The organism is Cryomorphaceae bacterium (genome assembly GCA_007695365.1).
Taxonomy (GTDB): domain Bacteria; phylum Bacteroidota; class Bacteroidia; order Flavobacteriales_D; family SKUL01; genus SKUL01.
Map to the genome: position 1 here is coordinate 115,344 of REDV01000092.1, position 57,671 is coordinate 173,014.

Below are 57,671 nucleotides of genomic sequence, written 5' to 3' on the forward strand. Positions count from 1 at the left end.
TATCGCAGCAAGTCTTCTCGTAGCAGTATTATTTCTGGGAGCCTTCCTGTGGGCTACCTCCACCGGGCAGTACGACGACGACTACGCAAACAGCGTTCGAATCCTTTTCGACGACGAGAAAAAAGTAGCGCCAAAAGACAAGCAAAAATCTACAGATTCAAAATCGCAATAATGGAACTACAGAAGTTTTCTTACGACAATGAGATTGTCAGGAAGTTTAGCATCGCAACCATGATTTGGGGAATTGCCGGTATGACCGTGGGCCTCATTGTGGCGCTGCAGTTTGTTTTCCCCCAGATTACGGCAAACCTCAGTTTCCTGTCGTTTGGTAGGATTCGCCCCTTGCACACCAATGCGGTGATCTTTGCCTTTGTGGGTAACGGTATTTATGCCGGGGTGTACTACTCATTGCAGCGCCTGTGCAAAGCGCGAATGTTCAGCGATGCGCTCAGTAACATCAACTTCTGGGGTTGGCAGCTCATCATTGTGAGTGCCCTGATTACCCTTCCCTTAGGTATTACCCAGGGAAAGGAATATGCTGAATTGGAGTGGCCCATTGACATAGCCATCGCGCTCATCTGGGTGGTGTTTGGTGTGAATATGTTCGGGACCATCCTCAAGCGTAGGGTGCGCCACCTCTACGTGGCTATCTGGTTCTACATTGCTACATTCATTACGGTAGCCATGCTTCACATTGTGAACAGCTTTGCGCTTCCCGTTGGACTTTTCAAAAGCTACTCCTGGTATGCAGGTGTGCAAGACGCACTTGTTCAGTGGTGGTACGGACACAACGCTGTAGCCTTCTTCCTTACCACGCCGTACCTCGGATTGATGTACTACTTCATCCCCAAGGCAGCCAACCGGCCTGTTTATTCTTACCGACTTTCAATCATTCACTTCTGGGCGCTGATTTTCCTCTACATCTGGGCGGGCCCTCACCACTTGCTCTACACAGCGCTACCCGATTGGGCGCAGTCGCTCGGGGTGGTTTTCTCCGTAATGCTCATCGCTCCGTCTTGGGGAGGTATGCTAAACGGTCTGCTAACATTGCGTGGTGCCTGGGACAGGGTGCGCGAAGAACCTGTACTCAAGTTCATGGTTGTGGCAGTAACGGCGTATGGTATGAGCACCTTTGAAGGGCCCATGATGTCGCTGAAAACAGTAAACGCCATTTCGCACTACACCGACTGGACCATAGCACACGTGCATATCGGCGGTCTTGGCTGGAATGGATTCCTCACCTTTGGTATGCTTTACTGGCTCATTCCGGTAATGTACCGCACCAAACTACACTCCATCAAACTTGCCAATATTCACTTCTGGATAGGAACACTCGGTATTTTGTTCTACGCTCTTCCGCTATACTGGGCCGGATTTACCCAAAGTTTGATGTGGAAAGAGTTTACGAGAGAAGGTATGTTGGCTTACCCCAACTTCCTTGAGACCGTTACCCAAATCATTCCGATGTATGCCTTGCGTGCCTTTGGAGGTTTACTTTACCTCACCGGTGCCATCGTTGGGGTTGTTAACCTCGTGAAAACAGCACGCGGAGGGAATTTCCTGAAGAATGAAGACGCTGAAGCACCTGCTCTTGAGAAAAACGTTGTAATCAAAGGTGAAGGCGTTCACCGATGGATTGAGCGCAAGCCCATTCAACTGCTTGTGCTGGCTCTGATTGCTGTGGCCATCGGAGGGGTGATTGAAATTGTACCTACATTCCTTGTGAAATCCAATGTGCCCACCATTAGCAGCGTACAGCCCTATACACCGCTCGAGCTTGAAGGACGCGACATATACATCCGCGAAGGTTGCTACAATTGCCATTCGCAGATGATTCGTCCTTTCCGCGATGAGGTGGCACGTTACGGCGAGTACTCCAAGGCGGGAGAGTTCGTTTATGACCACCCATTCCAATGGGGGTCCAAGCGCACCGGCCCGGACCTTCACCGAACAGGAACCGGAAACATCAATGCCAAACCCAACGCATGGCACTATCACCATATGTGGGATCCGCGATCTATGTCGCCAGGCTCAATCATGCCCCTGTACCCCTGGCTTATAACCGATGATCTGGACGTGTCGAAAACGCCCAATAAGATCCGGGCTATGCAAACCCTTGGTGTTCCTTATCCCGAAGGCTATGATGAAAAAGCAATGGATGACCTTTGGGCTCAGGCTCAGGAAATTGTTGACGATCTCGCCCAAAACGATATTGAAGTAGCTCCGAACAAAGAAATCATTGCCCTTATTGCCTATCTGCAACGACTGGGGACTGACATCCTTGTGCAAGATGCAGGAGATGAACTTACCGAAAACCGTTAAGCTATGCTCAAGTTTGTAAAAGGCCATATGGAAAGCATTGACGGTATCGCGCTATACCCCATCATTGCCTTCGTAATCTTCTTCACGTTTTTCGTGGGCTTGAGCCTCTACGTGATATTTCAGCGCCGCGAGCGCATGGATCAACTCAGTCAGATTCCTTTTGACGAATCAAATCAGGACGAAAAAAGCATGCATCATGAATAATTCAGCATTGAACAAAACACTTCTTATTGCGGCCTTGCTCGCGCTTGGCACACAGCCGGCTTTTGCTCAGGGTGGCGGCGGCATGGATCAGGATTTTCTCTACGGATTGCTTATCGGATTTGGTGTGCTTTTCCTGGTGATTATTTTGGTTTTAAATGGCGCCATCAGTGGTTTTGCTTCCAACAAAAAACTCTGGAAGCCCCGTAAAAAAGAAAAAGCAGCCGGTGTACTTGCCTTCATGCTGCTCGCGTCGTCCAAAACCTATGCGCTCAGCCCTGATGCATCAGTGGTTGGAATTTTCTCGCAGTTTAGTACAACGTTTTGGCTCCTACTGGTTTTTGACCTGTTCTTGGTGGTGATTATCATTGTTCAGTTGCGTGTTTTTGCCAAAATGGTGGAAACGCTCAAAGAAAAAGACAAACCTGAGGTTGAGGAGGAAGTTGTGGTTGTAGAACAGGAGTCACTGTGGATGAAGAAAATCATGGGGCTGCTTACCAAGTCAGTACCAGTAGAACGCGAGGCCGAGGTTCTTACTGACCATGAGTACGATGGCATCAAAGAACTCGATAACGTGTTGCCGCCCTGGTGGGTAGCGATGATGTATATCACCATCATCTTTGCAGTGGTTTACCTTGTGCATTATCACGTATTGGGAACGGGAGATTTGCAGTCTGCCGAATACTATAAATCGGTAGAGCAGGCCGAAGCTGAAATTGCCGCATACATGGCACTGGCCAAAGCCCAGGTGGATGAATCAAACGTAACGATTGTTGATGATGCCTCGCGTTTGGCGAACGGGCAGAAAATTTACAACGACAACTGTGTAGCCTGCCATGGTAAATATGGCGAAGGTGGTGTAGGGCCCAACATGGCTGATGAATACTGGATTCACGGAGGTTCCATCAACGACATCTTCGCTGTTATCAAGTACGGAGTCCCTGCAAAGGGAATGATTGCCTGGAGAACTCAGCTTTCGCCCACACAGATTCAGGACGTGGCTAGTTATCTACTCACTTTCCAGGGAACCAACCCTCCCAATGCCAAGGCTCCCGAGGGTGAGCTATATGTGCCTGAGGAAGTTGAGGATGACGCAGAGGGTGAAAACGGTGAGGCTGAAGATGCCATACCGGATGAACCCGATCAGGAAGAGACCAACGATTTAGCAGAAAGCGAAACTGAAGAATAAAAATAGAGCCGGCCCCGTAGGGCCGGTTTTTGCATATGGCAGAAGTACAGGATTTTTATCGCGATGAATCGTTCAGAGACAGCATCTCAACGGTTGATAAAGACGGAAAGCGGATTTGGATGTTTCCCAAAAAGCCCTTTGGTAAACTCACCAATTACCGTCAGTATGTGAGTTACCTGCTGCTCGTATTGCTTTTTGCAGGCCCCTGGCTCAGGATTGGAGGCGAGCCACTGCTGCTCATCAATGTGTTGGAACGCAAGTTTGTGATTTTCGGTCGAATTTTCTGGCCGCAGGATTTTTACCTCTTCGGGCTGGCCATGATTACCGGAGTGGTGTTCATCATTCTGTTTACGGTGGTCTATGGCCGGATTTTTTGCGGATGGATTTGTCCACAAACTATTTTCATGGAGCATGTTTTCAGACGTATAGAGTACTGGATTGAGGGAGATTGGAAACAGCAAAAGAAATTGGCCGATATGCCCTGGAACGGTGAGAAAATCTGGAAACGATTATTGAAGCACACCATCTTCTTCGGCATTTCATTCGCCATTTCCAATACCTTTTTGGCCTACATCATCGGTTCCGAAGAATTGCTCGCCATACAAATGGGCAATCCAATGAACCACCTTGTTGGCTTAGGCGCTTTGCTCATATTTACCGGTGCGTTTTACATCGTGTTTTCGCGTTTGCGCGAACAGGTTTGCACCAACATTTGTCCTTATGGCCGTTTGCAAGGTGTAATGCTCGACAAGCAGAGCATTGTGGTGGCCTATGACTACGTGCGCGGCGAACAGCGATCCAAATGGAGAAACAAGGAGGACAGGGGAGCCGTGGGGAAAGGCGATTGCATTGATTGCCATCAGTGTGTAGATGTTTGCCCCACAGGTATTGACATTCGTAACGGAACGCAACTCGAGTGCATCAACTGCACGGCCTGTATTGACGCGTGCAACCACGTTATGGAAAAAGTTGGGCTTGAACCCGATTTGATTCGATACGCCTCCGAAGCCGGCATTCAAAGTCGCGACATGGGTTTTAAGTGGTCGGTGAGAGCCATAGCATACACCGGTGTATTGGTTGTACTTATGGGATTTATGTCGTTCCTGCTGATTTCAAGATCTGATGTGTCGGCAACCGTATTGCGCACTCCGGGAATGCTTTTCCACAAGGAAGGGGATGGTCGCATTAGCAATCTCTACAACTATAAAATCATCAACAAAACCGGTCGCGACATGAACCTTGAGTTTCGCCTGATGGGCGAATCCGGTGAGGTTCGGATGGTGGGCTCTCGGTTGCAGATTGAGGGTCAGGGTAAGACTGAAGGCTCCATGTTTTTGGTTTTTGCCCGCGATGAGATTACCTCGAAAAAAATGAAATTGAAACTCGGTATCTACAGAGATGGTGAGCTGATAGCTACCACTTCCACTAATTTTGTAGGACCATAAAACGAGAGATCATGAATTGGGGATGGAAAATTGCCATTGGTTACACCGCTTTTGCACTGTTCATTTTGTATTTGGTGTACCGCACCACAGGAGTGGAGTTTGAGCTGGTTACTCCTGACTATTACGCTCAAGAACTCGCCTATCAGGGTGAAATTGACAAACGCAAAATGGCCCTTTCAAGTGGTTTGGATCTAGAGGTTCTGATTCAGGACGGGCAAGTTCTTGTGCAGTTCAACCAAACACCTGGCGAGAGCGAAGCAAGGGGTGATTTGATTTTTTTCCGACCTTCAGACTCAAGTCTCGACCGGAAATTTCAATGGGAAATGGACGAAAGCGGTGCCATGGTAATTGGCCATGATGCCTTTTCACGAGGGCAATACGTTTTCAAGGCAGATTGTGTTTTTGAGGGCAAATCATTCTTTATAGAGAAGCCAGTTTTTATTCCGTAATGGAGCCTGCGGTACTCACCGGGGCTTTTCTGGTCGGACTGGCAGGCAGCCTTCATTGCGTGGGTATGTGTGGTCCGTTGGCCATGGCTGTTCCCACGCGGGGCAACAGATTTTTCTCTTTGTTGTCTTACAACTCAGGTCGCATTGCTATGTATGCATTGCTGGGCGCCTTGTTTGGTGCTTTTGGAGCATCGGTGAATTTTCTTGAAAGCGGTCAGCGCGTATCATTGATGCTTGGTATCGCCATCATTGTATTGTTAGCTATTCCTTCGCTTATTCCCAACTGGCGCCTCACCAGCAGTTGGAACGCGGGCGCAGTGAAGCTTTACGGGCGTATGGCTCGTCCTGTTTTTGGTTATCGCGGACCGGGGTCTTCCTTACTCCTTGGTGCTTTGAATGGTATGCTGCCTTGTGGGTTGATATACATCGCGCTGGCCGGTGCTATAGCGTCGGGCTCGGCATATATGGGTGCGCTTGTGATGGCTGCGGTCGGACTCGGCACGTGGCCTGCCATGTGGATGATGATGTCGTTGAGAAGTTATGTGGGTCCCTGGTTTCAAAGGCACAGCAAAAAAGTAGTTCCGCTGGTGGCCATCGCCCTGGGCGCGGTGCTGATTTTACGCGGAATGAACCTTGATATACCCTATCTGAGTCCGCGAATCGAAAAGGTTGGAACGGCAGGGCAGGAGGTGTGTGACTAAGGCAAACTTGCTGTTATACAAAGAACCCAGGAGATTTCTCACCGTAAATCAGTTGGTTTGTGAGGGACGGTATGTGGTGCAGCGATTTTCCTAAAATATCCAGTGTTCCGGATACCAGAATCGTGTCTTTCTTGAAGTCAATCAGCTCTAAAATACGCTCTGGTGATTCTTCACCAACCTTAAAAACGCCTAGGTCTGCACAGTGCCCACGCAAATATTCAATGAGTAACTTTTCCTCTTGAAGATTAAATTGATCACTGTTGTGATTAAACTCAACCAGTGTTACCTCTGCTTTTTGGCAAGTGTCACTTAGAATCTGGCAGAATTGTTTGATACGTGGTACGCTCTCGCGACTACCATCGTGGGTAATAAGTACCCGTTGCACATTTTCTGTAGGGCCCGGTACCAATACGATGGGCGATGTGATGGCTGCTTCAGCTGAGTTGGGTGTAATGAGTTTTTCCAGAAGCTCAGGAACGAGAATGACAATATCTGCAAATTGTGCTTCTATCAATGCTTCCTCCATCGACATTCCGAATCCCGGTCTGAACACAAGTCGAGCAGAGCGGTTTTCGTATCGATTTGCCAGTGTGCTGATCGTTTCTTTTCGATGGTCGGCATCTTCGGTATGTTCTGGGATAAAAGTTGCAACGACCAGTCCTTCGTTGTCATTGAGTAACCGAAATGCAAAGTCAACACTGCACGCAGAGGAAGCGTCATCACTTAAAAGCGCTAATATTTTTTTGCTGCTCATTTTGACTTTCTGATTTAATAGGGGAAAATCACTCCTGTGGGGCTTTCAACTTCTTCCAACCGAATGCTGAGTACGGGTAAATCAAAGTGATTCACCACGCTTTCGGCAATGCTGCCATTAATCAGGTGCAGCAAGCCTGTACGGCCGTGGGTTGCAATCGCCACCATATCGGGCTCTGCTGAGTTGCAAAAGTTCAGGATTCCTTTCTCCACATTCTCATCGTTGTATATGTTGGGAACGTAGTTTTTAAAACCTACCCGCTCAGCGAACTCTTTCATGGTGCGCTCGCTGTACCAGGTAGCTTCAAAATTGCCTGGAGTATTGATTTTAAGGAAGTGTACCTCAGCATTAAACTGATGGGCCAGCTTCTTGATGGTGCCAAATACAGATTCAACTTCACGATAAAAATTGGATGCAAATATGATCTTTTTGGGGCTGAAAGTTTTTTCGTGCTTGCTTATCGTCAGCACAGGAATTTTGCTCAACCTCACGGCCTTTTCAGCATTGGAGCCGATAAACATTTCTTTGAAACCACTGGCGCCATGGGTTCCCATCACAACCAGATCGTGATCCTTGAATTCTTCATGGGCAATAGCCTCCCAGGCCGGCTTGTCCCACATCAGGCTTGAATTAACCTCCAAACCTTCCAGGCTTGGGTGCTTCTCTGCTTCGTGAAGTTTCTCCCAAAGGTCGGCTTTGATTTTTCGGTTCTGTTCATGGTCAACCGACATATCCACGAATCCGTATATAGGTCGCTCGTAAACGTGCAGCAGGCGAATTTCCGCATCTGTGTTACGGGCAATATCGGCTGCCGTGCGAATGGCCGCAGTTGCACAATCAGAGAAATCAGTAGGTACGAGTATGCTTTTCATTGGAAAAAAAAATCTTGGGACGCTACAAAGTAGATACAAAAAAAGGAGCCATGTTATGACTCCTGTCAGCTGTTTTGCTGATTTAAATCACTTTTTGAGCAAATTGCCCAATCAGAATCGCGCACAATTGGTTTGGGCTAAACGATGCCCCCAACCTCTGCAAGTTGTTTGGGCTCAAGAATTTTTATTCTTCGGCCTTCAGTAGCTACCAGCTTTTCTTCTTTAAAGTCATGAAGTAAACGAATAAGCGTTTCGGTTGCTGTTCCAACAATGTTTGCGAGATCCTCGCGCGTAAGATTGATAATTACTTTGCCATTGTCCATGGCATCCACACCATAGGTGTCGTTCAGCATGACCAGCGTAAGTGCAAGTCGCTCCCGAACAGACTTTTGAGCCAGATTGGTCATGTGTTCGGTCATGACTCCCATTTCATGACAAACCTTTTTGAGCAGCCTCTGGTAGAGATCGGGTGAGTCCTCTAATATGGTTAAGAAGTTGGTTTTCGGAATAAAACAGATATTCGAGTCCTCAAGGGTTTCGGCGCTCACAGGGTACAGTTCATCACTTAGCATTGCTTTGTAACCCAGAATATCACCGCCTTTGAGGATGTTGATAATTTGCTCCTTTCCGTCTCCGCCCAATCGAAAAACCTTCACTTTACCTTTGTTGATACAAAATATGCCCATGGGGCGTGTACCCTCGTGAAAGAGCATTTGACCTTTTTTATAGGAGCTCGACGACTTTTTTTCGTCAAGTTGGGAAATTTTCTGGGAGCACATCCCTGCGAAGACAGAGTCTTTATGCGCATCACAAACTTCGCAGTGAAGGTCGAGCTTACTTCTCTTCATTTTTTATCTGGCATCGTGGTGTTCAAATATACGCAGAAACCACCAACTGTTCTCAGGCGAGTACAAAGTTTAATGGTAACAAAAATGAATTTTAGCTTGTGGTAGCGTCTTTTAGGGCCTCCTGCACGGTGTCAGCGAGATGGTCCAACACACCGTTTACCTCAATGACCGGCATGTCAGGCCGCTGCTCTTTGGAAAACTGTTTAATGATGGCCTTGGTTTCCAGTTTTAACTCACTACCAACAAGTACTGCATCGTAGTGCTGGTCTTTGATTTTTTTCAAGGCCTCCTCATCAGATGAACAGCCTGTTACCTGGTACTTTTTCAGTTTGAGAGCCCGTTCTATTTGCGTTAACGCGCTGTCCTGACGGCCTATTGCCAAAATTTTAATCGCCATATTCTCGCAGATTGGTTAGGACTAAGGTAACAATTGGTTAATATGCGCCAACTCCATTTGGTGTTAAATTTTTTCGAACCGGTTGTAATCCTTTAAAGGAGATTGACTTCTAAGATGCTGTCAACCGGTATCGCAACACCGCGCTTGAGTACAACGTGCTCATCGTCCAATTCCCAAATGGTGGTATGAACCATCTTTAAACCGCTGTCGGAGTCAAAAACCAACTTGACTTTGTGCTTTTGGGCGTTGCCCAGGATCAGTGCAATGGATAGTTGACGTCGGATTTCAAGGGGATTTTGAACCTCTGGTTCAGTGTGACGAAACGTGAGCTGAGGGATGGCTTCCTTTTCTATCAGCTCAATGGTGGTAGTCTTTTCCATGTCGCCTGGTATTTGAGTAAGTTGAAGGTACAGAAATTTCTCTACTTTCGTGCTCCATGAATGAAGAAATGTCGGCAGATCTGTTATTGCTGTTATGCGATGTGAGTGTTTATGTGTCAGATTTGTTTGAAAATCAAAAATTTGATAATATTCTCTTTCACAATGCAGGGCATGCCCGGTTTGTGGAGGGTGAAGTGATCAAGCTTGGCCACATCGAAGGAGTGGAGCAAACACAGTTGTTATTAATCAGGTTGGCGGCGTGGTTGCACGATGTTGGCTACTTGAAAAATCCTGCCAATCACGAGGAGGCTGGGGCAGATATGGCAAGCGAAATACTTAGTGGAAGTCTCGCCGGTGATCAGCTTACTGAAGTTCGGCGCCTCATTCTCTCAACACGTCCACATTTCAAGCCGGAAGATGTACCAGCCATGATTCTGAGGGACGCCGATTCAGCCTACGCCTCAACATCGCAATTTTTTCAGGAGAGCGAAAACCTGCGGCGCGAATGGGAAAGGTTGGATCTTCGCCACTTTTCTGACGAAGAATGGCTTGAGCAAAACCTGCGCTACCTCGAAAACATCCGATGGAATACCCGGGCCGCTGAGCAATTGTATTCTGGAGGTCTGCGCGAGAATATTGCAAAGCTAAAAAGGCAAATCAACCCGGCTTCAGGTGTTCTTTAGAGAAGTGGTGCGAAAATACGCGCCAGTGATTCTGAGAACCGTTTCCTCAGCCGACGTTTGTTCCATCTGGTGAGATCGAGTTGCCGGCAGTGAGCAAGATCATTTTCAAAATCCTTGGCAAGGCGCTCCGAAGTTTCCACATCGTAGATAAATGCGTTGATTTCAAAATTCAAATCAAAGCTGCGGTAATCCATGTTCGCCGTTCCGATGCAGCACATGGCCCCGTCTATTACCAGGGTTTTGGCGTGTAGCATTCCCAATTGATAGAGAAATACCTCAGCTCCCGCCTCGAGCATGGGTCTGATGTAACTGTAAGTGGCTGCCTGCGCAATTCTTGAATCTCCTTTCGCGGGTATCATGATTTTTACCTGCACACCGCTCAGCGCAGCGCCCTCAATGGCACGCAATACTTCCTCATTCGGAATGAAATACGGTGTTTGAATCAACACATAATGGCGTGCGTTAGAGATGGCCATAAAAATGCCTTTCATGATATTTGACCACGGTGTGTCGGGCCCACTCTCTACGATTTGAACCAGATGATTCCCTGAGATTTCGCTTTGGGGAAAGTAAACTGCGTCTCCAAGCAATTCCTCACCGCTTACAAATCTCCATGTGAGCATAAACTGCAATTGCAACGACCACACGGCCTCACCCTTGATGCGGGCGTGGGTATCCCTCCAAAAGCCTTCTTGCTTGCCTGTATTGGTATAGCGGTCGGCCAGATTCATGCCGCCCACAAACCCAATGTTGCCGTCCACCACAATGATTTTTCGATGGTTACGATAGTTGATTTTACTTGTGAGCGCAGGAAAACGCACCGGCATGAATGGGTACACGCGCACGCGGTTTTGTGTCAATTCACGGATGGTTCGCTTCGATAACCGGCTTCCCACGGCGTCGTATGAAAGCCGAACCTCAACACCCTCGCGGGCTTTATTGATAAGAAGTTGAATGATGGTGTGGCCGATGTCGTCTTCCTCAAGGATATACATATCAATATGTATGTGATGCCGGGCGTTTTTCATGGCTTCGAGAAATGCAGGAAAAGCCTCGTTGCCGTTGGTCAGTACATCCACCTCATTTTGTTTTGTGAGCACAGCACTGCTGGTGTTCATCATCATTTTTGATATGCGCAACAGCGGGTGTAAGTCAAAAAGACCTTGTTCACCCAAACGCTTCAATTCTCGCAAATTTTGTTGCTCCCATTGGGTTACGAGCATGTTATCACGAACAAGTTTCCTCGAGAAAATGCGCTTTTTTCTGTAGTTCTGGCCAAAAACCAGGTAGATAATCACTCCGATTACCGGAAGAAAAATAAGTGTGAGCAGATAGGCAATGGTAGAGGAGGGATTGCGGTTTTCCATCAGAATGTAAAGCCCCAAGGCTATCATAACCAGCATATATCCTCCATATGCAAGGCTTACAAGATCACTCCATGATATGCTCCCGAAATCTGACACAGTTTGATGCTCAACGCAGCGAATTTACCCAATATTTGAAGTCGTAGCTTTGAAGAGATGCCGCTTGATTGCTGATAAAGCTTAACTTCGTGCTGAATCAATCAAACTATCTTATGGCTTTTCTTATCCGTTGGATTGTAAGCAGCGTCATGGTTTTTCTGCTTGCCTACCTTTTGCCCGGTGTTGAAGTGAAAGACTTTATAGACGCACTGGTTGTGGCACTGGTACTGTCGTTACTCAACGTATTTGTCCGTCCGGTATTGATTTTTCTGACCATTCCGGCAACCATTGTCACGCTGGGCTTGTTCCTATTTGTCATCAACGCGGCCATGATCTGGCTTACACATCTCATAGTGGATGGATTTACCGTGGCCAATTTCTGGTGGGCCTTGCTGTTCAGCGTGCTGCTTTCCATTTTGAATTCACTGGTAATGGGTGACAACCAAAACCCAAATCGCAGGAGAAACTCCTCATCCAACCAATAAAAAACCGGGCCGTGAAGAACTCACAGCCCGGTTCCGTCGTTGTTCGCTCAGACCTATGCTTGGGTCGTTTTGCTCGTTTCATAGCGACGGTTGTGCGGTAAATCACCAACCAAAAACCACACACAGTCATCTAAACGAAATCATCTGGTGAATGTTACATTCTTGTTCAAATTTTTTGTTCCCCACTTAATATTCGTTGCTAAGCCTGATATTGCAGGTTTTCCTGAACCCCATTGAAATGTACCTGTGATTTCTTATCCTGACAATACGCTCAACCGACTGGAGTTCGAAGAAGTTCTGCGTCAAATCGCATCCATGTGCGGTGGTGCCGCCTCGCGAGAGGAAGCCCTGGCCATTCGCCCCTCTGCTGATTTTAACGAGGTGAATACCGCGCTCAAGAGGGCTGATGAGTTTCATGCAATTCGATTCAATGCGCTGGCCTTTCCGGAGTTTCACTACCTGGAAGTACAGAAAGAACTTGCTACGCTGAAAATAGCCGGAGCAGTGTTGGAAGGTCGTCAGTTTCTTTTGCTGGCAGAGGTGTCATTGATGGTTTCCGGGCTCATCCGTGGGGTGCGCAAGCTTGAAGATAGCGACGGCCTGAAAGAGATGGTGAACGACATTGAACCCGATGAAACGGTGGTTCACCTGGTGGGGCAAATTCTCAATGAGCACGGACGAGTGAAGTCATCGGCATCGCGTGAGTTGGCCAATATTCGGAGGCAAATTGACGAGTTGCGCAAAAAGGCCAATAAGCATTTTGAAACGCTAGTCAGACGTTACCGTAAACTGGGCTGGCTGCGCGAATACACGGAATCTGTGTACCACGACCGCCGTGTACTTGCTGTGGTAGCCGAGTATAAGCACAAGTTGGAGGGGATTATTCACGGAAGTTCGGAATCGGGCAATACCGCTTTTGTAGAACCGTCGGAATTGGTGGGGGTAAACAATGAACTGGCAGGCGCCCTGCAGAAAGAGAAAGAAGAGGAGCGCCGAATTTTAAAACAGCTCACACGCGAAGTCGCGCAGCACCGACCAACTTTGCTTAAGTTTTTCAATCTGCTTACGCACTTTGATTTGCTTGAGGCCAAGGCCAGGTGGTTTCGGGCCAATGACTGTGTTCGGCCAAAGTTGAACCGAGATTGCTCACGTCTCAGGCTCATTTCGGCGGTGCACCCTGTTCTTCAACAGAAAAACAAATCGCTCAAGCTGCAAACCGTACCGCTCGATTTGGAATTGCTACCCGAACAGACCATGCTGGTTATCAGTGGACCCAATGCGGGCGGTAAATCGGTGTCGCTCAAAACCACCGGACTTCTTCAATTGATGACCCAAAGTGGTCTGCTTATTCCGGCCGATGAAAACTCCGAATTGCCGGTGTTTGCTCAGTTGCTGGTGGATATTGGTGATGATCAGTCTATTGAGCAACAGTTGAGCACCTACAGTTCGAGGCTGAAAAAACTCAAACATTTTTTACGTGTGGCCGACTCGCGAACCCTTATTCTACTCGATGAATTTGGCACGGGAAGCGACCCGGAACTAGGCGGTGCCATCGCGGAGTCAATCCTTATTCACCTCATGGAGTTTAAGCCGTGGGGTATTATCACCACGCACTTTGGTAATATAAAGGTAGCTGCACAGCAAATACCCGGTTTGCGAAACGCTTCCATGTTGTTTAACGAAGAGACACTTGATCCAACCTACCGCCTTAAGATGGATACGCCTGGTAGCTCTTACACATTTGAAGTGGCTCAGAAAATAGGGCTCGATAAAAAGGTATTGAACCTTGCTCGCAAGAAGATAGACAAAGGTCGGGTGCGTTTAGACAAGCTTCTGGTGGATATGCAGGAAAATTTCCGGCAACTGGAACACGAGCGAAGCGCGGTACAGGCTGAGCGAGATATTCTCCGGAAAGAGCTGGAAAGGCTGGACAACGAATGGGAGTCAATCAGAAGCTTCAAGGCATCGAGGCAGAAAGAGGAATTCGCGCGCTTGTTAGAAGCGGGCCGCAAATATGAAGAACTGCTTGAAAAGTGGAATCGCGGTGCAACCCGAAAGGAATTGCTGGAGCAAATTGTTCAGGCCGGTCAAAAACGAAAGCAAAAAGAGGTAAGAGCTGCAGCCAAAAACGATGGGGGCGGGAAAAAACCCCGAAAAAAGAAAGCCACCAAAAAACCCATTGAAGTGGGCGATAGGGTAAAACTTCCGGGCGGCAAGTCAACGGGAACCGTTGCCGCTATTGCCGATGGTAAGGCTATGGTAGAGTTCGGAAATATGCGTTTACAGGTAAAAACCGACACACTAGTGCTTGCCATGAAAAAAAAGTAGACGTCAGAAACCCACATCCTCCTATATTTGCAAAAAATGCCGAATGATGAAGGAATTGAACCCAAAAGCAGGGAAGGTTTACGAAACAATCGTTAAGACAATAGACCAGCAGGGCGCTGGCTCCGAAACTGTGAGCGAGTTGCTGATGGAATTGCGTAAATTTTTCATCGAGAGCGAAGACCCTACCGTTACAAAGGTGCTACGGTTGACATCAGAGCACATAGCTGAAAACGGAAGTTTTGAACTCAACATTCTCTCTGATGTGGAGGTGGTTGAAGAAGAGGAAGAGAAAGAAGAGAATGAAAATACCGGCGCATTGCTCGAAGAGTACAGCCCTGAAGATAATCTCAAGTACTTGTTGACCCTGTGTATGGACGCCAATAACAAGTACAACCGCGAGGAGCTTTTTGAAATTCGCGACCAGTTGATGGATTGGTAGTCCGTCGGACTAGAAATGATAGTCGAGCCGCCCCAAAATAATGGGGCGGTTTTTTTGTGCAGAATGATTGGCGTGCATGATACCCTCACAAAAAAAGCCACCCCGACGGGTGGCTCTTCTCTAAGATATGCTCTTTAAGCTTAGCGGTTAATCACGATTTTCTGGGTTTTTACCTCGTCGTTAATCGAGACATTCACCAGGTATACTCCGGCGGTATATTCGCTTGAGCCGACATTGATCATGGTTCGTTCAGCAAAGGACTGGTTGGTGTAGAGCGTTTGGCCAAGGATGTTCATGATGCGAATATCCATTTGCTGACCATTGAAAGAATGCTCAATCACAACCTCACGTCCGTCGTACCAGATGCTGATGTTGTCGGGTGTTTCAATCACTTCAACATTGGCCGCAATGTCGGTAACTTCGATGCTCTTGGTTACTACATCGTAGCAGTCTCCAAAGAAGGCGTACATAATCACCTCATGCGTTCCGGGCAATGTGAAAGTGTGCGTGATGTTTTCGGTATAGTACTCATCATCACCAATGAACCACTCAAACCATTCGGCATTTAGCGAGGTGTTGGTGAAGTTAACCTCACCACCCATTGTGAGCGAAATACTCTCGGGGCCTTCAAAGTTTGCAACTGGCGCGCTTTCGTCAAAAAGATGAACAATCTCTTCAATTACTCCGCAAGTGTTTCCTGCCTGAATGGTGTACCAACCACTTTCCAGGTTTACAAAGCTGTAGGTACCTTCTTCGTTGGTCACTTCATCGAGGAGCTCTTCATTCTGGTAGATGGCCAGCGACCATGTGCCCTGTCCGCCGCTGGCAAGAACAGCAACCTGTCCATTCGCTCCTGAATTGCAGTTGGCAGCTTCCAATATGGTAGAGGCAGAAAGTGGCATAGGTTCGTTGATGTAAAACTCTTCAGAGCGCGTACCACATACTTCGTCCGATCCGCTTACCTCCAGGGTGTACAATCCTGCTGCAAGGTTGTTAAGGGTATCAGCCTCCATCAAATTCTCAGAAACCTTTACCACTTGTCCGGCCTCGTTGAGCCACGTGTAGGTCCAGGGACCCTCGCCGGCTCCAAGTGCGGTAATCATTCCGTCGTTGGCATCCGCACAAGAGTTATCCGTCTTGTCGGCGCTTACAGGCGCACTTACGTGGATTACAAAACGCGCGTCATGGTAACCGGTATCCAGGGCAACGGTCAGGTTGGCGCCTTCCTCAATAAGCATTACATCGCCGGTTTCAAGGTCTTCCACATATAAGCAGGCACTTGATGGCAGGTTTTGAATGTCAGACACACTCAACAAGTAATTTCCGTTAACCCCAGCGAGGGCTTTCAACGGAATGCTGATTCCACCGGTTTCAGGCATGGGCAATGCGTTGATGGCCACATCAAAGTCTTCTTCACCGTTGTTCGCCAGCATGGCCAGGCTGGGGACCTCTTCATTGGGACTGAAAAACTTCATGGCATCGTGGGTGCCTTCGTAGCCAATGGTTGCATCGTCATTGAAAACCAGCACCGTTTCGTCCATAAAGCCATTGCCGTCAATTTGAAGACGAACCAGTGATACAGCTTCCACATTTTGCTTAATCCAATCTGCGTTGTTGTTGCTGCTTTTGGCCGACTCACGGAAGGTGAGCGCGGCGTTGATGTCCAGTGTGTGCACCCAGAATGATTGCGAGTGCGCAATTTCATTGGTTACACCGTGCGTACTTACACTGCTGATGTATGTACCGTATTGCTGAATGTTGGCATCCCATATCCATATCCCGTTTTCAATGTCCACTTTGGTGAGGTTGGGGCTGTCCCAATCTACCGTTGAGGCATAGACATTAGAGAGCAGGTTCCAGCCGTCGTGGAAATCACCAAGGCTTTCGGTATAATCAAGATCATAACTGAAATCACCGGTAATCAATTCTCCGGTGAGGTTCACGGTTTCGGGCAGCTCAGAGCCGCCAATATACATCCAGTATCCGCGGCCATCGGGAATCACATTACTTGTATTGGTTGGCGACATCCACCCGATTTCACGATCGCCTGGAAGGGTTTCATCGTAGTACTTCAGGCTGACAAAACGATTGGCAGGTGTCGGCCAATCCGGGAAGTCAGCCCCGGGAAATCCTGTGGTTGTAAAATGCTCGTTCCATCCCTGGAGGGTTGCTCCGGATACCGAAGACCCCATGTTTCTCCAGCCTGTGGGGCCGTTTTGAATGTAGCGCTCTACGGTAAAGTCTCCCGTAATGTTAGAACTTGCACCTACAGGCCCAACGGATGCCGTTTGGCTGGCGGTTGATTTCAAGGTAAATGGATTACCATCGGTATCAAGATTACCTTTGGTTACAGTGAGTGTTCCCAACAAATCAGTGGCGCCGTCCATAGTTACTGTGCCACCCAATTTATCAAGCGAAAGATCGTAAAAGGTGTTGTTGCCGGAGGCTGTCACATTGCTCACACCCACCATGCGAACGTTTCCGTCGCCGGCTTCAAAGCTTCCATTGTTGCTCCAGTCACCAGTCATTTTTAATGTGTATCCATCGGTTCCCATGTCCAGAGAAGCGCCGCTCTCAATGGTAAGCCCTCCGAGGTCTACGTTGGCGGTAAGATCGAGATCATGACCACTTTGAATCACAAAGTCGTTGTACAGGTTAAAAACGGCAGGTCCGGCTGTACCGCCAGGAACCACATCCCATATATCATCGCCGAAATCACCGCTTTGTTGCGAGTAAAACGTGTTTTGACAGGTAGTCTGGGTTACGCTGAAATCATCCATCCACAACTCTCCGGCACGGGTTGATGTAAACTGAAAAGCAAGCCCCATATAGTTTGCCGAAGTGTAGGTGTCGTCGAAAGCGCTACCTGCAGTAACGAGGTCATCAAAACCTCCGTCCTCATCGTAGCGCAATACCCAATTACCCGCTTCGTCGCGCACCACTTCAACACCTACGGTTTTACCTTCATTCCAATTCAGTGTTGAAACAACCAAAGGCACCTCTCCGGTGGGTGGAATTCTGTAAAGCGCAAGAAAACGACTGAATGGTGCCGGCCCAATATTTTCGATTCCGACAGCATAGCCTGTGGTTTGGTTGGTCGGAAAAATCGTTTCTTCCGATGACACGAGGTAAACCCAGGGGCGGTTGTTTCCTGAAAATTCCCAATCGCCGTTTTGCAATTGGAAACGCCACGTGGTGACCATTCCAGACAATTCAAGATCATTGGTAGGGAGGCTGATATAGCTAGTGCTTTGAACATCTGAAAGGTTATGCTTGAGTGAGTAGGTTCCGGAGATGGCATTTACCGTGCTGGTTGCCCAGTGGCCATCTGTGCCCTGTGTCCAGTTGTTGAGGTTATTGGATTCGAAATCGTCCTCGTAGAAGAGATTCGCGATTTTGTCGTTGTCGATGATTTGTAGCGAAAAATTGGAGGGTGAACTAATTATGGTGCTGTTCCCACCAGTGGGGTTCATCAATTGAAAGGCAATGAACTCATCGTCCTTGCACAGGGCATCATCTACAATGGTAAGTGTTACCGTTTGATCTGCTGAGCTACCTGCAGGGAATACCACGGTCTGGCTGTTAAAGCCGTTTACCGCACTGTCGTCACCGGTCATTAGCACTACATCAACCTCGGTATCAACCGTGGCAGAGGGATTTTCAATGCTTACCACAATATCGTAGGTGCCATCACCTTCGCTGGTAACTCCGGAGGGTGAGGCAAAAGAAACAGCTGTGCTAAGGGTAGTAAGTGTTCCGTCGATTTCCAGACCTACACCGTTAAAACGGCTCATCCAGTAGGTTCCACTTCCAGCGCTGGCCTCCCAGGCATACCAACGTATATAAATTTGTTCGCCCTCAGGTACATCAATATCCAGGCCTGTAATGGATTGAGGTATTCCACTGCTGCCAGATGCAATTGTGCCGCTTTGAATCATTGTGCTGTTGGCAAAAACTCCATCCAGGCTCCAATACACCGCAAAGTTCGGTGGGCCAGTAGCAGACCTTCTGTTATTGTATCGTATTTCGGTGATGTTCATCTCAAAACCTGGGTCGGGGGTAAGAACCACTTCAAAGTAGGCGGTAGAATCAAGATTTGCGCCTACGGGCCATTGATCAGCTCGAAAACCATTGGAGCCAGGGTTCGTCCCGGGAGTCGGAATGTTGACTCCTACTGCAGTAATATTCCCTGCAGTTAGGTTGGGGTCAACGGAAGTAGCCGCCACGGTCGCATCCAGGCTGTATTCAGCTATGGTCTGCGCTTTACCGTTGCTAGCCATCAGTAGGGTAGAAGCTACAAGAAGGGTAAAAATTTTATTCATGATGAAAGATGTTTCAGGTTGGTATGGCGGCGATTTGGATATTAGACAATTTGCCCTCAAATATAAGGGTATTGGTACAAAATACAGTACAGCTTTCTTGGAGATTATAAACAAGACTTGTTTGCTCCTCAACAATCGTTTATACGGAGTTATTGCAGAAGTGTTGCACATTTCATGGATATGATGTGCCAATAACGGATGAAGGGTTTATTTCCTCTTGGGGACAGTGATTTGTTGCGTGTGCGTGGCAGTGTTGCCGCAAACATCAGAGGCTGTCCAGGTACGAGTGATGATTACATTATCCGGATCAGAGAAATTGTACTGTTCGTCAAAGCTGATATCTGCACCCTGGCCACCATCGTCAAAGGCTCCAACAAACAGTGCCCGCGGAATTTCTTCTCTGCTGGCAACAAGCGTATCAACGGGGGCATTTTGGAAAACAGGAGGGGTGTCGTCAACCAAAGTGATGTACTGGCTTTCGGTAAGTTTGTTACCACAGGCATCGCTGAATTCATATGTGCGCTCAATAGCACCAGCACATCCTCCGGAAAAGTGTTTGTCGGTGAAATCGACCTGCAACTTGCCGGGGCAATTGCTGTGTGCTTCATATAGCACAGCGTCTTCCAAATCGGCTACGTTTACACGAACCTGTTTTTCAAAATGAGAGAGGGTGATGCCATTGGTCTGAGCCTGAGCATAGAAGGTAAAAAGCGAACAAAAAGACAGAATAACGAACTTCATAGGACACATGAATTGGATATCTAAAGGTAACACTTTTCTGACCAATACAAGATGACCTATGCGCAAGCTTTTTCCACAGCGAGGTGCAACAATTGTTTATAGCACCATAATACGTTGAGAAAGGGTTTCTTTGTTGGTCTGAAAATGAATGAGGTACAAACCTGCTCTCAGATTGCCCAGGTCCAGTTGCGTGGAGAAGTTAGAGTGAATGCTAAGGTTTTCCGGAAGCGCATAAATATGTTGACCCAACATATCACTGATCCAAAGCTTGCCATTTGTTACTTCAGAGCTGCGGATATTGACAGAGACCAACTGCCTTGCCGGGTTGGGAAACACGCCAAGCGAGATGTTGCCGGTTTGTGTTTCTACATGCGTTACCTGCTGCGGAATGGTGTAGAACATCTCTGCGCCTTCGTTGCTTCCGGGGCATGCATCACTGCTCCAGGAGCGTTGGTAGAGGAGGGGGCCGCGCTGTTCGGGACTCATCCAGATGTGCTCCAATACGGTGTAGTGGCGCTCCATGTCCAGATTGGCGTTGTAGCGGGTAGTAAGCGTGGTTCTTCGAATTTTGAGAACGTTTTCATAGGTTCCATTAGGCAAAATCAGCGTGCCATAGCCTACGCCCTCGCATTCTACCAATTGGTCAAGAGCCCAGTCTCTACACATGCTGAAGAGTGTGCCTGAAGATTCGTCAGAAGAAATGCTTCCGAATTCAAAAGGGTACTCAAACCAGGTAGCACCGTTGTGCATTTGAATCACTTCATTGTCCCCTCCCTGACCGAGGGAAACTAAACCGGCCTCCTGATTGCTCCAGTAACGAACCGAGCCGTTTGGAAGCGCCATGGCTACATTGGCCATTCCGAAGAAGGGAAAATCACTGATGTCGCCTGGGTGAATGATGCTGCCGCCCCAAATTTCGGAGTTGCCCAGCGTATGCAGATCTGTAAAATCCCAGATTTGGTTGGCGCCATCCGGGCCGTCGTGCATATTTTCGGTAGCGACGTCGTATGCCAGAACCCAATCGCCTGGCTCGTAAAAGCAGTTGTGTTGAAGAATAGGTTGTGCGTTGACCGTCAGTGAGATGAATAGCACTTGTGATAGAAAGTAAAGTTGTTTCACGGGGTTGCGCTTAGAGTTGCAGCGCAAAGGTAAGCCCGATTGAGTGCAATGTCAAGATTGTCGGTGTGAAATAGTTGTTAGTCGCTGTTTATTTCTGTTTCGTCGGGTTTCTCGTTAAAGTCCTTAAAGTTGCCGAGAAAGTGAGCGATCTGCGCTTTGTAATTCTCGAACTTGATCAGGTAGGAGCTTTCGGCTGTTTCATGGCGTAGCACGTGAATGGTGTTGTTGCGATGATCGGTCATACAAACCAAATGTTCCTGAAAACCATCAGGATACTTTTTCTTAAGTTCGTTGCGCACTGTTTCAGGCAAGCGTTCGAAGCTCACCATAACTCTTCGTTTTCCCGTTTTCATAGCTTTCCATTGCTTTGGTTGTGCAAAAGGCTTAAATACGTTTTTGAGATGCGATGGGTTGCAATTACACCAGCACAACTCGCTGCGTTTTGGATGGTCGCGGGATGGGTTGAGTGTTGAATAGGTCAGGTAGGCAGTATGTTGCGCTAATTTTCGTAGTGCTTGCGCTGCATACAGCAAAGAGCTTAAATTTGCCGTGAGAGTGGTTGTTCACGAATAGCCTATGAACCAAACATTAAAGTGAATTCACTGCACAAAAATTTTAGCGGTATCTCCGAATTCCGTAAATTGGCCACTTTGAAAATTGTTGAAAAAACGTTAATAAACCTTCTACTGCCTGAATGGCAGTGTTTTGTAAGCCTGCAATAATGTTGAGAACTTCGGTATTTCTGATGTGTGTGTTTTGTGCTTTGAGCTCGAATGCCCAGGTGTTTTGGTCGGAAGATTTTGGCAATATACCCGGGTGTAACAGCCAAACAGCAGACGGTTTTAATTCTGGCCTTGGACAATGGACAGTTGTTCAGGTGGACCCCGGTGCAAACTCTGTTCAACCAAACGTATGGTATGTGAGTGCGACAGAGGCTGGGATGGGGGAAGGGAATTGTGGCGAGGGCTGTCTTGACACGCCGGGCCTGAGCAATGCATCATTGCATGTAAGCACCGACCTGCTCGGAGATTTAGGGGCAGCCTATTTCGAGACGGGGTTTGGCTTTACGGATACTGACATCCGGGCTCAATCACCCATTATTGACTGCTCCGGTCAGGCAGAGATTACCATGAGTTTTTTGTACATGGCAGGTGGTAACAATGATGACTTTTGTTCGATTCAATATTTCGATGGTATGACATGGAGCGATTTGGGGACATTGCCTCAAACTGCTCTTACTTGTGCTCCTCAGGGAATCTGGACTGCTTTTTCTGTGGCTTTACCGGCCAGTGCCGATAACAACCCCAATGTGCGCATCGGTTTCAGGTGGATTAACGTGGACGACGGCATTGCCACAGACCCAAGTGTAGCCATAGACGACATTGAACTCTTTACCGGTGCGCCTCCACCACCGCCTGACATTTTCGCTGATTTCACGTCAAGTGAAACTATTGTATGTGCCGGTGATTGTGTTGAGTTCACCGATTTGAGCGATGGGCCCGTAACAGGTTGGACATGGACCTTTGAAGGAGGAACGCCGGGGTCATCAAATCAGCAGAGTCCAGCCGATGTTTGCTACGATAACCCCGGAACCTATGCCGTTACGCTCGAAGTGACCGGACCTGGTGGTGCTAACGATGTTCTTACCATACCGGGTTTTATAGAGGTAGAGGCATGCGGTTTGCCTCCACAGGCATCATTTACAGCTAGCTCTACCGATATTTGTGCCGGAGAATGTGTTGATTTTACTGACACCAGTCTTGGCGATGATATAACATCTTGGACGTGGGGGTTTACCGGAGCCAATCCGAATAACTCCAATCAACAAAACCCCACTAACGTATGTTACGACACGCCAGGAACCTACGCGGTAAGCTTGAGCGTTTCAAGTGCTTTTGGAGATGATTCAACCACTGAGAACGCCTTTATTACGGTAAGCGATTGCTCAGATCCACCGGAAGCTGCCTTTTCCTCCAATGTCCAGAATATTTGTGCAGGAGATTGTGTGAACTTCACAGATCAGAGTACGGGTAACATTACGGATTGGCAGTGGACTTTTACCGGCGCGGAAACCGCAAATTCCACCAACCAGAACCCCAACAACATCTGCTACAATACCCCCGGCTCATACAGCGTGACTCTGGTGGTAACCGGCCCTGATGGAAATGATCAGACAACGGTGAACAATTTTATAGTGGTTGATGACTGCTCAGCCCCCCCTACAGCTGCTTTTTCCTCCAATGTGCAGAATATCTGCATTGGTGATTGCGTAAACTTCAATGACCAAAGCACCGGATCGGTGAACACATGGCAGTGGACATTCGACGGTGCTGATACCCAAAACTCAAACAATCAAAATCCCGGAAATATCTGCTACAGCAATGAGGGTACATTTGCGGTAACCCTGCTGGTTACTGGTGATGATGGCGACGATGAAGTGACGGTGAACGGATACATCACCGTAGCAGACTGCGCTGGTCCGCAAGCTGGTTTTACTGCATCTGAGCTGGTGATCTGTGAAGGCGACTGTATTGATTTCATCAACCAAAGTATTGGTGGTGCCACAGATTTTGAGTGGTCTTTTCCGGGGGCTGATACGCCTTCGTCAACCGATGCCAATCCAACGGAAATATGCTACCAAAGTGCAGGTCAGTATGAGGTTACCCTCGAAGCCTCTGACGGAGTTGAAACAGACATTTTGACCCAACCTGCGTTCATTACTGTAGAAGAATGCCTTCCTGAACCTGCACCTCCAGTGCAGATTGGCTCGTCAACTACGCTTATTTGTTTGGGTGACTGTGTTTCTTTTACCGACCTGACAGAAGGAAACACCAGCAATTGGTCGTGGAGTTTTCCGGGTGCAGTTCCCTCTTTCTCAACGGTACAAAATCCACCACAGGTATGCTATCTGAACGAAGGCAGTTTTGATGTAACCCTTGAACTCACCGTTGACGGAGAGATCACGGATTCAACCTTCAGCAATTTTATCACGGTGGTTGATACCTGCGGCCCTATTGCCAATTTCAACTACACGCCTATTGTGTGTTTGGGGCAGTGTTATGATTTTGAAAACACCAGTACAGGTGGTACGAGCTATTTCTGGACCTTCGAGGGAGCAGCAACTCCCACATCGGAGATGGAAAACCCCACTGATATCTGTTACCTCGACCAAACAGGAATTTACAATGTAACCCTTACCGTAACCAATCAATTTGGGTCTTCTACATCTATTACCCAGCAAATCACAGTGGTGAATCCGCCAAACGTGAATGCCGGACCCGATCAAACCATTGTTCAGGGCACCAGCACCACACTCACGGCCGTAGCCGGAAACGGAACCGGAAACTTTGTTTGGCAACCCTTTGAAGACGTGCTTTGCTTCTCTTGTCCAAGTACGGTTACCTATCCTTTAAATGAAACCACGACATTTATCGTGTTTTACGAGCAGTCTGGTGGGTGTCAAAGCTCCGATACCGTTACCGTGTTTGTAGAAGAGTCCTACGTAGTTGGCGTACCGAACTCTTTTTCGCCGAATGGCGATGGAGTGAACGACGTACTCTTCGTGAGAGGCAACAACATTACCCGTATGCGATTTGTGGTTTACAATCGCTATGGTCAAAAAGTATTTGAAACCAACGACCAAAGTGTGGGTTGGGATGGTACCATGGGAGGCCGGGAATTGAATGCAGGTGTTTTTGGTTACTATTTAGAAGTGTTTCAGTTAGATGGAAATCAACAAATCATAAAGGGAGATATTACCCTGGTAAGATAACCGCGTATGAAGAAAAAACTACTCTTCGCATGTACAGTAGCAGGAATGATGGGGTGGGCGGATGTAACTGCGCAGCAGGATGTCCATTTCTCTCAGTTCTATTATTCGCCTGTGCATTGGAATCCAGCTGCGGCCGGAGCAACCCGTGGCGACATGCGCGCGGTGGCAACCTACCGTAATCAGTGGGCTTCGGTGTCCACCCCTTTTGTAACGTCGGCAGCTTCATTTGATGCCCCGATACAAACCCGTAACATGGGAGACAATTTCCTGGGAATTGGTTTGAATTTTAATCATGATCAGGCCGGTACACAAGGAATGAGCAACCTAAACATCAATGGGGCTCTGAGCTACAGTCTCGATTTGGGTAGTCGTTACAAGAAGCCCCACTACATCTCTTTCGGATTGAATTTCGGATTTCTGCAGCGAAGCTTCAACACACCTGAGTCAACATGGGATCGTCAGTGGGCAGGAAACGGTTTTGACCCCACCATTAACAATGGTGAGGGTATGCGGGGCGGAAAACTCGCTCGAGGTAATGTGACCGTAGGGGCAGGCGCACTGTGGAACTACACGTTTGATGATGACAAGCGGTTTTACCTGGGAGCAGCCATGTTTCATGTTAACCGACCCAACATGAGTTTGATTGAGGACTTTGACAACCTCTATCATAAGTTTACATACATGGCTGGTTTTGAGCTTGGGCACCCTGACAGGATGACCACCTTTCGCCCCAATATTATGGCGATGATGATGGGCCCTAACTTCTTTATGAACTTTGGGGGAGATGTGACCTTCGATTTGACAGATCGTACTGCCTACACGAACTACAAGAATCATCTTGCTGCGGGCTTTGGTATATACCACCGCCTTATGGACGCCATGATTTTTGCGATAAACATTGAGTACTCAAATTTTCGCATTGGCTTTGCATACGACCTGAACATATCGGGCTTTGATGTTGCAACCGGTGGAAACGGTGCTTTTGAAATTCTCCTTATGTACGAACCCCGATTTGGAGGCCCTGACACACAACGTCAGAAACTGCGCCGCAACAAGGGACTTTAATCCTAATCCTCAGCGAAATCAGATTCGCTTCAATTGCTGTTGGAGCATTTTGATCTGATCAGCCAGAATTTTGTGCTTGTCGAGCTTTTTAGCTTCGGCTAAAAGCGTCGTAGCCTCTCGCTTCTTGCGTTTTGCCATACAAATACCGGCAAGGTTGAGTTTGGCCATTGCCTGATCGTGTTTCATGCGTAGCCCAAGATTGAGCGCCTTGCGGAAGTATTTCTCGGCCTGTGTTAAACTTTTCAACTGAGACTCTACCATGCCGAGCAGGTAGTAATAGTAGGCTTCCTGTGAGCGTACCAACAAATCAGGTCGTTTTATCCTCAAAAGAGCCGCATGCGCTTTATCGGGCTTTTGGCGACGCAACTGGAAAAATGCCCAGAGAATGCGCTCGTCCTTGAAAATACTCAAGACTATAAGCGCCAACACGAAAATAAGTGAGATGCCGTTTCCTATGTGTCCTGAACTGAATTGCCAGATTATCAATCCGAGAAGCGCTGCGATGAGCGTAAACTTCACTACGCGGTTTACCATGGTTTTCGGGAAATTTCGGCAAAGTTAAAAAAGCCGGCGGGATGGATGACCTGACTGTTCTATGGAGTTCCTCCTCGTGCTTTTAAGGCTTGCACATTGAGCAAAAAAGCCCAGGTGATATCACCCACAGCACCGTCAACCGGAATACTTGTTACTCGCTGAAAATCCAGAACTGCCTCTGTAGTGCGGGCACAATAACAACCACTGGGCTCAATGTTGTAGCCAATTTCCTTCAGGATTTCCTGAAGGGCGAGCACTTCGTCCCCTTGCGATCCCTGAATAAGCAATTCCATCGGAAAGGTTATTGGTTGGTACGCGTGAAGTTAATCAATTTTTGCTACGCTGCCTTCCCGAGGATGAATTGTTTGCTTTGAAGGCTTTTCAGGAAGTTCAGAACCTTCTGCTCATCAAACGAATCAGGCGATAGGCTTCCTGACTCGATGAGGGCATTCATCGCACCTAGTGCGTGGAGCCCTTCTGACTCTAAAAGGGTTTCGAGCAGCGCTGCGTATTGGAGACTAAGCGAAACAAATTGCACTTTACCAGACTCCTTCTCACGAAAAACGAGCAGAAAAAAGTTTCCGGGTTTGGATATAAAATCAGCACGATGAATACGGTGAACAGGGTAGGTGAGGTGCAAAAGTCTGTAGTGCGGGTTAAAAACCAGTGGAAGGCTCAATAACTGGTTATCGGCACAAAGAACGTGAGCGGGAACTTCCAGGTCGGGCGTGCTGTGTACCTCTATTTCTGTCCATTCCATCATAAGCAGGTCGGGCAAAAAAGGCAGGTTGTTGGATTTGTGATATCCGGTCTCCTCGACAAATTCCAGTAATTCTCGGGCCATCCGCCAAACCCGGGGGTTGTGACATTTGTGTTCAGCGAAAAATCTTTCAACCAGTTCATTCCAATTGTCAGTTCCGAGGAACCTCACCGCAATAGGATAAGCCTCAGTCAAGATACTATGAACAACATTGAGCACCAACTTTCGATACTGTTTAAGTCTTTCAGGTGAAGTGCCCGGTATGCTGATGTCTATGCCGTCACGGCAATATTGTGCAAGCGCGCCCTGAATTGATGATGTATCCTTCTTCAACATGTTTGTCGGCTCCAGGCTTGATGCGCCAAACCGCGCAGATTGTTCATTTCACCAACCAAAACCGATAAGTCCGGTATGTTGAAGTCGCGCTCAAGCAGCACGGGCACCGGGTTTAGTTTAGGGAGTGTCCAGGAAAACAGGTCATACACCGGTTCTATCACATTTTGACCGTGTGTATCAATAATGAGGTCAGGCGCCACTTGTTCGTGCCCGGCCATATGGATATATGCCACAGACTCGAGCGGAAGCGATGACAGGAAAGTTTTCGGGTCGTATTGATGGTTGAAGGCATTTACGTACACATTGTTCACGTCGAGCAGAAGCTTACAACCAGATTCATTGACAATGCCGGAAATAAAAGTTGCCTCATCCATTTCAGCAGCCACAGGCGTGTAGTACGAAACATTCTCGAGTGCGAGCGGGCGTTCCAATACATCCTGCACCACCCTAATGCGCGCTGCGATGTGCCTGATGGCGTCTTCCCTGAAAGGAATAGGCAACAAATCGTACAAGTGGGCATTGTTGCACTTGCTGTAACTTAGGTGCTCACTGTATAACTGAACATTGTGTTCGTCCAGAAATCCCTTCAAGTCGCGGAGAAACTGCAAGTCCAGGGGGTCAGGGCTTCCTACAGACAATGAAAGGCCATGACATACCACCGGGTAGGCTTCGGTAGCTCGTCGTAAAACTTTGCCCCAGTAGCCGCCCATGCCCATCCAATTTTCGGGGGCAAGCTCGATAAAGTCCGGTCGGTCGGAAATGAGGGCAATCATGTCCTCAGCCATTTCCCGCCGGAAACCAAGACCAACACCCGGTATGTTAACTTCCTTATTCATCCCATCTTACGCCGTACTCAATTTCTGCCCAACATAAAAAAAGGGAGCTCATGAAAGCTCCCCCTTCAAGATTTAAGAGCATGCTAGTTTCCGCATTTGCCTTCTCCACATTTGTGTTCACCGGCTTTAGACTCCTTTTCTTTTTTTTCCTGTGCTTTTTTCTCTTCTCGCTCCAAAGCCTCTTTACGCGCGGCATCACGATCGGCCTGGCTGGCTTTTTTGCCACACATTTGCTCGCCGGCTTTGCTCTCATCGGCTTTGCTTTGGCCTTTTTCTTCAGCTTTGGATTTCTCTCCACACTTGCCCTCCCCGCATTTAAGCTCCATATTGCGGTTATCAACAAATGCGATGGGGTTTATGCTGCTGAGAATTTCGCTGCGCAATTCACCTCCTGAGCCAAGCATTTCAAAGCTCTCAGTTGCATTTGCATTACTGCCCATTGCGCTTGCAAGTATAGCACCAGTAGCCAAAGCAGATATCCGAATGTTTTTTTTCTTTTCCATGAGTGAAATGTTGAGGTTGATGTTTAAGAAAGCCGAAGCTTTTCTTCGACCATATTGACGCAAGTTACAAAACATGAGTCAGTCCGCAGAGTTTTTTGGCATTTTTATCGGGAACTAAGCACGGTGAATTTGTAAGGAATTCATTGTTTACAAGCTGTGAGCTCCCTTCAGGTATTTAACATTCAGGGTGCTACAGTTTGCTAACTTTGCGCTGTGCTGCATTATCCCGGAATCATTTCTTTCCTCGTGTTTGTGGGCCTCCATTTTACGGCCCACAGCCAAAATTTGCGCATGCAGCATGAAATGCAAATGCGCGAAAAAGATATCGCACGCACTTCGGTTCACTTCGAAATTGGCGGCAATGCCCTGGGTTGGTCTATAAACGGTGATCGCATCCTCTTTCAGTCTGATTATTACAAGGGGTCGCTCAGGCTCGGGATTGGAATATTGCCCTACCCTTCATCTTTAAAAGACAATCGCACATTCCTTTTCTTTCCTGTAGAGTACAACAACCTCTTTGGGCCGAAGCAAAACTTTCTGGAAATTGGTTTGGGAACCACTTTTACGAACTCATTACAGGGCAGTGATATCTGGATTACCGGAAGGGTGGGGTATCGTTTGCAACCCATCGGCGGCGGTTTTTTTATGCGGGCAGGATTGGTATTGCTTTACATACCCTATACCAACCCGATTCTTTACGGCAACGAAACAATGGATATAGTTCTTCCACTTCCCAGCGTTTCCTGGGGTTTTAGCTTTTAGAGCCGGTACCCCGCGGTTTTTGTGAAATGTTAATTTTGCAGGGCGACACAAAAACCAACCCATATGTTTCAAAACACATTTTGGGCTGCCATATTGGTGGCTTTTCTTTTTACCTCGTGCGATTCGGAAGATACGCGCATTACCTCGGCCGCGCTGCCCGAAGACTGGCAACCCGACGATGCGGAGGTTTATATTCCACAACCAGATGAAGACGGGTTTGCATGGCAAACAGAACAGTTTGCGGATCTTAAAATCCTGCGATACCGAATTCCCGATTGGGAGAATCTAACGCTTCAGCAAAAAAAGTTGGTGTACTATCTTGTAGAGGCAGGATTGACTGGAAGAGAGATTATTCAGGATCAGAATTACCGGCACAACCTCACTATTCGCAGGGCGCTTGAAAATATCTACGAGAATTATTCTGGCAACAGAAATACCAAGGGCTGGAAACGCTTTGAGACATACCTGAAGCGGGTTTGGTTCTCTAACGGTATTCATCACCATTACAGCAATGCCAAGTTTCTACCAACATTTAGCAGAGATTATTTTGATGAGTTGTGTGTTGACACAGGTATTGAGTTGAGCGATGAGGTTCTCGCAGCTATCTTCGACCCGGCTATTGATGCCAAAAAAGTAGAGCAAGACCCGGATAAAGGACTCGTTGAAGGTTCGGCTGTTAATTTCTACGATCCGGATATAACCACCCGGGAAGCTGAGGAATACCTCGCTTCCATTGCACCGAAAAATAAGCGAACCCCCGTTTCAACAAGTTTGAATTCCAAACTGGTGAGAGGTGATGACGGGAAGGTTGGAGAGCGCAGATATCGCGTGGGAGAGATGTACTCTGATGCCCTTAAAGAGGTAGTGCGCTGGCTGAAACTGGCTGAAAGCGTAGCGGAGAATGATAAACAGGCTTCTGCATTGCGCAAGCTTATTGATTATTACCAAACCGGAGACCTTGAGATATGGGACTTGTATAACATTGCCTGGGTGAGAGCTATTGAAGGCGACATTGATTACATCCAGGGCTTTGTTGAAGTGTACAATGACCCTCTGGGTTATACTGGCTCTTTTGAGAATATTGTGCAGATCAAGGATTTTGACGCATCTGAACGCATGCAGGTGATGATGGAGAATGCGCAGTGGTTTGAAGACCACATGCCATTTATGGATCAGCACAAAAAAGAGAATGTAGTTGGTATTACGTACAATGTGGTCAATGTTGCGGGAGAGGCCGGAGATGCTTCGCCGTCAACTCCAATCGGAGTGAACCTCCCCAACGCCAACTGGATCCGCAGTATGTATGGCTCCAAATCTGTGAGTTTGGGAAATATTCTGGAAGCTTATGATAAAGCCTCCGGACCAGGCATGATCGATGAGTTTGCGTATAATGAAGAGGAGGCCGAGCGGGCAAAAATGTATGGAAGCCTGGCAGGTAAGCTACACACGGCTCTTCATGAAGTCATTGGTCATGCATCAGGAGCACTCGAGGAAGGAGTGGGCACCCCAAAGGAAACCATCAAGAGCTATGCTTCAACCATCGAGGAGGGCAGGGCCGATCTGATTGCACTGTATTTCATTATGGATTCGATGATGGTGAAATTAGGACTGGTGGAAAGCATGGATGTTGGAAAAGCAGAGTACGATAGCTACATACGAAACGGATTGCTCACACAATTGCGCAGACTTGAACTGGGCGATGATATCGAGGAAGCTCATATGAGAAACCGTGCATGGGTATCCCGTTGGGTATTGGAGGCCGGAGCCGCGGATACTGTTATTGCCGAAGTGAAGCGCGAAGGAAAAACGTTCTACCACATTCGCGACTATGATCGGTTGCGCGAACTGTTTGGAGAACTTCTTCGCGAAGTTCAACGCATTAAGTCGCAAGGCGATTACAACGCTGCCCGCAACCTTGTAGAAAATTACGGTGTGAAGGTAGATCAGGACCTTCACAAAGAGGTGCTCGAGAGAACTGCTAAACTCGGTATAGCACCTTATGGCGGGTTTATCAACCCGAGATTGGTAGCGGAGATGGGAGAAGACGGTGAAATTACCGATGTGCGGGTAGAGTATCCGGATGATTTTGCCCGCCAGATGATGGAATACAGGGAGAAGTATTCTTTTCTGCCTGATTACAACTGATGGGATGACAGCAGAGTTGTTAAAAAAAAGGGAGCCAACGGCTCCCTTTTTTTAACAGGTGAAACGAAACATTACACTGCTTTGTAATGATAACCAAAACCTCTCTGAATGAGTTGTTGCCAACGGTCGGAGAGTATCTTTACAGCCCTGCTCAGCTGAATTTTTTCGGTGGGTTTCAAAAAGTAGCCGTTCGCACCCCTGACATAACACGCAGCAATCACATCCTTGTCGCTGTTGTCGCTTAAAACAAAAACCGGTATTTGCTTCAGTTTGTCGCTTCGTTGAATTTGTTCAAGAATTTTCAGTCCTTCCTTCGCATCCGGTAAGTTGATATCCAGTAAAATGAGGGAGGGCAGGTCAAGATGTCTTACCCTTGTGCTCAGGCACTGCGAAATGAAGTCATGCACGGCACTCATGGTTGAGAGGTGTTGAATTTCTACTGTATCGTTGTTTTCAGCAAACATTCGTTCAATCAATGCACAATCGGCTTCGGTTCGGTCAATCAGTAAAATCCTTTTCATAGCTCGTGCTTTTCATTAATTTGAACAGGTTCGGGTTGGGTGTATTGTGGCAGTTTAAATTGGTAAGGCAGTTTCGCGATTTTATCGAGAAACCAGTGGTGAAAAACCACGTACTCATGACTTCTGATTTTCCATGCGTAGTCAGAGTGATCGCTTTCCAGTTCGTAGAACAGATCTTGATTGTTGAAGTAGGTTTTGGCAAAGTCGAAGCTGGTGCGCTCCAGGTTCCTGAGAATTTTGAGAATAGCCTTGTCGCGAGAGGCAAATTCGAGTTCTTCGGGATTTTTAGACAGGTGTTTGCGCAAGGAGTCAATTGAAAGGTCTGCGAGATCCAAAAGTTGCATCTCCATCAAACACATGATGCTTAAAATGCGAACCCCCACATTCCAGCCTTCAGGGTCAGTATCCATGAGGGCATATTCACTGTTGCACCGCTCGTAAGCTTTAGAAAACTGACCTCTGTTAAACAGAATACAGGCCTGCAGGTAAACCATTTTACTGCGTTCAAAGGGGGCAACGCGTATTAAATCACTTTGCAACAATGTGTCAGCTACTTCCCACGCCATATTCAGGTTACCCTGAAAATAGTAGGTCTGGGCCTGCAGCGATTTAATTGCAACAAAATTGTAGCTACCCACCCCTGCTCCCCGCAAACTGAGTTCGATATTTTTCTGACAGTGGTCAAACTCATGCATCAGCATGTGGTTGTAGGCCAGGTTGACGTATGCACTACTTAATTTAATATCAGACCGTAGAGCAGGACTAGCGTTGATCACATGAACCATTTTCTCCGCCGATTTACCCGCTGAATTATAATCCCCGAGTGCCTGGAAGTATTCCATTTCAAAGAGATAAACGTATTGTCCAACGGTTGCAGATTTCGTGGAGTTGTAAAGACGCTGGAGTTCTGATAAGGCCTCGGTCAATAGACCTACTTGCTCGTTTTGGCTGGCCTTTCGATCAGCAGCCATATAAAAACGGGTATTCCATTCCAAGGCGAGATATACAGCGTCTCTCTTTTTTTCTGCCTCTGTAATTTTACTCCGTAAAATCGAAAAAGCCTTTTCTCCTTGTGAAAGCCCATCCCATTCAAGTTTAATTCGTAGAATGCTCACGAGGAGATCGTAGAGTTCGTAGGTTTCACAGGTTTGAATTTCGTTACTCATTAATAAATTCGCAGACCGTTGGTTTCCTCGGCCTAAAAGATTGGTAATGAGAATCCAATTCTTGGTGACAAGTTGGCGCGCCTTGTACCACTCACTGTAGTTGCCTCTGCGAAGAATGTTTTGCCGAAGGGTAAGAGAATCGAATATTTTATCGCGTAGCCGGGTCAGAAATTTATTGAAGTCGTATTTGTCCATGCCCGGGCTGATGGCGTTTAGCAATTCGTCGTAATCAGCGTTTGGATGATCGAGCATGTATTGCAGGGCTTCGTGCGATTTAAGGTGCTGGGCGCCTTTTCTGCTGAATGACACAAGGTATTGCAGGGCTAATTCGCCCTCAAAGGGCTTGAGCCTCTGCGTAATCTCGCGCAACTCGTCAAATATGTTCAGCCTTTTCATGAGATAATGTCTGATAAAAGTAGTCTAAAATAGAATACAAGTCAAGTAATAAGGGAAAAAATAAATAAAAAGCACAATTAACAATGTCTGAAAATAGCAACTATTTCCAATTATTTATTACTTGGATGCAGCACCTTTGCTCCGAACATTCATTGTAACCTTCTAAAAACAGCGATATGACTTCTTTCTTTGCTCTCCTCTTTGCACTGATTTTCGGTTCGGCCACTTTCCAGAGTGCCCAGGTAACTACCGACAGAACCCAGACTCCGGATGTGGAAACCACCTACTCCAAAAGCGACGGTATTGGTATGGGCGGTACCGGTGGTGGAATGACCGACCCCACAAGACCCTGATAGATTCAAGCCATTTCGCAATGGCTACAAGAAATGTAATTGCTGACGTACTATTCGAGAGGCCATCAGGCAATTACATAATAAAAGACGGCAGTAGCCGTCTTTTTTTTTGAGGACACCATACTTTTCTTGTAGGTTCAATGTAAGCACCGGGCTTGCGGCAATGGCTATATTTAGAGGGTGATACGGCCCAGTCTCCCCTGATAAGCTGTCAGGTCTTCGCGCAGATCAAATTGCGCCCTGTGTATCTATTGGAATGCCCGATGAAACAACTTTTCTTTCAAAACGCTTGAAGGAACCTCAAAAGACCTTAATATTGTGGTGTATTGTGGTACGGCTGAACCGGATGAATACCTTACCCTGTGTTCACGGATGAATTTTGATTTCCGAAATTACCTTGAGTCGGTCTGCAGTAGGGGTTTTACGCGAGTACGACCTGCAATTGAGATGTTCAAACGCAATATCGAGCCATGATTGACGAAGAAGACCTTCTGATCATCTTTGCCCGGAACCCTGTTCCCGGAAAGGTTAAGACGAGATTGGCCCAAGCCATTGGAGATGATCTAGCCTTAAAAGTTTACCTGCGATTGTTGGAGCATAGTCACAAAGTTGCAGATGAGCTGGACTGCACCACACGCGTGTGCTATACCGATAGCATCGATGATTTTGGTTTGCTGGACTATTTTAAGTTCGAAAAGCAATTACAGGAGGGCGCAGACCTTGGCGACAGAATGCTCAACGCTTTCAACACGGCCTTTGAGGATGGTTTTCGAAGGGTGGTGCTGATTGGGTCGGACTGTATCGAGCTAACATCGGGTATTCTGCGCGATGCTTTTGAAAGCCTTATTGAACACGATTGTGTGTTGGGTCCTGCAACCGACGGCGGCTACTACCTGATTGGCCTCAATACCACACTTACTGCCTTGTTTGAAAACAAAAAATGGAGTACCCCCGACGTGCTGCTCGATACCTTGCTTGATCTTCAAAAGGCCGACAAGAGCTACTTTATGCTGCCAACTCTCAGTGATATAGACACCCCTGAGGATTTCGAAAAGGTACAGCGGCTTTTTGCTTAATTGCCGCCAAGGATAATGGGGAGGCCGTCCTTTCCGCTGCCGATTACCACCACTTTGGCGTTGTTAGACTGAGACAAGGCTTCGGTTGCTTCAATACCCTTCCAGCGCAACAAGTCCTGCGTTATACTTTGGGCCACGATCTTCTGGAAATCCTGGATTCCTTCTGCCTCAATCTTTTTACGCGCGGCCTCTTTTTGTGCCTTTTCGATACGGAATTCGTACTCAAGCGATTCTTGCTCCTGTTGAAGCTTGCGCTCTATGGAAGCGCGCAGCTTCTCCGGAAGTTCTATGTTTCGAATCAGCACGTCATTCAACTGAAGGAAGTTGCGGTTGAGTCGTTTTCGCATTTCTTCTTCAACCTGCAGCTGAATTTCCTCCCTGCGCGTGGTGTTAATCTCTTCCGGAAGGTATTGTGCAATGGTCTCGCGGGTTACTGCACGCATGGCCGGGATCACAACACGGTCTACATATTTACTTCCCCGTCGCACCTCTAAACTTCCTAGCTGTTCTACAATCGGCTCGTGAAAGATTGTAACGTCAAGTTTAATGTCCAGCAGATTGGAAGATAATGCGGTCATCGACACCGTTGTTTCTTGCTGGCGTATTTCGTAATCCACTACGCTGTTCCATGGAGCTATCAGATGGAAACCCTGCCCCAAAGGAGCATCCTCCTCCGAAATACCACCTCCAAAAGTTTTATAAATCAATCCTGCATGACCTGCGGGAATAGTTACAGTGATGCGAGACCATGATATGATCAACAAAACCAAAACGACACCGAATATAATAAACGGACGAACTTTGCTGATATCTACGGGTTGAGGGTTGTAATTAGACATACGAATATGATTTAAGACGTTGCAGACAAAGGTAACATTTTAGAGTGGGCTTGGTTTTTGGGCTGGACCACTAATAGGCCCCACCTCGCTTGCGAATAAACCATTCAATCGCCAGTAACGCGAGCAAGCAAAAGAAAATCCATCGCAGGTTGATCAAATCGGCCAGCTCCTTTCTGTCGTAGATGACCGAAGCAATTTCACCGCTTTCGGCAAGCATTTCCGGTAGTTGTTGCAGATTATCAGGGTAGAGCATTGCGCCGGAGGTGGTCTGCGACAACTGGTACAACAACTGGTGGTTGGCCCGGGTTTGCATGGCTTCTACGTTCACCGGAACCACGCTAAACGCACCTTCAGCGGTGTGTCTTTCGGCTGTAGTAATAGAAGTTGCTATGTAGCGATAATTACCTGCCGGCAGCAAACCCGCTTGAAGCCTGTATGCGTTTCCGGCTCTCGAAAAGCTGAATTCATAGGTACGGCCTTCTTCATCGGTTATCTCCATGATCACTTCCGGATCAGTCACCAGTTCATAACTCTTGTTGTAGCTCTCAGCGCGAAAAACAACGGGTTCATTCTCGCGAAACGTTCTTGCCCCCGAAATGCGTAAAAAAGCTTTACTTTCTCTTGCCGAGAGGTACTGTGCCGTTTTTTGCACCAAACTGTTGAATACGTCATGACTGCGAAAGTCAGCGTAACTCATAGTCCGCCAGCGCCAAAGCCCTTCGCCTACCAGCACTGCGGCTTTTTGATCATTTACTTCAGTGAAAGCGAACAGCGGATACTCGGTTTTTACAGCTCCTACGCGCTGGTACATTAACACCTGTGCCTGCGTAGTAAGCTGGTAATCGCCAAATGGAGCGCTGAGTGGGGGCAATTTACCAAAGTGGTGGCCTGTTTCCGCTTCGATGCTGAAAAGAGAAAAGGTACTGTTAAAAGCACTCCCAACGGCATTACTTGTAGCCCGCGGATTGCTGATTCTCACTCCCGCATTGAAATTGTTGAATGCCTGGAGGTCGCTTTGACCGGTAAGGATAAACCATGTCGGGATATTTTTATCGCGTATCGCGTTCAGGTAAGTGCCAATTGGGAACTGTCGTGAAGGAAGCCCATGAAGAACAACCAGATTGTATTCTTCCAGAACGGGCATCACCTCACCGGCCAGAATCACCTCTACTTCGTAGTTTTCGTGTGTCTCAAGGGCCAGTCTTATAGCGCGGATATCAGGGTGGGGTGCATTGGCAACCACCAGGATTTTTTGCTTGCTGTCAAGAATTTCGAGATAAAACTCACGGGTGTTGTTCAGGGTGGTGAATTCACCGCTTAAGGGTTTTACACTTGCGGTAAAGCGCTGAATGCCTACCGGCTCGGCGGGAAGCAAAAACTTCACGGCCTGTTGGCTCACCTCGCCCTGAAAGCGCACCTGTTGGCGAGCCAATTCTTGTCCGTTTTTAAGGATGCTCACCTCAGTGGCTTCGCCATCGTATCCACGTGCCTCCACAATCATTTCAACCGGAAAATCGTTTCCAAGGTATGCGAGTTGGTTGTGCGAGAGGTCGCGAATCAAAACGTCTTTTCTCGCTGTGGTATCACCTAAAGCAATGGTATAGATAGGCGCGCCAAGCAGGTGACTCCGGTGAATGGGATTCATTCCCCTGTTGTACAATCCGTCGGAAGCAAGAATGACTGCTCCGAGATTTCGGTTGCTATATCGCTGGTAGATTTCATTCAGAAAACCCGCAATATCGGTCTCGCGGTCTTTAAAATCAAAGGTGGGATTTTCCTGAATTTTATCTCCGAAACCATAGGTCCTCACCTCGAATTTTTGCCCAAGTCTGCTCGCAAGCTCAGGTAACCCCTCAGCAGCCAACATCCTTACATTGGATGAGTCGGCCGAGAGAACCATCGATGCGCTGTTGTCCAATGCAACCACCACTACAGGTGCTTCCACATCCTGCGACATCATTTTGAGCATGGGCTCCAGGAGAAAAAAAGCCAGAATGGTCACTACAACAAAGCGAAGACCGGCCAGTATTTTGATGATGGCTGGATGAAAATCCTTCAGGTTGCGATCGCGAAAATACAAAAGCGCAGCAGCGCCTATGCCCGCTAACACACAGAGCAGAAGGTACCATAAGGGGTATGTGGTGATGATTTCCAAGGTGGGCGTGATGCTCCTTAGGTAAGCATGCCTCCGTCAACATTGATTGTTTGCCCCGTGATGTATGCACTCCAGTCGGATGCCAGAAAAACGCACAAGTTGGCCACATCTTCGGGGGTTCCTCCGCGTTTTAATGGAATAGCCTCACGCCATTGTGCCACCACGTCAGCGTCGAGGGCGTCAGTCATCTCGGTTTCAATAAAACCGGGTGCAATAGCGTTACAGCGCACGTTTCGCGAACCAACCTCAAGTGCTACCGACTTGGTAAAGCCCAGAATACCTGCTTTGGAAGCGGCGTAATTTGCCTGCCCGGCATTTCCTTTTACACCTACTACTGAACTCATGTTGATGATGGAGCCGCTTCTGGCTTTCAACATGGTTCGCATCACAGCTTTGGTGAGGTTGAACACTGACTTCAGGTTGGTTTGGATTACTTCATCCCATTGTTCCTCCGTCATTCGCATCAACAAACCATCTCTTGTTATGCCGGCGTTGTTGATGAGTACGTCAACGGTACCAAATTCTTTGACAACTTCTGAAATCAGAGCGTCGGAAGCGGCATAATCTGCTGCGTCGGATTGATAGGCCACGGCTTTAACACCATTTTTCTGAAGTGATTCGGCAAGCTCATTGGCTTTTGTAGCGGACGATGCATAGGTAAAGGCAATATGTGCTCCCTGAGCGGCGCATTGTTCAGCTATGGATCTTCCGATTCCGCGACTGGCACCGGTAATCAGCACCACTTTTCCATCGAGTAATTTCATGTGTTATTGGACTTGTTTGATGTAAGGCTCAAAGATAAGAGAAGCCCCGGTTTTATCCGGGGCTAAGTTTGTACTTCTGAAAAATGAATCTTGCCGAAAAAGCGACTTGTCACAGCTTTCCGAAACCGACTTGTTACAGCCAGCGTTTGATGAGGCGCTCAGTAAATCGCGTTACGGGCGCTGAGGCTAGTCTGAGAATCATCCGCAGCACGGGATTTTCTACTTTACCAATCAACCAATCGTTCATGATTGAGCCTACGGCAGAGGTTGCCGACATTCGGATTTTCTCTCCGAGTTCACGGTCTTCAAGCACATCGCCAATGATTTGCTTGATGAGGTTTGCCGGGCGCAAGCTGGCCACAATGTCATCTGAGGATTGCTTGAGTGAAATCAACTGCATTTCTTGCCGCTGTTCAAGCAGGGCAATGCTCTGGTTGAGTTCCTCCATCGTTCGTGGTTTTGTTTCCATGCCGGGGTTCATCAGTCAAGCAGGTTTTTGATTACAGTGTTCGCAATGGGGAGCTCCAGTAATTGAACCCTGAATATGCGCAAGATGATCACAACTAGCAGATAGATGCCGGCCACAACAAGGAAACCCAGATAGGCTGCTCCAAGAAGATGCCCCAACCACAGCGCCAAAGCAATGCTCAGGTTGGTAAGAAACAATGTTATTGCCACACCGATAATTAAGTGCGATACGGCCTTACCTGATGTTTTGGCAGTAGCGCGTACCGATTTTAGCCGCGCAATCTCTACCGTCGTTTTCACATACGCCTCGGTATGCGAAACGAGTTCTTCAAAATGCTGCTGGGTGTCCTTCATTTTAGTTGGCCGCGGCCTTTGCGTTCTTCTTCAGATTTTCAACCGTCTCCTTCGCTTCCTGCGCAACACCAGAGGCTTCTTCTTTTACCTCTTCGAATTTTTCCTTTACGTCATCCATGAACTCGTTCATGCTGTCTTTCAGGTCTTCGGCGTAGCGCTTTCCTTCCTTTCGAAGCTTTTTTCTTGTTTTCTCGCCCTTTTCGGGCGCGTACAAAATACCCACAAGTGTACCCACGGCTGCACCTGCGAGAAATCCTACCAAAATCTTTCCACTACTCATGATTAAAGGTTTTTAAGGGTTAAACTTATTTGAACTTATCATTCCGACACACATTCGGTACGTATTTCTATTGAATCGGTCGGAACGAGTAAAATATACAGTTTTTTCCCTGAACTACAAAATTACTCATAGTGCATTGAACTCGCGTTTTTTGTGCTAAAACATGAGCAAACGCGCAGAAATCAAGTCTTGAAGCCGCTAGGTTTGTTGTAACTTTAGGGCTGATTTTTAACATTATTTGTTGTGGATTCATCACTTTTTCAACCCAATGCGCGCGACAGATTTCGGCTTGTTGGTATCCTTGAGGGCATCAGTTTTCTCTTGCTTTTGCTCATAGCGATGCCGCTAAAATACTTCATGAGCATGCCTCTGGCAGTTACCTATGTGGGGTGGGCACACGGCGTGTTGTTTGTAGCCTACATGTTGTTTTTAGCGAAGGCGTGGTGGATGTACAAATGGTCATTTACTAAGATTTTTTTAGCGGTGGGTGCGGCATTCTTTCCGGGAGGTCCTTTTATGTTGGACTCAAAAATTAAGCAATGGTAGCGGTGGTGGAGTGCAATCCAAATCAATCAAACTGGTATGAAGATAAAATGGTTTAACTGGGCGTGGATAGTGGCAATGCTTTGCTCCTCGCATTTGCTTGTTGCACAATTGGAAGTAGAGTCATTTCGAAAAGCGGGGATGGCAGATCATGAAGTGATTCAGGCGGCATTGGATGCATTGGAAGCGCAGGGCAGGGGTAAGTTATCTTTTGACGGCAGTCGCACCTACAGGATTGCAAAATCACTGGAGTTACCGAGAAAGAGTCGGGCCGGGCATTTTGTGCTGGAAGGTAACGGGACTTTGTTGCGGGCTGATTTGGATACCATAAACATCTTTAATCGAATACCACGAAATCAAAGAGAGGCGCTCAACGAGATGATGAGCACGCGTTTCGTTATACAGGATTTCGTTTTTCAGGATGGCGCCAAGGCCATCAATCTTGGAGCAACTTTCGGAAGCGCCATTTTGCGCTGCCATTTCCGCAATCATCGCGAAGCCGCTGTGGATATTCAGTTTGGGCTTCAAACACGTATTGAGCACTGTTTGTCAACCAATTGCTCCAAAGATAATTTTGTGCTGCGCCACGGTGAAGATTGGGGTGGTAACCAGAACAATTCGCAGAGCAACCACAGCGTGATAGAAAGCTGCAGAGTGTTTGCCCGAAAAGATGGCGAAACCTCTTTCAAGGTATTGGCTTCAGGCGGAATAGTATTGAGCAATATTATCAGTGAAGGCCACGGTCAGGTTCAGTATGCGGTGTATGCAGACCGGCTAAACAGCACAACAGTTCGGTATTTCAAGATTAACAATTTTCACCTGGAACACGCCCCGCTTAAAGCTGGGATCTACGTGCGCATGAGTGGAAATTCTGAAATCAATGGCATCTATTATCAAATTGCCCGCGATGAGGTGCCGCTTATCTTGGCCGGACGACAGAGCGGACTCATGCACGTTTCCAACATTCCGCATTTTGTGAGAGGCTCTGTAATGCAGCAAGAACAGTCTGGCGGCGGTGCTGTGTGGGTGCTGACCCATTGTCATCGTGCTTTTTATCAAGCCTCTAATTGGAGGGTAAGAAATTTGGAAGGCGAGCTGGTGAAGGAGTTGCCCTATTATTTTTCCGGACAGGAAGGTGGTCACGGTATTCGACGTTGGCACGGCAGATAGACTGAAGGCTTTAGAACTGGGCTCAAAAAAAGGAGGGCTGCTCTCGCTTGAGCAGCCCTCACTCCAAGGTTCAACCTTTTTTAACCAATCTATTAACCAAACAGATGGGCTTGTTTACGGCCAAAGGGATGATTGGGTTACATCGCAGATGAAAAAAATCAGACTTTTGTAACTGATTTTTCTTCAATCATCTTAGCTTCAGTTAGATAATTCCTGAAAAACCTGTCAATATCCGATTTCTCCAGGTCGGGATTGAGCAAAATCAGGCGAATAGACAGCCCATTTGGTAAGTGGCAGTAGTTTACCATACTCTTACCGCTTTCAACCAGACTTTGGCGAATTTTGTGGTTAAACTTGTCTGCTTCATCTCCGGATGCAGGCACATACCTAAAGTTCACATTCAAGGTTTGCGTAGGGCACATAAGTTCCAATCGTGGGTGCTGCTCAATAACGGATGTGGCGTACTGTGCCAGTGCAAAAAGGTGGTTGATGCGGGCCACATAACCTTCGTCGCCAAAGTATTTCCATGCCAGCCATAGTTTAAGTGAGTCAACACGTTTTCCACATTGAAGTGATTTGGGGCCGAGGTCGTATTGGCTGCTGTCGTCGTTGTGATAAATGTAAGAGGTATCGTCGGAGCTGAGGGCTTCTCGCAGTACGCTTGCATCTTTCACCAACAACACCGAACAAATCAATGGTATATTCATCAATTTGTGGGGGTTCCAGGAGAATGAGTCGCATTGCTCGATGCCGTTAAAGAGGTGCCGCCAATTGGGACTCATGATGGCCGAACCACCCCATGACCCATCGGCGTGCAGCCACATATTGTAGCGGCGTGCAACGGGAACCAATTCTGCCAGATTATCAAAAGCACCCATTTCCGTGGTTCCACAGGTAGCTCCAATAAAAAAGGGCACTTCACCGCGATTCAAGCTTGCTTCAATGGCTTCGGTAAGGGCGCGCGAACATATTTTTCCGTGGTTATCTACGGCCACCTTTTTCAGGTTCTGCGTACCCAGCCCAATGGCATTGGCTGCTTTGGTAAACGAAAAGTGCGATCGCTCTGAAACAAAGGCGGTAAGTGTAGGCAAATGGGCCATTCCTTTTTCTTTGCCCTCTGGAAAGAGATGATTTCGGGCGGTAATCATAGCCACCAGATTGGTGTTGCTTCCGCCGGTGAGGAAAGTTCCATCTCCGTGGGTGAACCTTGTAAAAGAGTTCATCTTTCGAACAATCTCCATTTCCATAAGTGTCGCCACAGGTGCTACTTCGTAGGTGTACATGGAGGTGTTGGAGAGCGATGTGATAAACTCACCCAGTAAAGCCGGCAGGTTCAATCCGCCAAACAACTGGTTGAGATATTGCTTACTGCCGGTTTTTACGCTGAGATGCAAGTACTGGCGGATAAAATCCAGCAGCGCATTGTAAGGTGTGCCGTTTGCCCGTAACTCAAAGTCGAAGCGGCTTTTCAGAGCTTCAGGCAGCATAAACTCATTGACCTTTTGCGCCGGATTATTCAGCGAATCAATATACTCCTGTATGATGTCGAATGTTTCGGCAAGTACCTTTCGGTGGTCTTCCATATCTTCCGCTAAAAAGGTGTCCAAAGGTAGCAAATATGCATGTGAACAACTGTTTTGTTGTTTTGTGCGAATGACCTGTATTTTTTTGGTTTGTCACTCGCAACAATGTGAGCCTTGCACACAGAAAAGCCCGGAACTTTCGTTACCGGGCCCTTCGTTTACACGAACTTTAACTTCAAGGACTAATAGTACACGAGTCGCTGAACTTTGGCGATGTGTTTCGCTAGTCGCAGCACTTGTTTGGTGTAACCAAATTCATTGTCGTACCAAACGTACAACACGATGTTCTTTTTGTCGGGGCTCACGATGGTGGCCGGTGAATCGTACACCGAGCAACATGTGTTTCCGATAATGTCGCTCGAAACGAGCTCCTCGTCAATGGAGTAGTTGATTTGATTTACCAAATCTCCACGCAACGCTGCATCGCGCAGGTAACCGTTTACTTCTTCAAGAGAGGTCTCGCGGTTCACTGAGAGGTGCATAATGGCCAGTGATCCGTTCGGGGTAGGCACGCGAACAGCGTTGGCCGTAAGTTTGTCCTTCAATTGAGGGATTACCTTCGTAACCGCACGCCCGGCTCCGGTTTCAGTGATTACCATGTTGATGGCAGCAGAGCGACCACGACGGGTTTTTTTGTGCATGTTGTCCAACAAATTCTGGTCGTTGGTGTATGCGTGCACTGTTTCGATGTGACCTTTTTCGATGCCTATTTTTTCTTCAATCACATTGAGCACAGGGCAAATAGCATTTGTTGTGCACGAAGCGGCAGAGAACAACTGCGTGTTGTCAATGTCTAATTCCTTGTGATTGATACCGTAAACGATGTTAGGCATTTCTTTCCCCGGAGCGGTAAGAAGAACTTTGCTTACACCTTTTGCTTTCAGGTGGCGTCCGAGTGATTCAGCATCAGCAAATTTTCCGGTGTTGTCAATCACAAGCGCTTTGTCAATGCCATAAGCGGTGTAATCCACATCCTCAGGTTGGTCAGCACAAATCATTTGTACTATCTGGCCGTTGATGATGAGTTGCTCGTTGTTGAGGTCTTCAACCACAGTGCCGTGAAATTCTCCATGCACAGAATCGTTTCGCAGGAGGGCGGCGCGTTTAGAAATCATGCTCTTGTCACGATCGCGGGTAACGATAGCCCGTAAACGCAGTTGTTGTCCTTTACCTGCTTGTTTAATCAATTCGCGCGCAGCCAAGCGACCAATACGACCAAATCCGTAAAGCACAACGTCTTTAGGTTCAATATCGCTGCTGGTTTGGTGACCAATAAAGTTGGCCAATTTGCTGCGAAGAAATTCCTCTTTTGAGGCGAACTGAGCTTTTTCGGTAAGCCACTCGTTGGCAAGGCGGCCGATGTCAATCTTGGCGGGTGCCAGGTCAAAAGTGAGCAGAAGTTCGGCCAGCTCGGCTGAATCATACACCTCAATCGGCCGGTTTACTACCTCGCGGGCGTACACGTGCAGGTTGAGGATTTCAGAGATGTTGGTATCGAGCAGAGGATTTCTGAACAATACCAATTCGACAGACTTTTCATACATCAGTTTGCCGATTGCGTGCATAAGACTAATGGCTGCCCGTTTGCGGTCAACCCAGTCTTTCAACTCGTTATCGTAGGTAGATTTACCTGCGTCCAACGTTTCAGTTGCCATGAAAGATTATTTAGGGGGTTTATTATCCCAGGTAAGACTTCAGCAGTTTGCTGCGTGAAGTGTGTCGGAGACGCTTTATTGCTTTCTCCTTAATTTGCCGAACGCGCTCACGGGTGAGGTTGAACTTGGCACCGATTTCCTCCAGTGTCATGCCGTGCGTTTTACCAATTCCGTAGAAGAGTCGAATTACTTCGGCCTCTTTGTCGCTTAAGGTTGATAACGAACGCTCAATTTCCTTTACCAATGATTCACTCAACAAATCGCGGTCTGCTTTTGGAGAGTCTTCATTGATCATTACATCGAGCAAGGAGTTTGATTCACCTTCCTGAAAAGGAGCATCCACAGACACGTGACGGCCCGAAACCTTCAGTGACTCGGCAACCTTTTCGATGGGCATGTCAAGTGCTACCGCCAATTCATCCACAGTAGGAGGGCGGTCGTATTCCTGCTCGAGCTTGGCGAACATTTTGTTGATTTTGTTCAACGAGCCTACCTGATTCAGAGGCAAACGAACAATTCGCGATTGCTCGGCCAAAGCCTGAAGGATAGACTGGCGAATCCACCATACGGCGTACGAGATGAATTTAAATCCGCGTGTTTCGTCGAAACGTTGGGCCGCTTTAATCAATCCGAGGTTACCTTCATTAATAAGATCCGGAAGAGAGAGACCTTGATTTTGGTATTGTTTTGAAACAGAAACCACAAAACGAAGGTTGGCGCGGGTCAGTTTTTCGAGGGCTGCTTGATCGCCTTTTTTGATGCGGCGGGCCAATTCTACTTCTTCTTCTGCGGTGATGAGGTCTTCTTTACCAATTTCGTGGAGGTATTTGTCGAGCGACTGGCTCTCACGATTGGTAATGCTTTTGGTGATTTTTAGTTGTCTCATGTGGTTTTTTTATCCGTGTGAGTGATGGTGTAGCCCCCCAATCATATATCCCGGCAAAGGTACGCTTTTATTCTCTTGCAATCAAGAGCAGGCTCTGCCGAAATGATGGCAATGTAAAGGCGACAGGAGGGGAGCCCATCGCCTTTTTTTCAATCAGTCTGTCTTAACTGAGGAGACTTTAGGTAATTAGAGTTTACGGTTTCCGTTTTTGTGTCTCGCAGGCCAGCCGATTGATGATTTTATTTTTTTAGAGTCCGAATCCATAGTAGGCCAAAGAGCCGTTGGGATACATTCCCTCAATGAGCACGCCGCCCCGGCTTTCTTTCAGGATATTACCAACATCCTCGGCAGTCTTTACTGGTTTTTTGTCAATTCGCGTGATAATAAAGCCGTTTTTAATTCCGGCCTTTTGAATGGACCCGTCCGTGATATTATCAACCACAACACCTTGCTTTATGTTTAAGCGGCGCAGTGTGTTGCCATCTGCCTCTTCGAAAGTAGCCCCAAAGGCTGCAGTGACCACATCATCTTCACGACTCCTCATTTCAGTGCTACCGTATTGGTTTCTGAGGGTGAGGTTAAAATACTTTTGCTCTTTACCGCGCATTACTCCCACTACCACGCTATCGCCGGGTCGGAACCTCGCAATTTGCTCCTGAAGCTCCGTAACGTTGCGAATATTGGCGTCGTTTACCTTGGTTATCACGTCGCCCACTTTGATGCCGGCTTCGGCGGCTGCACCACCGTCGGTGAGTCCACGAACGTATGCACCGCTGCGACTTTCGAGTTTTTCTGCACGCGCCAGATCTTCAGAGATGTTGGCAATAGATACTCCCACAAAGGCGCGCTGTACCCTTCCGAACTCAAACAAGTCGTTGGTCACTTTTTGAACGATACTGGCAGGGATGGCAAATGCGTAACCGCTGTATGAACCGGTTCGTGATGCGATGGCCGTGTTGATTCCAATTAAATCTCCGTTAATGGTTACCAGCGCACCTCCCGAGTTACCCGGATTTACGGCGGCGTCTGTTTGAATAAACGATTCAATGGGAAACTGATCATTGCCCGGATCGTAGCGCAGCAAATTGAGATTTCGGGCTTTGGCACTAACAATACCGGCCGTCACGGTAGATGTGAGATTAAACGGATTACCAACGGCCAACACCCATTCGCCAACCCTAATATCATCGGAGTTTCCAAAGGTGAGGTAGGGGAGTTCGCTATCGTTAATTTTCAGCAGGGCTAGATCGGTTGATGGGTCCGTTCCAACCACCATCGCCTCATAGGTGCGCATATCGTTCATAGTAACCTCAATTCTGTGTGCTTCGGCAATCACGTGGTTATTGGTTACGATGTATCCATCGGGGGATATAATGACCCCCGAACCTGCTGATCGCGCCGGCTCACCCTGATAGTAGCGGCGGCCTCCAAAGAAGTCGCTCCAGGGATTGTAGTATGTTGGTGGCACAGATTCGGTAGTAACGTGCACCACGGCGTGAACCGATTTTTCAGCGGCATGCGTAAAATCCATGGAGCCGGGAGGAATGGAAGCGTTCGAAACCGGAATGGTTTGAAACGGATGGTACTCCACCAACTGCGATTTTGGATTGTCATTTTTGTTAACGACCAGGTCCCCGCCTAGCCAAACAAAGCTACCTGCGGCTACAAGCCCACCCACGGTGGCAATCAAAAGGGTTGACCAAATTTTCTTCATAGCTTTTCCTATTTAATACCGAGATTTTTTTGAAATGCTTTTCCGTCCTTACTAACGCATTCAGGACGATTGTATGACATCAAAATGCATACAACTTGCATGATGAGTTGTGTTAATTCGTGTTAAGTGTTACATAAAGAGAGGTGTAGCGCCTTTTTTTAGATGTCGGCTTCCCTCACATTTTGGAGCAAAAATCATACCTGCTACTTTACATGAGCAACCTTGTAAGCTGAATACCTAATTTTGCAGAAGCTGTATGGAACTTGCATTCGAAAAATACCAGGGTACGGGCAACGACTTTATTATCATTGAAAACCGGTCTAAATCATTTCCTGTTCACGATGTAAATGTCATTCAATGGTTGTGTCACCGACGTTTCGGAATTGGCTCAGATGGGTTGATTCTAATAGAGCCTGACGAAGTGGCAGACTTCTACATGAATTTTTTCAATCCCGATGGTTCACAGAGTTACTGTGGAAACGGAAGCCGCTGCGCAGTTCTTTTCGCACATTCGCACGGTTGGGTTGGAAATCGTTGTTCATTCAGGGCTATTGACGGCATGCACCAGGGGTTTGTAGATGATAACGGATGGATTCGTATTTCTATGAATCCGGTTGCTTCATGTGTGGAGAACAACTCAGATTTTCAACTCAACACGGGCTCACCACACTATATTCGATTTACGGGTGATGTTGAGCACGCAGATTTGATTGATGTGGGACGAAGCATTCGATACAACGATACCTTTCGCGAAAAAGGAATCAATGTAAATCTGGTGCAAGAGCTCGCAGAAGGCATACTTCGAATGCGCACGTATGAGCGCGGGGTTGAGGATGAAACCCTGTCGTGCGGCACGGGTGTTACCGCGGCTGCACTTGCTTACAGATTGAAAAGTAATTTTCAGGATGAGGTAATCGTTCAGACCAAAGGAGGTGAGTTGAAGGTGCAGGCTGATGCGGATGACAATCGGGGATTTCATAACATTTGGTTGTCCGGACCTGCGCGAAAAGTATTCTCGGGATTTGTTGAAACGAAACACTATCATGATTCAAACTGAGCGACTTATCCTAAGGGCATTGGAGCCGGCGGATGTTCACGCATTGTATCGTTGGGAAAACGATGTCGAGAACTGGTTGGTGAGTCATACCACCAAGCCTTTTTCACAAGCAAGCCTTGAACAGTTCATTCTGAACATTACGGATATCTATTCCGACAAGCAGTTGAGGCTTATGATATCACTCAATGACGACGACTCAACCATTGGCGCCATTGATTTGTTTGAGTGCGATTTTACACACCTGCGCGCCGGAGTGGGTATTTTAATTGGAGAAAAAGAAAGCAGAGGTATGGGTTACGGCAAGGAAGCACTGGACGGACTGGCTACCTATGCGCGCGAAGTTTTGTTTCTTCAACAGCTATATGCAGATGTGCTGGCCAATAATGTGGCTGCCCAACGACTTTTCGATGCTGCGGGATATGAACAAACCGGCATTCGAAAAAACTGGATTCGCACATCTGGTGGCTGGCAGGATTTAATTTTGATGACCAAGAAACTGCATGGCGAAAAAGAATAGCTCCTCCAGACCCCTAATGAGACTCGCCGTTGCCCTTGTGCTCCTGTTGCTGGTGGTGGGGGGCGTCAAGCTCTTCTCACTTTACAAACGTGTTTACTGGCCCAATGTGGCCATTGCGCAACAGAGCAGCGGATACCTTTATATACCCACAGGAGCTAGTCTCGAAACAGTTGCCGGACTGCTGGAGCAGAAGGGATACATACTAAACCGACACACTTTTGAGTGGGTGGCCGAACGAAAAAACTATCGGGGCAACCTCATTGTTCCGGGGAAATATAAGCTGCAGGATGGTATGAGCAACCAGCAGCTCGTTGACCATCTGAGAGCCGGAAATGGCCGACTGGAGGTAAAGCTCACATTCAACAACCTGCGAACACTCGAAGAATTGGCCGGTAGAATGGGCAGCCAGCTTGAACCCGATTCGGCCGATTTTCACTCTGTGCTGTTGAGCCCTGATGTGATGGCCCACTACGGCTTTAACCGCTCTACCTTTGCTGCCATGTTTATTCCCAATACATATCATCTTGATTGGGCAAGCAGTACAGAGTCGGTGATGACCCGAATGGCCGAAGAGTTCAAAAAATTCTGGACTCCTGAACGATTGCAGAAAGCGCGGGCTCTAGGCTTGAGCCAGTCTGAAGTGGTAACCCTTGCGTCCATTGTGCAGGCCGAGCAGCGCCTGAGACCCGACGAGCACAAGCGAATTGCAGGTCTCTATATCAATAGGCTGAGAAAGGGCATGAAATTGCAGAGTGACCCAACGGTTATTTTTGCTGTGGGCGATTTCAGTATCAATCGCGTTCTGTACAAGCATCTTGAATACGACCACCCTTACAATACCTATAGAAACGTAGGATTGCCCCCAGGCCCCATCCTTTTCCCCGACGTTGGAGCTGTTGATGCTGTGTTAAATGCAGAAGAACATAACTTCATCTTTATGTGTGCCCGGGAGGATTTCTCAGGATATCACTATTTTTCAACCAACTTAAGAGAGCACAACCGGTATGCAGAGAAGTACCGAAGGGCTTTAAACGAACGAAAAATCTACAAGTAAGATGAAAATCAAGTTCGGAACGGATGGTTGGCGGGCTGTCATTGGCAAGGAATATACCTTTTACAATGTGGCGCGTGTTTCGGAGGGCGTAGCGCGTTGGCTCGATAAGACTCCCGGAGGTGGTGAAATCATCATCGGTTATGACTGTCGCTTTAACGGGAAGCTTTTTGCGATGGAAGCGGCCAAGGTGTTGGCGCATAGAGGATACCACGTTCGCTTGTCCGGTGATTTTGTTTCTACACCTATGGTGTCTCTGGCCGTTTTGCAGCGCGAAGCACGATTGGGAATCGTAATAACGGCCAGCCATAACCCTCCCGAGTACAATGGATACAAGCTAAAGGGTAGTTTTGGAGGCCCCTTACCCCGCACAGAAGTAGATGAAGTGGAAGCCTTGATTCCCGATCGACTTGACTTTGATCCGCAGGAGCTCAGTTTTGAAGATCTGCTTCAAGCGGGCTGGATCAAGGAAAGCAATCTCGAAAAGAAATATCTGCAGCACGTTCGCGAACACTTTGACCTGGATGCCATTGCACATTCAGGGTTCAGGTTTGCTTTTGACGCCATGTATGGCTCCGGTCAGCGGGTGTTAAGTCAGTTATTGCCCGATACCGAATGCCTGCACTGCGAATACAACCCCTCTTTTAAAGGTGTTCCTCCCGAGCCTTTGGCCCGCAATCTTCAGGAATTTCAGCAGTTTGTTTCAGAGAGACCTATAGATTGCGGCCTGGCAACCGATGGAGACGCAGACAGGATTGCGCTGGTGGATGCGGACGGGCGGTTTATTGATGCTCACCACATTATCCTTATCCTGATTCATTACCTGAAAGGGTACCGAAAGTTAGATGGAGGGGTGGTAACCGCTGTCAGCTCCAGCAACAAAATTGCGCAGCTGTGCGAACACTACGGGCTCCACCTCGATGTGGTAAAAATTGGGTTCAAGTACACAAGCGAACTCATGCGTACCAAAGATGTTCTTGTGGGTGGCGAAGAATCGGGAGGCATAGCCGTTAAAGGCCACATACCGGAGCGTGATGGAATATGGATGGGCTTGATTATTTGGGAATTCATGTCCCGTACCGGAAAAACCCTCCGTCAAATCATTGACGAAATATATGCACTGGTAGGCTCTTTTGCCTTTGAGCGAAGGGATCTCAGGTTGTCGGAAGAAGCCAAGCAACGAATTGTAAACAACTGTGAAAATGGAAAGTACTCTGCTTTTGGCGAGCACAAGGTTCAGCGGGTTGATACACTTGATGGCTTTAAGTACATTTTGAATAGCGATACCTGGGTGATGATTCGGCCTTCGGGTACAGAGCCTGTATTGCGGATGTACGCCGAGGCACCCACCCGTGAGGAAGTAACCGCATTGCTCGATACGGTTATTGAAAGTGTGTAGTATCAACTTTTCAGCAGCCCAACTGAGCGCAGAAGTTTTTTCCCAATCCACCTGAAGTATTCCGTAAAAGAAGCTTTCCCGCTGAGAATTTTTTCCAATCGAGCGGCCTTGTAACTGTACATGTCCGGGTGGATAGCCTCGAAGTTGGGAGAAAAGTTGCCTGATTTATCAGTGGCAAAGGCTTGCCCATTTCTCGTGTAAACAAACACATTTTGGCGATACCAAACCTGAATCCGTTTGTCTCCCCATATGGCGGGCCGGATAAGGTCGTGTTGTTGGTATCCGTGTTTGGCAAAAAGCTCAGCCCAGTATGATGGCCACTGCTCATTCAAATGATTTTGCCCTCCCTGAAATGGAATTGCCGCACCAAAAACCACAGTGTCGCTACTTTGTACAATGTTGTTCACGAAGGTTTCAGCGCAGTCGGGGTGAATGTGTTCTCCTACTTCGAAGCTAATAGCCAAATCGTACTTTTTATTCAGATTCACCGGCGCTCCTAAATCACATTCCCGAAACGAGGATTCAGAAATGTTTTTTCTCAATTTCTCCCTGTTCACCCAGGAGCCGTCCAGCCCGAGCACATCTTCTATCCCTTGCTCGTTGAAGACCCGAAGAAAAGTCCCGATTCCGCAGCCAAAGTCCACCACGCTGTTCGGTTTAAAAAGCTCCATAAGCACAGGAACCATTGCACCGGGCGACTCCATGTGATGGAGCTTTTCATCATGATGGTATGTTACTTTAGCCATTTCGGACGTTCTTCAGAATGAATGACTTGTTGCCTTTTTCTTAGGTTTTTCTCCCGACGCGAACGCAACATTTGGTAAACCCCAGGCAGTTTAACGGAGTCTATCCATCTGGACAGAATGCGTTTCCAGGGTGAATGAAAGTAGTCAATGCTGCTTTTAAAAGGCTCAGCATCTATTAGACGAGGAAAAACGCAGCGCATGCTATTGAGCAGACCATGCTCGTAAAAATAACCCCAGCTGTCTGCGCTCACGCGAATTGGGAGAATTCCATTCACCAGGCGCTTTGCAGCCGCAAGGGTAATCATGTATGCGCCGGTAGTAATGGGTTGATGAATGTTAACCGGATAACACAAGTGGTGCTCGCCTTTGTAGTTGACAGATTCATGTGTGCTGATATTTAGTGTTTTGTGTGATTGGTAGTACAGCATCACTACTTCGTCCGTTTGAAGAATTGGAGCCAATGCTTCCAGGTGTTCATTGAGATTCTCAGGCAATACCATGTCATCCTCAAGAATAAGGGCAACGGGCGTTTCTTTCATCACCATTTCCTTGTAGATATTCAGGTGCGACAAGGCACAGCCGATTGCCCCCTTCGTTAGCCATGTCGGATGTTTCGCCAGAGCCTCAGCATCGCAAAGCTCTTTTATATCCCCTTCAGTCAAGTGATTGCCAACAACCGCATCACACATGGTGTACTGCATATTTGCTTTGCGTAACTGCAGTTCAATATGTTCTCTTCTACGTGTAGCACTTGCGAGACTTACTACGTATGTCGGAATGTTATGTGTTGCTTTTGAAGTGATGGAGAAATGAGTTTTAAACTTGGCGGCTATGCTGCTTTGGGAGCGAAAGGTACAGAATCAGAAAAAAACGCTCAGAAGTTTAGGCTCGCTTTATAGGTAGCTACATTGTTGCGCTCATCGGTTACTTTCACCACCAATTCACGGGTGCCTTTGAATCGGCCTTTCTCAAGGTGGTGTGTAATCCGAGAGGCTTTGGGCTCGTATTCCATCAAGATCCATTCGCCATCAATGCGTGCTTCAAAATGTTTGATGCCGCTGAGGTCATCCGTAATAGATAGGTCAATGCGCGGAACTCCCGCCATATTCTTCCCATTGAAGATGTTCATAGGCTTGATACGAGGCGGCACCGTATCTATGCGAGCCGTGAATGAGCCGAACTCGCGCAGTCTTGTGGTAACCCATCCATCTTTGTAACGTCCACCTTTGGCCTTGTGGTATTGCCCCCCGGTTACTGCGGTTACCAATACCTTTTCCTCCAATTCTTCGGGAATATCGTCAATTTTCATTCTTAAAGTGAACCACTTATCCACAGGCACCATTCCATCGTGAATGTGGTGAACAGGGCCAAGTGAGTTCCACAATTTGGCACCCTCGGCATAGGTGAAATCGGTGTCTTCATACAGCCGTTGTGGAGGTATGGTTAGTGCCAGGTTATCCGTTTCAAAAACATTTTCGCGGTCGTGATGAAAAACATCCTTCACCTTTTTTCCGACAGTAGGAACAGTTGCAGGAGCTTGTGTTAACCACTCAACCTGAAACTGCAGAGTGGACTCATTGCCGTATGAATCGTTGACGACGTATTGGAAGCTATGCCGTCCGTGCGGAAGATGTACAACACCATTGTTCACAGCAGTTTTGTATACGGTGAGGTCGTTGTATGGGCTTACATAACTTCGGTGGTAATGCCATTTTTTGAGATGAAAAAGCCTGAAGTCTTTATAGGTGTTTATTTGCCTGAAAGTGTTAAAATTGATACTGTCTAACTGACTTTCAAAGATCAGTTCATCCTCTTGATACAGTCTGATTCGGTGAATGCCGCATTTGTTGGGAAACTCATTGAGCAGGTCGTAGGTGTGAACGGCAAAAGACGCAGGTCCAAAAACGCGAACAACTTGTTGATTTTTGAGTGTATACTTTCCGTTCGATCCCGCTACCACGTAACTCATGTCGTCACGTCTTCCTTCCACAGTGCTGGAGTCGCTCATCGGGTAAACGCGCAGCCCTCGGACAATAGGAGGAATATCGTCTTTAATTGCGAAGTTAAATAGCAAGGGGTTCAAAGAGAGTTGGCTGGTTGTTTCTCGAATCTCAAAATGCAGGTGTGGTCCGCCCGATCCGCCCGTATTGCCCGATTTGGCGATAACTTCGCCCCGCTCTACGGGTGCCTGATGGGGTTCGAGTTTGAGGTCCAATTCAAAAGATTCCAGGGAGTATTGCTCTACACGTGCCAAAAGCGCCAGTTTGGGACTGAGTGTTTTGAGGTGAGCATACACAGTGGTGTAGCCGTTTGGGTGGTCGATGTACAAAGCATTTCCATAGCCATAGGGAGATATGCGAATACGAGATACGTAACCTTCTGCCGCTGCGACAACATTCATTCCTTCTACCCCCTGGGTTTTGATGTCTATGCCTGAGTGGAAGTGATTGCTTCTCAATTCTGCAAAATTCCCTGAGAGGAAAAGCGGAATATCCAGTGGAGCTGAAAAATAATCAACCGGCCAATGAGCGGGCTGTGCACTGGCGGGCACCGACCAAAAAAAAGCCCCGAACAACAGGGCTGTCATAACTGCCAAATGACTGAAAGGTATCTTAAACATGTGTTAGCAAAAATAAGTGTTGCTGCGGGTCGCCATCATTGGTGCTCACACAGATTTCAACAAATGCGGGTGCAAATGTTGTGCCTGATGATAAATTCTGAAGTTGGTCAAGTGGCTTCACTGTGCTACCTTTGTGCACGAAATGATCAGGTAAAAAACTACCATGTCACAATTGCTCGATAAACTTTCTGATTTAAACCATCTTGTAGATAAAATCGGAAAGCGTTTGGCTGATTTGGAAGCTGAGAATGATGCCCTCAGGGCAGAGTTGAGAACCAAAGAGATGGCTGTTCAGAGCATGCAGGCAGAAGTTGAAAACCTGAAAGAACAACACAAGTTAATGACGCTGACCTCGTCGTTGCCCAAAGGTGAACATCGCAAAGATGTAAAGCTCAAAATCAACGATATGGTAAGAGAGATTGACAAGTGCATTGCTTTGTTGAATACGTAGGAACATCCAGATGAGCGAGTTATCTATACGGGTTAGTATTGCCGGCAGGGTTTATCCTCTTACTGTGGAACAGCAGGAGGAGGAAATAGTGCGCAAAGCGGCTAAGTACATCGACCAGAAAATTAACGAGCTCAAGAACCAATACGCTGTGAATGACATTCAGGACTACCTCGCCATGGTAGCTTTGGAGATGTCTGCTAAACTACAGGAACCACCGCCAACAACCGATGTGGAGATGGATGAACAGGTTGAAGTATTGCGTAAAAAGCTGGAATCCTGCATGAAATAAGCGATGCGTTTGCCCTTCTCCTTTCAGGGGTTTTAAACTAAAGAAGGAAAAAATGGGAGAAATGACTTATGCCGTAATTGGCCTGTTTGCCGGAGTTTTAGCCGGTGGATTGGTCGTTTACCTCGTGCTGAACGGTTTGCTGAAACGGCGCAATGAGGCGGTTATCAAGGAGGCAGAGAAAGAAGCCGAGCAAATCAAGAAAGACCGCATTTTGCAGGCCAAGGAAAAGTTCCTGCAGTTAAAGGCTGAGCACGAGAAAATGATCAATGAACGCAACCAAAAGTTGCAGCAGTCTGAAAACAAGTTCAAGCAGCGTGAATCGCAGCTCAACAAAAAGACTGAAGAGGTGAACCGGCTCAACAAAGATTTGGAGCGAAAGCGCGGCAACCTCGACCAGCAGCTCGAGATTGTGAACAAAAAGCAGGAAGAGCTGCGTAAAGAGCATCAACGCCAGGTTGAGGCCCTTGAAAAGCTATCGGGCTACTCCGCCGAAGAAGCGAAAAATCAATTGGTGGAAGCTCTGCGGGATGAAGCAAAGACCGCGGCCATGGCCATGATTAAGGAGATTTCGGATGAAGCAAAACTCACAGCCAACCAGGAAGCTAAGAAGATTGTAATCCAGTCTATTCAGCGCGTGGCAACGGAGCATGCCATTGAGAATTCAGTGTCGGTTTTCAACATCGAAAACGACGATATCAAAGGTCGAATCATTGGACGTGAAGGCCGAAACATCCGTGCGATAGAAGCTGCAACCGGCGTTGAGGTTATTGTAGATGACACGCCGGAGGCCATTATCCTGAGTTGCTTTGACCCTGTTCGTCGCGAAATTGCGCGACTCTCATTGCACCAGCTTGTAACAGACGGTCGTATCCACCCGGCAAGGATTGAAGAGGTGGTGAAGAAAGTTACCCGCCAGATTGAAGACGAAATCGTAGAAACCGGTAAGCGCACATGTATTGACCTTGGAATCCATGGTCTTCATGCGGAGCTGGTTCGCATGGTAGGCCGCATGAAATATCGCTCGTCGTACGGCCAGAACCTGCTGCAGCACAGCCGTGAGGTTGCCAATCTTTGCGCAACCATGGCTGCAGAACTTGGTCTGAGCACCAAAGCCGCCAAACGGGCAGGTCTATTGCACGATATTGGAAAAGTACCTGACGATGAGCCCGAATTGCCGCACGCCATTTTGGGTATGCGTCTCGCTGAGAAGTACGGAGAGAAACCCGACGTGTGCAACGCCATCGGTGCGCACCACGACGAAGTGGAGATGACCAGCCTTATTTCGCCCATCGTTCAGGTGTGTGATGCCATTTCAGGAGCCCGCCCCGGTGCACGTCGCGAAGTGGTTGAGGCCTACATTCAGCGTCTGAAAAATCTGGAAGACCTTGCGCTCAGCTACCCCGGTGTAACCAAGTCTTTTGCCATTCAGGCCGGCCGTGAACTGCGTGTGATGGTGGAGTCTGAAAAAGTGACTGATCAGCAGGCAGAACAGCTCTCGTTTGATATTTCGCAGCGCATCATGAATGAGATGACCTATCCTGGTCAAATCAAAGTAACTGTGATTCGCGAAATGCGCTCAGTGAACTACGCCAAGTAACAACCGGATGGACTTTGCCGGAACACGCATTTTGGTAACGGGTGGGGCCGGGTTTATCGGTTCCAATCTTTGTGAGGCCCTCCTTGAGCTGGGGGCCGGGGTGCGGTGTTTCGATAATTTCCTCACCGGAAAGCGATCCAATATTGAACAGCTTTTGGCGCACCCCAACT

General features: G+C 47.6%; 56 protein-coding genes (2 of these 56 cut by a window edge). 26 read left to right on the plus strand and 30 right to left on the minus strand.

Annotation, left to right across the window (positions count from 1 at the left end; translation table 11 throughout):
• The 7 genes in view from ccoS to EA392_09310 are tightly spaced (at most 35 nt apart) and all read left to right on the plus strand, a layout consistent with a single transcriptional unit that may run on beyond the window.
• On the plus strand, positions 1-172 hold the 3' portion of the coding sequence (gene ccoS / locus EA392_09280) for a cbb3-type cytochrome oxidase assembly protein CcoS (protein ID TVR38656.1). The gene continues 20 nt to the left of window position 1, outside the view; 172 of the gene's 192 nt are visible here — the last part of the coding sequence; its start codon lies off the left edge, out of view; the stop codon is at positions 170-172.
• On the plus strand, positions 172-2,322 hold the full coding sequence (gene ccoN, locus EA392_09285; GenBank protein TVR38657.1) for a cytochrome-c oxidase, cbb3-type subunit I: 2,151 nt from the start codon (positions 172-174) through the stop codon (positions 2,320-2,322). The genes ccoS and ccoN overlap by 1 nt, the downstream gene beginning before the upstream one ends.
• Before the next feature lie 3 nt (positions 2,323-2,325).
• Positions 2,326-2,526 (plus strand): CcoQ/FixQ family Cbb3-type cytochrome c oxidase assembly chaperone, encoded by a 201-nt coding sequence (locus EA392_09290; GenBank protein ID TVR38658.1) that lies wholly within the window; start codon positions 2,326-2,328, stop codon positions 2,524-2,526.
• On the plus strand, positions 2,519-3,712 hold the full coding sequence (locus EA392_09295; GenBank protein ID TVR38659.1) for a cytochrome C oxidase subunit III: 1,194 nt from the start codon (positions 2,519-2,521) through the stop codon (positions 3,710-3,712). Before EA392_09290 ends, EA392_09295 begins: the two co-directional genes overlap by 8 nt.
• Positions 3,713-3,747: 35 nt before the next feature.
• Positions 3,748-5,157 (plus strand): cytochrome c oxidase accessory protein CcoG, encoded by a 1,410-nt coding sequence (gene ccoG / locus EA392_09300; GenBank protein TVR38660.1) that lies wholly within the window; start codon positions 3,748-3,750, stop codon positions 5,155-5,157.
• Positions 5,158-5,168: 11 nt separating this feature from the next.
• Positions 5,169-5,606: a hypothetical protein gene (locus tag EA392_09305; protein ID TVR38661.1), complete on the plus strand. Its 438-nt coding sequence runs from the start codon at positions 5,169-5,171 to the stop codon at positions 5,604-5,606.
• Complete coding sequence (locus tag EA392_09310; GenBank protein TVR38662.1) at positions 5,606-6,307, plus strand: sulfite exporter TauE/SafE family protein; 702 nt, start codon at positions 5,606-5,608, stop codon at positions 6,305-6,307. Before EA392_09305 ends, EA392_09310 begins: the two co-directional genes overlap by 1 nt.
• A gap of 13 nt (positions 6,308-6,320) precedes the next feature.
• On the opposite strand, the gene EA392_09315 is transcribed toward EA392_09310, so the two are convergent.
• The 5 genes from EA392_09315 to EA392_09335 form a co-directional block, all read right to left on the minus strand.
• A complete protein-coding gene (locus EA392_09315; GenBank protein ID TVR38663.1) occupies positions 6,321-7,061 on the minus strand; it encodes a hypothetical protein in 741 nt (246 codons plus the stop codon).
• A 14-nt stretch (positions 7,062-7,075) separates the two neighbouring features.
• Positions 7,076-7,933: a universal stress protein gene (locus tag EA392_09320; protein ID TVR38664.1), complete on the minus strand. Its 858-nt coding sequence runs from the start codon at positions 7,931-7,933 to the stop codon at positions 7,076-7,078.
• A gap of 137 nt (positions 7,934-8,070) precedes the next feature.
• A complete protein-coding gene (locus tag EA392_09325; GenBank protein ID TVR38665.1) occupies positions 8,071-8,781 on the minus strand; it encodes a Crp/Fnr family transcriptional regulator in 711 nt (236 codons plus the stop codon).
• A 91-nt stretch (positions 8,782-8,872) separates the two neighbouring features.
• The gene (locus EA392_09330; GenBank protein ID TVR38666.1) at positions 8,873-9,178 is read right to left on the minus strand and encodes a hypothetical protein; all 306 of its coding nucleotides are present in this window, start codon (positions 9,176-9,178) and stop codon (positions 8,873-8,875) included.
• A 92-nt stretch (positions 9,179-9,270) separates the two neighbouring features.
• Positions 9,271-9,558, minus strand: a complete 288-nt coding sequence (locus EA392_09335) for a hypothetical protein (protein ID TVR38667.1) — start codon at positions 9,556-9,558, stop codon at positions 9,271-9,273.
• 56 nt (positions 9,559-9,614) lie between these two features.
• Between EA392_09335 and EA392_09340 the strand changes: the two genes are divergently transcribed.
• Positions 9,615-10,241: an HD domain-containing protein gene (locus tag EA392_09340; GenBank protein ID TVR38668.1), complete on the plus strand. Its 627-nt coding sequence runs from the start codon at positions 9,615-9,617 to the stop codon at positions 10,239-10,241.
• On the opposite strand, the gene cls is transcribed toward EA392_09340, so the two are convergent.
• Positions 10,238-11,644 (minus strand): cardiolipin synthase, encoded by a 1,407-nt coding sequence (gene cls / locus EA392_09345; protein TVR38669.1) that lies wholly within the window; start codon positions 11,642-11,644, stop codon positions 10,238-10,240. The two genes, EA392_09340 and cls, sit on opposite strands and share 4 nt — an antisense overlap.
• 173 nt (positions 11,645-11,817) lie before the next feature.
• Here cls and EA392_09350 point away from each other — a divergent pair, with 173 nt between their 5' ends.
• The 3 genes from EA392_09350 to EA392_09360 all read left to right on the plus strand — a co-directional run bounded on the left by EA392_09350 (position 11,818) and on the right by EA392_09360 (position 14,956).
• Positions 11,818-12,189, plus strand: a complete 372-nt coding sequence (locus EA392_09350) for a phage holin family protein (protein ID TVR38722.1) — start codon at positions 11,818-11,820, stop codon at positions 12,187-12,189.
• 246 nt (positions 12,190-12,435) lie between these two features.
• A complete protein-coding gene (locus EA392_09355) occupies positions 12,436-14,517 on the plus strand; it encodes a hypothetical protein (GenBank protein ID TVR38670.1) in 2,082 nt (693 codons plus the stop codon).
• Positions 14,518-14,560: 43 nt separating this feature from the next.
• On the plus strand, positions 14,561-14,956 hold the full coding sequence (locus EA392_09360) for a hypothetical protein (protein ID TVR38671.1): 396 nt from the start codon (positions 14,561-14,563) through the stop codon (positions 14,954-14,956).
• A gap of 140 nt (positions 14,957-15,096) precedes the next feature.
• Here the strand turns inward: EA392_09360 and EA392_09365 are convergent, their stop codons facing one another.
• The 4 genes from EA392_09365 to EA392_09380 all read right to left on the minus strand — a co-directional run bounded on the left by EA392_09365 (position 15,097) and on the right by EA392_09380 (position 21,491).
• Positions 15,097-19,449, minus strand: a complete 4,353-nt coding sequence (locus EA392_09365) for a T9SS C-terminal target domain-containing protein (protein ID TVR38672.1) — start codon at positions 19,447-19,449, stop codon at positions 15,097-15,099.
• 36 nt (positions 19,450-19,485) lie between these two features.
• Complete coding sequence (locus tag EA392_09370; GenBank protein TVR38673.1) at positions 19,486-20,019, minus strand: hypothetical protein; 534 nt, start codon at positions 20,017-20,019, stop codon at positions 19,486-19,488.
• A 96-nt stretch (positions 20,020-20,115) separates the two neighbouring features.
• Complete coding sequence (locus tag EA392_09375; protein TVR38674.1) at positions 20,116-21,138, minus strand: T9SS C-terminal target domain-containing protein; 1,023 nt, start codon at positions 21,136-21,138, stop codon at positions 20,116-20,118.
• A gap of 77 nt (positions 21,139-21,215) precedes the next feature.
• Positions 21,216-21,491 (minus strand): hypothetical protein, encoded by a 276-nt coding sequence (locus EA392_09380; protein TVR38675.1) that lies wholly within the window; start codon positions 21,489-21,491, stop codon positions 21,216-21,218.
• Between the two features lie 341 nt (positions 21,492-21,832).
• On the opposite strand from EA392_09380, the gene EA392_09385 reads away from it, so the two are divergent.
• Together EA392_09385 and EA392_09390 are read left to right on the plus strand one after the other, a co-directional pair.
• Entirely contained in the window at positions 21,833-24,910 is a 3,078-nt protein-coding gene (locus EA392_09385) for a PKD domain-containing protein (protein ID TVR38676.1), read from the plus strand.
• Between the two features lie 6 nt (positions 24,911-24,916).
• Positions 24,917-25,975 carry a type IX secretion system membrane protein PorP/SprF gene (locus EA392_09390; protein TVR38677.1) on the plus strand — a complete coding sequence of 353 codons (1,059 nt, stop codon included), beginning with the start codon at positions 24,917-24,919 and terminating at the stop codon, positions 25,973-25,975.
• Positions 25,976-25,993: 18 nt separating this feature from the next.
• On the opposite strand, the gene EA392_09395 is transcribed toward EA392_09390, so the two are convergent.
• From EA392_09395 to EA392_09415, 5 genes are all read right to left on the minus strand, one after another.
• Positions 25,994-26,509 carry a DUF2892 domain-containing protein gene (locus EA392_09395; GenBank protein TVR38678.1) on the minus strand — a complete coding sequence of 172 codons (516 nt, stop codon included), beginning with the start codon at positions 26,507-26,509 and terminating at the stop codon, positions 25,994-25,996.
• Positions 26,510-26,568: 59 nt separating this feature from the next.
• Entirely contained in the window at positions 26,569-26,802 is a 234-nt protein-coding gene (locus tag EA392_09400) for a peptidoglycan-binding protein (protein TVR38679.1), read from the minus strand.
• 44 nt (positions 26,803-26,846) lie between these two features.
• On the minus strand, positions 26,847-27,605 hold the full coding sequence (locus EA392_09405) for a hypothetical protein (GenBank protein TVR38680.1): 759 nt from the start codon (positions 27,603-27,605) through the stop codon (positions 26,847-26,849).
• Entirely contained in the window at positions 27,599-28,441 is an 843-nt protein-coding gene (locus EA392_09410) for a DUF692 domain-containing protein (protein ID TVR38681.1), read from the minus strand. The genes EA392_09405 and EA392_09410 overlap by 7 nt, the downstream gene beginning before the upstream one ends.
• 83 nt (positions 28,442-28,524) lie before the next feature.
• A complete protein-coding gene (locus tag EA392_09415) occupies positions 28,525-29,007 on the minus strand; it encodes a hypothetical protein (protein ID TVR38682.1) in 483 nt (160 codons plus the stop codon).
• 150 nt (positions 29,008-29,157) lie between these two features.
• On the opposite strand from EA392_09415, the gene EA392_09420 reads away from it, so the two are divergent.
• Together EA392_09420 and EA392_09425 are read left to right on the plus strand one after the other, a co-directional pair.
• Positions 29,158-29,706, plus strand: a complete 549-nt coding sequence (locus EA392_09420; GenBank protein ID TVR38683.1) for a hypothetical protein — start codon at positions 29,158-29,160, stop codon at positions 29,704-29,706.
• Between the two features lie 63 nt (positions 29,707-29,769).
• The gene (locus tag EA392_09425; GenBank protein TVR38684.1) at positions 29,770-31,851 is read left to right on the plus strand and encodes a dihydrofolate reductase; all 2,082 of its coding nucleotides are present in this window, start codon (positions 29,770-29,772) and stop codon (positions 31,849-31,851) included.
• 71 nt (positions 31,852-31,922) lie between these two features.
• On the opposite strand, the gene EA392_09430 is transcribed toward EA392_09425, so the two are convergent.
• Together EA392_09430 and EA392_09435 are read right to left on the minus strand one after the other, a co-directional pair.
• On the minus strand, positions 31,923-32,372 hold the full coding sequence (locus EA392_09430) for a response regulator (GenBank protein TVR38685.1): 450 nt from the start codon (positions 32,370-32,372) through the stop codon (positions 31,923-31,925).
• Entirely contained in the window at positions 32,369-33,934 is a 1,566-nt protein-coding gene (locus EA392_09435) for a hypothetical protein (protein ID TVR38686.1), read from the minus strand. Before EA392_09435 ends, EA392_09430 begins: the two co-directional genes overlap by 4 nt.
• Before the next feature lie 823 nt (positions 33,935-34,757).
• Here EA392_09435 and EA392_09440 point away from each other — a divergent pair.
• Positions 34,758-35,363 (plus strand): glycosyltransferase, encoded by a 606-nt coding sequence (locus EA392_09440; protein TVR38687.1) that lies wholly within the window; start codon positions 34,758-34,760, stop codon positions 35,361-35,363.
• Here the strand turns inward: EA392_09440 and EA392_09445 are convergent.
• The 6 genes from EA392_09445 to EA392_09470 all read right to left on the minus strand — a co-directional run bounded on the left by EA392_09445 (position 35,360) and on the right by EA392_09470 (position 40,223).
• Complete coding sequence (locus EA392_09445; GenBank protein ID TVR38688.1) at positions 35,360-36,202, minus strand: prohibitin family protein; 843 nt, start codon at positions 36,200-36,202, stop codon at positions 35,360-35,362. The genes EA392_09440 and EA392_09445 overlap by 4 nt on opposite strands.
• 70 nt (positions 36,203-36,272) lie before the next feature.
• Positions 36,273-38,357: a VWA domain-containing protein gene (locus EA392_09450; GenBank protein TVR38689.1), complete on the minus strand. Its 2,085-nt coding sequence runs from the start codon at positions 38,355-38,357 to the stop codon at positions 36,273-36,275.
• Between the two features lie 17 nt (positions 38,358-38,374).
• A complete protein-coding gene (gene fabG, locus EA392_09455) occupies positions 38,375-39,121 on the minus strand; it encodes a 3-oxoacyl-[acyl-carrier-protein] reductase (GenBank protein ID TVR38690.1) in 747 nt (248 codons plus the stop codon).
• Between the two features lie 133 nt (positions 39,122-39,254).
• A complete protein-coding gene (locus EA392_09460) occupies positions 39,255-39,602 on the minus strand; it encodes a hypothetical protein (GenBank protein ID TVR38691.1) in 348 nt (115 codons plus the stop codon).
• The gene (locus EA392_09465; protein TVR38692.1) at positions 39,602-39,943 is read right to left on the minus strand and encodes a hypothetical protein; all 342 of its coding nucleotides are present in this window, start codon (positions 39,941-39,943) and stop codon (positions 39,602-39,604) included. Before EA392_09465 ends, EA392_09460 begins: the two co-directional genes overlap by 1 nt.
• Position 39,944: 1 nt before the next feature.
• Positions 39,945-40,223 (minus strand): YtxH domain-containing protein, encoded by a 279-nt coding sequence (locus tag EA392_09470; GenBank protein TVR38693.1) that lies wholly within the window; start codon positions 40,221-40,223, stop codon positions 39,945-39,947.
• Between the two features lie 243 nt (positions 40,224-40,466).
• Here EA392_09470 and EA392_09475 point away from each other — a divergent pair, with 243 nt between their 5' ends.
• Complete coding sequence (locus EA392_09475) at positions 40,467-40,769, plus strand: DUF3817 domain-containing protein (GenBank protein ID TVR38694.1); 303 nt, start codon at positions 40,467-40,469, stop codon at positions 40,767-40,769.
• 108 nt (positions 40,770-40,877) lie between these two features.
• Positions 40,878-41,936: a hypothetical protein gene (locus EA392_09480; protein TVR38695.1), complete on the plus strand. Its 1,059-nt coding sequence runs from the start codon at positions 40,878-40,880 to the stop codon at positions 41,934-41,936.
• Positions 41,937-42,094: 158 nt separating this feature from the next.
• On the opposite strand, the gene EA392_09485 is transcribed toward EA392_09480, so the two are convergent.
• The 4 genes from EA392_09485 to EA392_09500 all read right to left on the minus strand — a co-directional run bounded on the left by EA392_09485 (position 42,095) and on the right by EA392_09500 (position 47,774).
• Positions 42,095-43,519, minus strand: coding sequence for a glutamate decarboxylase (locus tag EA392_09485; protein ID TVR38696.1), 1,425 nt, complete (start codon positions 43,517-43,519; stop codon positions 42,095-42,097).
• Between the two features lie 182 nt (positions 43,520-43,701).
• On the minus strand, positions 43,702-45,174 hold the full coding sequence (locus tag EA392_09490) for a glyceraldehyde-3-phosphate dehydrogenase (protein ID TVR38697.1): 1,473 nt from the start codon (positions 45,172-45,174) through the stop codon (positions 43,702-43,704).
• A gap of 22 nt (positions 45,175-45,196) precedes the next feature.
• Positions 45,197-46,060: an RNA polymerase sigma factor RpoD/SigA gene (locus tag EA392_09495; GenBank protein TVR38698.1), complete on the minus strand. Its 864-nt coding sequence runs from the start codon at positions 46,058-46,060 to the stop codon at positions 45,197-45,199.
• 247 nt (positions 46,061-46,307) lie between these two features.
• On the minus strand, positions 46,308-47,774 hold the full coding sequence (locus EA392_09500) for a Do family serine endopeptidase (GenBank protein TVR38699.1): 1,467 nt from the start codon (positions 47,772-47,774) through the stop codon (positions 46,308-46,310).
• Positions 47,775-48,030: 256 nt separating this feature from the next.
• Here EA392_09500 and EA392_09505 point away from each other — a divergent pair, with 256 nt between their 5' ends.
• Genes EA392_09505 through EA392_09520 form a run of 4 tightly spaced genes read left to right on the plus strand, consistent with a single transcriptional unit; the run spans position 48,031 to position 51,798 of the window.
• A complete protein-coding gene (locus EA392_09505) occupies positions 48,031-48,831 on the plus strand; it encodes a diaminopimelate epimerase (protein TVR38700.1) in 801 nt (266 codons plus the stop codon).
• Positions 48,818-49,348 (plus strand): N-acetyltransferase, encoded by a 531-nt coding sequence (locus EA392_09510; GenBank protein TVR38701.1) that lies wholly within the window; start codon positions 48,818-48,820, stop codon positions 49,346-49,348. The genes EA392_09505 and EA392_09510 overlap by 14 nt, the downstream gene beginning before the upstream one ends.
• Entirely contained in the window at positions 49,332-50,402 is a 1,071-nt protein-coding gene (gene mltG / locus EA392_09515; protein TVR38702.1) for an endolytic transglycosylase MltG, read from the plus strand. Before EA392_09510 ends, mltG begins: the two co-directional genes overlap by 17 nt.
• A 1-nt stretch (position 50,403) precedes the next feature.
• Complete coding sequence (locus tag EA392_09520; GenBank protein ID TVR38703.1) at positions 50,404-51,798, plus strand: phosphoglucomutase/phosphomannomutase family protein; 1,395 nt, start codon at positions 50,404-50,406, stop codon at positions 51,796-51,798.
• A 2-nt stretch (positions 51,799-51,800) separates the two neighbouring features.
• Here the strand turns inward: EA392_09520 and EA392_09525 are convergent, their stop codons facing one another.
• The 3 genes from EA392_09525 to EA392_09535 are packed head-to-tail and all read right to left on the minus strand — an operon-like array spanning position 51,801 to position 55,164.
• Positions 51,801-52,544, minus strand: coding sequence for a methyltransferase domain-containing protein (locus tag EA392_09525; GenBank protein TVR38704.1), 744 nt, complete (start codon positions 52,542-52,544; stop codon positions 51,801-51,803).
• Positions 52,532-53,377 (minus strand): glycosyltransferase family 25 protein, encoded by an 846-nt coding sequence (locus tag EA392_09530; protein TVR38705.1) that lies wholly within the window; start codon positions 53,375-53,377, stop codon positions 52,532-52,534. The genes EA392_09525 and EA392_09530 overlap by 13 nt, the downstream gene beginning before the upstream one ends.
• Positions 53,378-53,418: 41 nt before the next feature.
• Positions 53,419-55,164: a M23 family metallopeptidase gene (locus tag EA392_09535; protein TVR38706.1), complete on the minus strand. Its 1,746-nt coding sequence runs from the start codon at positions 55,162-55,164 to the stop codon at positions 53,419-53,421.
• Between the two features lie 163 nt (positions 55,165-55,327).
• Between EA392_09535 and EA392_09540 the strand changes: the two genes are divergently transcribed.
• The 4 genes in view from EA392_09540 to EA392_09555 are tightly spaced (at most 52 nt apart) and all read left to right on the plus strand, a layout consistent with a single transcriptional unit that may run on beyond the window.
• Positions 55,328-55,615, plus strand: coding sequence for a hypothetical protein (locus EA392_09540; protein TVR38707.1), 288 nt, complete (start codon positions 55,328-55,330; stop codon positions 55,613-55,615).
• Between the two features lie 10 nt (positions 55,616-55,625).
• Positions 55,626-55,904, plus strand: a complete 279-nt coding sequence (locus EA392_09545) for a cell division protein ZapA (GenBank protein TVR38708.1) — start codon at positions 55,626-55,628, stop codon at positions 55,902-55,904.
• Positions 55,905-55,956: 52 nt separating this feature from the next.
• The gene (gene rny / locus EA392_09550; GenBank protein ID TVR38709.1) at positions 55,957-57,501 is read left to right on the plus strand and encodes a ribonuclease Y; all 1,545 of its coding nucleotides are present in this window, start codon (positions 55,957-55,959) and stop codon (positions 57,499-57,501) included.
• A gap of 7 nt (positions 57,502-57,508) precedes the next feature.
• A protein-coding gene (locus EA392_09555; GenBank protein ID TVR38710.1) for an SDR family oxidoreductase crosses the window boundary here: on the plus strand, positions 57,509-57,671 show its 5' end (the start). Its footprint extends 818 nt past the window's final position; only the first 163 of its 981 coding nucleotides appear in the window; the start codon lies at positions 57,509-57,511; its stop codon lies beyond the right edge, outside the window.

Bases quoted from the DNA above. Each gene is read 5' to 3' on its own strand.
- ccoN (TVR38657.1), top strand. From the start codon at position 172: ATGGAACTACAGAAGTTTTCTTACGACAATGAGATTGTCAGGAAGTTT.
- EA392_09290 (TVR38658.1), top strand. From the start codon at position 2,326: ATGCTCAAGTTTGTAAAAGGCCATATGGAAAGCATTGACGGTATCGCG.
- EA392_09295 (TVR38659.1), top strand. From the start codon at position 2,519: ATGAATAATTCAGCATTGAACAAAACACTTCTTATTGCGGCCTTGCTC.
- ccoG (TVR38660.1), top strand. From the start codon at position 3,748: ATGGCAGAAGTACAGGATTTTTATCGCGATGAATCGTTCAGAGACAGC.
- EA392_09305 (TVR38661.1), top strand. From the start codon at position 5,169: ATGAATTGGGGATGGAAAATTGCCATTGGTTACACCGCTTTTGCACTG.
- EA392_09310 (TVR38662.1), top strand. From the start codon at position 5,606: ATGGAGCCTGCGGTACTCACCGGGGCTTTTCTGGTCGGACTGGCAGGC.
- EA392_09315 (TVR38663.1), bottom strand. From the start codon at position 7,061: ATGAGCAGCAAAAAAATATTAGCGCTTTTAAGTGATGACGCTTCCTCT.
- EA392_09320 (TVR38664.1), bottom strand. From the start codon at position 7,933: ATGAAAAGCATACTCGTACCTACTGATTTCTCTGATTGTGCAACTGCG.
- EA392_09325 (TVR38665.1), bottom strand. From the start codon at position 8,781: ATGAAGAGAAGTAAGCTCGACCTTCACTGCGAAGTTTGTGATGCGCAT.
- EA392_09330 (TVR38666.1), bottom strand. From the start codon at position 9,178: ATGGCGATTAAAATTTTGGCAATAGGCCGTCAGGACAGCGCGTTAACG.
- EA392_09335 (TVR38667.1), bottom strand. From the start codon at position 9,558: ATGGAAAAGACTACCACCATTGAGCTGATAGAAAAGGAAGCCATCCCT.
- EA392_09340 (TVR38668.1), top strand. From the start codon at position 9,615: ATGAATGAAGAAATGTCGGCAGATCTGTTATTGCTGTTATGCGATGTG.
- cls (TVR38669.1), bottom strand. From the start codon at position 11,644: ATGCTGGTTATGATAGCCTTGGGGCTTTACATTCTGATGGAAAACCGC.
- EA392_09350 (TVR38722.1), top strand. From the start codon at position 11,818: ATGGCTTTTCTTATCCGTTGGATTGTAAGCAGCGTCATGGTTTTTCTG.
- EA392_09360 (TVR38671.1), top strand. From the start codon at position 14,561: ATGATGAAGGAATTGAACCCAAAAGCAGGGAAGGTTTACGAAACAATC.
- EA392_09365 (TVR38672.1), bottom strand. From the start codon at position 19,449: ATGTGCAACACTTCTGCAATAACTCCGTATAAACGATTGTTGAGGAGC.
- EA392_09370 (TVR38673.1), bottom strand. From the start codon at position 20,019: ATGAAGTTCGTTATTCTGTCTTTTTGTTCGCTTTTTACCTTCTATGCT.
- EA392_09380 (TVR38675.1), bottom strand. From the start codon at position 21,491: ATGAAAACGGGAAAACGAAGAGTTATGGTGAGCTTCGAACGCTTGCCT.
- EA392_09385 (TVR38676.1), top strand. From the start codon at position 21,833: ATGGCAGTGTTTTGTAAGCCTGCAATAATGTTGAGAACTTCGGTATTT.
- EA392_09390 (TVR38677.1), top strand. From the start codon at position 24,917: ATGAAGAAAAAACTACTCTTCGCATGTACAGTAGCAGGAATGATGGGG.
- EA392_09395 (TVR38678.1), bottom strand. From the start codon at position 26,509: ATGGTAAACCGCGTAGTGAAGTTTACGCTCATCGCAGCGCTTCTCGGA.
- EA392_09400 (TVR38679.1), bottom strand. From the start codon at position 26,802: ATGGAATTGCTTATTCAGGGATCGCAAGGGGACGAAGTGCTCGCCCTT.
- EA392_09405 (TVR38680.1), bottom strand. From the start codon at position 27,605: ATGTTGAAGAAGGATACATCATCAATTCAGGGCGCGCTTGCACAATAT.
- EA392_09410 (TVR38681.1), bottom strand. From the start codon at position 28,441: ATGAATAAGGAAGTTAACATACCGGGTGTTGGTCTTGGTTTCCGGCGG.
- EA392_09425 (TVR38684.1), top strand. From the start codon at position 29,770: ATGTTTCAAAACACATTTTGGGCTGCCATATTGGTGGCTTTTCTTTTT.
- EA392_09430 (TVR38685.1), bottom strand. From the start codon at position 32,372: ATGAAAAGGATTTTACTGATTGACCGAACCGAAGCCGATTGTGCATTG.
- EA392_09435 (TVR38686.1), bottom strand. From the start codon at position 33,934: ATGAAAAGGCTGAACATATTTGACGAGTTGCGCGAGATTACGCAGAGG.
- EA392_09440 (TVR38687.1), top strand. From the start codon at position 34,758: ATGATTGACGAAGAAGACCTTCTGATCATCTTTGCCCGGAACCCTGTT.
- EA392_09445 (TVR38688.1), bottom strand. From the start codon at position 36,202: ATGTCTAATTACAACCCTCAACCCGTAGATATCAGCAAAGTTCGTCCG.
- fabG (TVR38690.1), bottom strand. From the start codon at position 39,121: ATGAAATTACTCGATGGAAAAGTGGTGCTGATTACCGGTGCCAGTCGC.
- EA392_09460 (TVR38691.1), bottom strand. From the start codon at position 39,602: ATGAACCCCGGCATGGAAACAAAACCACGAACGATGGAGGAACTCAAC.
- EA392_09465 (TVR38692.1), bottom strand. From the start codon at position 39,943: ATGAAGGACACCCAGCAGCATTTTGAAGAACTCGTTTCGCATACCGAG.
- EA392_09470 (TVR38693.1), bottom strand. From the start codon at position 40,223: ATGAGTAGTGGAAAGATTTTGGTAGGATTTCTCGCAGGTGCAGCCGTG.
- EA392_09485 (TVR38696.1), bottom strand. From the start codon at position 43,519: ATGGAAGACCACCGAAAGGTACTTGCCGAAACATTCGACATCATACAG.
- EA392_09490 (TVR38697.1), bottom strand. From the start codon at position 45,174: ATGGCAACTGAAACGTTGGACGCAGGTAAATCTACCTACGATAACGAG.
- EA392_09495 (TVR38698.1), bottom strand. From the start codon at position 46,060: ATGAGACAACTAAAAATCACCAAAAGCATTACCAATCGTGAGAGCCAG.
- EA392_09500 (TVR38699.1), bottom strand. From the start codon at position 47,774: ATGAAGAAAATTTGGTCAACCCTTTTGATTGCCACCGTGGGTGGGCTT.
- EA392_09505 (TVR38700.1), top strand. From the start codon at position 48,031: ATGGAACTTGCATTCGAAAAATACCAGGGTACGGGCAACGACTTTATT.
- EA392_09510 (TVR38701.1), top strand. From the start codon at position 48,818: ATGATTCAAACTGAGCGACTTATCCTAAGGGCATTGGAGCCGGCGGAT.
- mltG (TVR38702.1), top strand. From the start codon at position 49,332: ATGGCGAAAAAGAATAGCTCCTCCAGACCCCTAATGAGACTCGCCGTT.
- EA392_09520 (TVR38703.1), top strand. From the start codon at position 50,404: ATGAAAATCAAGTTCGGAACGGATGGTTGGCGGGCTGTCATTGGCAAG.
- EA392_09525 (TVR38704.1), bottom strand. From the start codon at position 52,544: ATGGCTAAAGTAACATACCATCATGATGAAAAGCTCCATCACATGGAG.
- EA392_09535 (TVR38706.1), bottom strand. From the start codon at position 55,164: ATGTTTAAGATACCTTTCAGTCATTTGGCAGTTATGACAGCCCTGTTG.
- EA392_09540 (TVR38707.1), top strand. From the start codon at position 55,328: ATGTCACAATTGCTCGATAAACTTTCTGATTTAAACCATCTTGTAGAT.
- EA392_09545 (TVR38708.1), top strand. From the start codon at position 55,626: ATGAGCGAGTTATCTATACGGGTTAGTATTGCCGGCAGGGTTTATCCT.
- rny (TVR38709.1), top strand. From the start codon at position 55,957: ATGGGAGAAATGACTTATGCCGTAATTGGCCTGTTTGCCGGAGTTTTA.